Consider the following 57,671-nt stretch of genomic DNA (forward strand, 5'->3'; position numbering starts at 1 on the left):
CTCTCCAAATTGGTGTTTGAAATGCTCATTACTTTTTATCGCTTTTCTCACGATTCGTTAGAATCGTAAGGGCAGTTTCACTCGTTGTTCAGTTTTCAAAGAGCAATCTTTTCTTTCGTGTCAACCGTGTGTCTCGTTGGCGACCTAGATAATATATCACGTACGCCTATATGAATGCAAGCATTTTTTTAAATAATAGTGTATCTTTTTTTCACCCCATTATTTACTCCATATTTCTTCTATATAGTAGCGGAGCTTAAGCAGATATACGAGCTAGATCAAGACATAAAAAAACGAGCTCTGCGTCTTAGCGCAAGCTCGTTATTTGATCAGATACTAGTATTGTTTGGTCGCTTTATATTGGGCTGCATCTTTGATAAGCTCAAACTTCTTATTGCCCTTGCTCCATCCGGCATCGACAGTCGTATCGATTAATACCCATTTGCCATTCAAGTAAACTTCATTCCATGCGTGATATACATCTACATAAGTGGATTGTCCCATAACGAGCTTCGTTGGAATATCCAAGCTGCGAAGCATACCGGCAAATAGGGAGGCGTAACCGTAGCAAATGTCTTTCTTTGCTTTGAATGTGCGATCAATATTAGGAAGGTAGTCAACCGATAAATTAGCCGCTAATTGATTATCGTAATTGATGTTAGTAATGATGTAATCATAGACCGCTTTTACTTTCTCGGCATCTGTCTTTTTATTTTTAGTCAATTCCTTGGCTTTGATAATCGCATTGCTTGAGCTTGTCCATTCAATATTTTGAATCGAATTCAAGTAGACTACCTTGCTGTCTTTCAAGCTAAGCGTTACTGATTCCTTACTGATCAGCTTGTACTTATTGCCTGCTGTGTTCTCAAGCAACGAAATCGTATATGCACCATTGCCAAGCTGCAAGGGGAAGCTCTCTGCTGTTTTCCCGCTAATGAGATTGTATGTATAGGTTGTTTGGCCTTTGGCAATCATCAGCTTCGTTTTCACTTTAGCTTTCACTGCGTATTGTATAGAGACTACACCATAATCTAGATTGCTTATGTTAAGCCAAGCTGCCTCCGCAGCACTTGCTTGTGCCACAGTAACATGAATAGATGCAAAAAGCACAAAAGCTGCGATTGCTAAAATAAGTTTACGCATGAGCGTAACTCCCTTCGGTAGCTGGCTGCCATCTTGTGGAAGGCCCTTTAGCTTTGCGTCCCTACCTTTCGATAGGTTTGCCGTTATCGTATGAAGCTGCATTTTAACAATAAATACGTACACTTATACAAACAAAAAAAGCTTGTCCATTCGGTAGCTGGCTGCCATCTTCAGGAAGGCCCTTTAGCTTTGCGTCCCTACCTTTCGATAGGTTTGCCGTTATCGTGTTTCGCTTTATTAGTTCAATCTTATCATATGATTTTAGCAAATCAATAGATGTTGTCATTTCATTAAGGGAAATTTGATAGTTTTTAAAGATTGCTGACGTAAATGCTCGACTGTTGAAAATAAAAAGAACCGCAGGCAGCCAGTGCCAAGCGGTTCTGTTCGTATATTCTTATTCAGCAGAGCGTTGATCTCTCATATGAGGGAACAACAGCACATCGCGGATCGAAGGCGCATCCGTCAGCAGCATGATCAACCGGTCGATTCCGATTCCAAGCCCGCCGGTTGGCGGCATGCCGTATTCTAGGGCACGGATGAAATCTTCATCCATCTCATGCGCTTCATCGTTGCCATGCTCACGTTCTACAAGCTGCGACTCGAACCGCTCGCGTTGATCGATCGGATCGTTCAGCTCAGTAAAGGCATTGGCATGCTCACGCGCTACGATAAAGAGCTCAAAGCGATCCGTGAAACGCGGATCCACTTCGTTCTTCTTCGCAAGCGGAGAAATCGCAACAGGGTGACCGGTTACAAATGTAGGCTGAATGAGCGTATGCTCGCCGAACTGCTCAAAGAATGCGTTGAGAATATGACCAAACGTCATATGCGGATCTACAGCAACCTTATGCTCCTTCGCCAAACGATGTGCTTCCTCATCACTCATCTGCACGCCAAAATCAACACCCGTCGTTTCTTTGACAAGCTCGACCATGGAAACCCGGCGCCACTGCGGAGTCAGATCAATCTCTTGACCTTGATAAGTAATTTTAGTTGTGCCAAGAACCTCTTGCGCAATATGCGCGATTACATTTTCCGTCAAAGCCATAATATCTTTGTAATCGGCATAAGCCTCGTAAAGCTCAATCATTGTAAACTCCGGATTGTGGCGAGTCGAAATACCCTCATTGCGGTAAACGCGGCCAATCTCGTACACTTTCTCCAATCCGCCTACGATCAACCGCTTCAAATGAAGCTCGATCGCAATACGCATGTAGAGCTGCATGTCGAGCGCATTATGATGCGTTTCGAACGGACGCGCTGCCGCGCCGCCTGCAATAGAATGCAAAGTTGGTGTTTCTACTTCTAAATAGCCGCGGGAATCCAAGTAGCGACGCATAGATTGTATGATTTTGGAACGAGTAATGAAGGTTTGTTGTACGTCTGGATTCACGATAAGGTCAACATAGCGTTGACGGTAACGAAGCTCCACATCCTTCAAGCCATGATACTTATCGGGCAGTGGCAGAAGCGATTTGGTCAATACTTCAATATCTAGCGCTTTGACCGAAACTTCGCCTGTATTCGTTTTGAATACAACGCCATTCACGCCGATGATATCACCGATATCGAGCAAGTCGAAAGCCGCGAATTTATGCTCTTCAACCGTATCCTTGCGAACATAAATTTGAACTCTGCCGCTCAAATCTTGAATCGTAGCGAAGCCTGCTTTGCCCATACCGCGTTTTTGCATGATACGGCCTGCGATGCTCACCTTAACGGCTTGACCTTCAAGCTCTTCTTTGCTCAGCGATTCATACGCTTGTACAATTTCTTTGGCGTTATGAGTGCGCTCGAATTTACGGCCGAATGGGTCTACTCCCAGCCCTCTCAGCTCATCCAACTTGTCTCTGCGAATTTGCAAGAGCTCACTCAGCTCCTGCTCATTGTTTTCATGTTCCACTTCTTCATCTCCTTGATCGTTCGGCAGGTGTACGCGGTTGTCGCCAGAACCCTGCAGTAAAAGATAAGCATCTAATAAACTTAAATAATAGGTTCTTCTATTGTAAACGTTCAAAAAGCTTCCCACAAGGAAGCTTTCTGATCCGCACATGGCAAACCTTATTTTTTGATATCTAGAATTTTGTACTGGATTATGCCGACTGGTACGCTAACTTCAACGACTGTGCCTTTTTTCTTGCCCAAAATCGCTTTGCCAACCGGGCTTTCATTCGAAATCTTGTTTTGCAAAGGATCCGCTTCCGCTGTACCTACAATGGAATATTCCATCGTGTCGCCATATTCCATATCTTCAACCGTAACGATCGAGCCGATGCTCACGGTATCGATATCAATGTCATCATTATTTATAATACGCGCGTTGCGCAGCATTTTCTCAAGGGTAAGGACACGGCCTTCGATGAACGCCTGCTCATTCTTAGCATCCTCGTACTCCGAGTTTTCGCTTATATCGCCATAGCCGATTGCTACTTTAATACGTTCTGCAACTTCACGGCGCTTGACCGACTTTAGGTTCTCTAATTCATCTTCGAGCTTTCGCAGCCCTTCTTGAGTCAGAATGATTTGCTTATCGTTCATCTTTCCGATTCTCCTGTCATGTGACTAATTTTTCATACCTTGTATGAATTCACTGATACCTAATATATTACGCTTCCTGATCCTCATACCTACTGTTGTTTAAGGCCTATTCATGTGTTCGTTAGATTATATTGCACGATTATATTGCAAAGGTACCCTGAATGTCAATCAAAGCCAAACGACCCATTGAAACCGTTTCATTTTTGGCAATTGTAGCAGAAGCCGCTTGATAGCGGCTTTTGTCGAATGATGTCGGTTGTTTGGCAATCAAGGTAAATAGCATAATCGATCGATTCGTCATTTAGTAAACAACTTCCTCGGCAGCTGCTGCATCTCCGCCCGTAGATCCGCTTGTAGGCTGGGATTCAGCCTCCTCTTCAAGCAATCTTACGTAGTTTTCCAAAATGGCAACCATCGGGTCGCGACCGGTCTCTTCCATAATGACATCCTTCACGCGTGCGCCGCCTGGAAGGCCCTTTAGGTACCAAGCCAAGTGCTTGCGCATTTCACGTACCGCAACCGCCTCGTTCTTCAGTGCCACCAGCCGGTCCAGATGCAAAATGGCGACCTCCATTTTCTCGCGCGGCGTCGGATCGCTAAGCAGCTCGCCATTGGTCAAGTATTGAATCGTCCGATAGAGCATCCACGGGTTTCCGAGCGCTCCGCGCCCAATCATAACGCCGTCGCAGCCGGTATGATCAAGAAGCCGCTTAGCATCCTCTGGAGAGAAGACGTCGCCATTCCCAATTACGGGAATAGATACCGCTTCTTTGACATCCTTTATAATGTCCCAATTAGCCTTGCCTGTATACAGCTGCTCGCGCGTACGTCCATGTACGCTAACGGCTTTGCCGCCAGCGCGCTCGACAGCTCGTGCATTCTCGACCGCGTAAATATGCTCATCATCCCAGCCGATGCGCATTTTGACCGTAACCGGCTTCTGTACCGCATCCACTACCGCTGAGACCATCTCATAGATCTTGTTCGGATCAAGCAGCCAGCGGGCACCTGCATCGCACTTCGTTACCTTCGGTACCGGGCAGCCCATATTAATATCGATAATATCCGCGTTCGTTTGCTTATCGACGACCTTTGCCGCTTCAACAAGCGACTCGCGGTCACCGCCAAAAATTTGAAGGCTTAGCGGCTTCTCCCGCTCATCGACGAACAGCATCTCCAGCGTCCGTTTATTTCCGTGCAAAATCGCCTTGTCGCTTACCATCTCCGCGCACACAAGACCTGTTCCGAATTCCTTGGCAATTAATCGAAAAGCCGGGTTGCACACGCCTGCCATCGGCGCTAGCACTACTCTGTTCTTCATCTCGATGTCTCCGATTTTCAGCATGTCGCTCCTTGCTCCTCTTCTAATCGTTTATCGTTCATATCCCTTAAATGCATCTTTATTGACGATCGTCAGACATAAGTTCCTCGTAGCTGATTCCTAATGTTTTGGCTATATGGCTTAGCAGCTTTGGATCTGTCTTTCTCGTCCCTCGCTCCAATGAGCCTAGAACCGCTACTGATACGCCAAGCACCTTGGCCAGCTCCTGCTGAGTATAGCCCTTCAGCTTTCGAAAGGCTCTGACGCGCTGCGCCAATTGATTGTTTTCCATAGCGTGATGCCTTCCTTTCCATCCAAAAGCGCCGCCTCAGACGCTGCGCCAACTTCGGCCTGCAACGGATGCGATTGATCCATAGTATCGTTCAGCGGCACTAATACAAATGACCGCTCCATCATGCGAGGATGCGGCAATGTCAGCTCCTCTTGATCCATTCTGACATTATCATATAGGAGAAGATCAAGGTCAATGGTTCTCGGTCCCCAACGTATTTGTCGAACTCTCCCTAATTGCTGCTCGAAAGCAAGCAGCTGTCTCAGCAGCATGATCGGGGAAAGCGTCGTTTGCACAGCTAGCGTCATATTGAGAAAAGGCGGTTGATCCGTATAACCTACAGGATCCGTCTCATACATGCCAGATACTTTAGTTACCGCGATGTTCGGGTGTGCGTCAATGAGACCAATCGCAGACAGCAGCAATTGCTCGCGATTGCCCATATTGGAGCCTAATGCGATATAAGCGACCGCCGGTGCGCCTTCACGAGGGAATTGTTCGTCCATCAGCATCCCGCTTTCTGCGCAGCTCTACCGTTACTCCATCAAAGTGGATGTCGAACGGCGGATGCGGCTTCGTTACTCGAACCGTAACTTCGTTTACCATAGTATAAGCTTCCAGTACTCGTGATGCAATGTGACCCGTTAAAGCCTCAATCAGCTTAAAAGGCGGGCCTTCCACGATCGTTTTGGCTAGCGCATGAATCTCCGCATAATTAACCGTAAGGCTCAAGTCATCCGTCTTCGCAGCCTGCTCCAAGTCCATCCGCAGCTCGATGTCGACGAAATATTGCTGGCCCAGCTTGTTTTCTTCGGGAAATACGCCATGGTAGCCGTAGAACTTCATCCCTTTAACCATCATATTATCCATTATAGTCATTCTCCTAACGATGTAGCTTAGCTGTCTTTTAAAAAAAGCCTTCCGCAGCAGGGTTAGCTGCGATACAGGATCGCATCCGTCATGAGCGCGGCGCGCTTGATTGCGCGCACATCATGGACGCGCATGATTTGGCAGCCATGCGCGATGCCGAGGACGACGGTCGCAGCCGTCCCCTCAACGAGCTCTTCCACAGGCAGATTCAGCGTCTGCTTGATGAATCGCTTGCGCGAGGTGCCGAGCAGCACCGGGTAGCCGAGCGCCGATAGCTCTGACAGGCGGCCGAGCAGCTCGAGGTTGTCCTCATGGGTTTTGGCGAAGCCGATGCCGGGATCCAGCCATATTTGCTCATCGGCGATGCCGGCTGTATGAGCGATGCTGACGCTGCTTTGCAGGTCAGCGAGCACATCCGGGACGAGGTCATTATAGTCCCGGGCGTGGCGATTATGGCTGATAATAACCGGACAGCCATACTCCGCCGCAGCGGCGGCCATGTTGGGGTCGCCCTTAAGGCCCCAAATGTCATTGATGATATGAGCGCCAGCCTCCAGCGCCGCGCGCGCCGTCTCCGCTTTGTACGTGTCAATCGAGAGTGGAATATGCGGCAACGCTTCGCGTACCGCTCGAATAACGGGAACAATGCGCCGAATCTCCTCTTTAACCTCCACTGGCTCAAAGCCAGGGCGGGTCGATTCACCCCCGATGTCGAGAATGTCGGCGCCGTCCTCTACCATCGCTTTTGCATGGGCAACGGCAGCTTCTACATTCGTGTAACGCCCGCCATCGGAAAATGAATCAGGGGTAGCATTAAGAATACCCATAATTAATGTTCGGCTGCCGAGTGTCAGCTTCGCACCGCCGCCGAAATCATATGTTCTTTTGTAGAATCGTGGTTGTTGTGCCAATGTTAGTCCGCCACCCTTATTCGTATTATTTGATAGCTGCAGCTATATTGATCTGATAAGCTAATCACCTTAAACGGCCCGCGTTGATTGTCGGTATAACGACAGTAGCTCTCTAGTCACAACTCCCGCTTCACCGTCGCCAATCTCCGCGCTCCACCCGCTTGCATCCGATATTTTGGTTACAGGGACTAGCTCCTGAATCGAATTGGTAAGCCAGACTTCGTCAGCCGACTGAAGCTGCTCCCAGCTGTAAAGCCCTTCTTCCCACTTGAAGCCTGCAGTCCCCGCCAGCTCAAGCACACGCGCGCGCGTTATGCCTGGCAAGATGCCAACCGTAAGGTCGGGCGTATATACGACGTTATCCTTTACAAAAAACAAATTGCTCACTATTCCCTCTGCCAGCCATCCCTCATGGCTGAGCATAAGCCCCTCGGCGCCTAGTGAGGCATCACCAGCAAGCAGTTCCCGCTTTGCAATAATATTGTTCATATAATGGAGAGATTTGAAGCGAATATCGCCTTCAGGCGTATTCCGCCTAGTCTGCATAAGACGCAGCTCCCGTCCGCGCATATGAACCGCATCATTAACTGGCGGCAAAGCTTTTACAAGCATAAACATATTAGGCTGCTCATAATCACCAGTCGGTAAGCCGAGCTCAGCTTCACCTGCGCTGACCGTCATTCTTACGTAGCCATCCGTAAGGCCGTTCGCCTCTAGCAGCTCTCTCACCCAGTTGCTGACCTTCCCGGCGTCCGCCTGATACCGAATGCCCAGCTGCTCGCAGCCCGACTGCAATCGATTCATATGCCGATCCAGTAAATAAGGCTTCCCCTCATAGGTGCGAAAGGTCTCGAACAAACCCATCCCGTACAAAAAACCGTGATCATATACTGAGATCACGGCTTCGCTCGCTTCCATAACGGAGCCGTTCAGTCCGATTTTCATCGAACTGCTCCGCTCCGAGTTTGCAAGAAATTACGAAGCATCGTCAAACCATGCTCCGTTATAATCGATTCCGGGTGGAATTGCACCCCTTCTATAGGATATTCCTTGTGCCGCAGGCCCATAATCTCGCCTTCATCCGTCTCTGCCGTAATTTCCAAGCAATCGGGCAGCGTTTCGCGGCGCACGATGAGGGAGTGGTAGCGCGTAGCTGTAAATGGAGATGGCATGCCAGCAAAAATCGACGTTCCATGATGATGAATCGCGGAGGTTTTGCCGTGCATCAGCTTCTCTGCGCGAACCACTTCGCCTCCGAAGGCTTGTCCGATCGATTGGTGGCCTAGACAAACGCCGAAAATCGGAATTTTGCCCTTAAAATGCTCAATAAGCGACAGGCTGATGCCTGCTTCATTCGGCGAGCAAGGACCTGGCGATATCAAAATATGATCAGGAGCCAGCGCTTCAATTCCTGCCAAATCAATCTCGTCATTGCGTTTTACTGTAATCTCTTCCCCAAGCTCACCCAAATATTGAACCAAATTGTACGTGAAAGAATCATAATTATCGATTACCAGTATCATGTTAACGCTCCTCCTCTTTCCGGTTCCGCTGCTTGATCATGCGCGGCAAACCGCTCGCTATACTGAATGGCCTTCCATAATGCTTTCGCCTTGCTCAGCGATTCCTTATATTCTCGCTCAGGTCCAGAATCAATTACGATACCCGCTCCCGTTTGAATATGAGCAATCCCATCCTGCAGGGCAATTGTTCTAATAATTATATTAAATTCCATATCCCCGTTATAGTCAATCCATCCAAGCGAACCCGTATATGGGCCTCGGCGTGTCGGCTCAAGCTCCTCGATAATTTCCATCGTGCGAATTTTCGGAGCGCCGGTAATCGTTCCCCCTGGAAAAGTAGCCGAAATGACATCGTAAGCATCCTTGCCGCTTGCTAATTGTCCCTCTACTTGGGAGACAAGATGCATGACATGCGAATACTGTTCGATAACCATAAGCTCTTCTACTTTAACAGTACCGTAGGCTGAGATGCGTCCAAGATCATTCCTCTCGAGATCAACAAGCATAATATGCTCGGCCCGTTCCTTCTCATTCGATAGAAGCTCATCCGCGAGTCGAAGATCCTCCTCCTCCGTACGTCCCCGTCTCCGTGTTCCGGCAATGGGCCTTGTGGCAAGCTTGCTCTCGCGAAGCTCAACCAATAGCTCCGGTGATGCCGATACAAGCTGAAACTCGGGACAGCGCAGAAAACCCATATAAGGCGACGGATTAACGAGTCTTAGCCATTCATACAGCTCTTCGGCCGAAGTCGCAACCTCCTTGCTTTGCCGTACCGAAAGATTTACTTGAAAGACGTCGCCTTGCTCGATATAGGACTGTATTTTTCGAACGGCTTCCATATAAGCTTCCTTCGAGAACGGAGAGGTGATGCCAGTGACAGACTCAACGTCTATTTCCAGTGAATCATCCTCTAGCAATCGCTGCCGCTTCTCTCGCAGCACCGCCGCCTTCTCCTTGGCGCGTTCTTCGTCGAACCAGGTCAGCCAATAATCGGTCATCCCTTCTGCTCTGGCCAGCGCGCGCTCGTAAACAGAGCCAAGCTCGTCTTCATTCGCGTCCAAATCAACCTTTGTATGGACAACGCAATATACCTTCAATTGCACATGGTCGATAACCCATAGCTCATTCATTTGCATAAATAAATAATCTGGCATATTCCGATCATCCTGCGCTATAGCAGGCAGTCGTTCAATGGAGCGTATAATATCATATCCCCAAAAACCAACGCAGCCGCCAATCCACTTCGGTCCGTCTGCAAGCCGTGGACCATGCTGTCCGCTCATCCATTCCCGCACTACCTCCAGCGGCTTTCCTTCCCACTTGCGCTCGCTATGCTCCTCAAGCGAATGGAACTCGACGGAGTGGGCATTTAAGCCTTTGCCGCGTATCACGCCGTCAGGATGCAGCCCCAAATACGTATAACGCCCGTCCTTGCCGCTCTCCAGTACAAAAGCATATGGCGAGGCATCCTGCCAGACCTCTTCCCATGAAGAAACGCCAGCCCTATTTTCGAGCTCAAAGGGCAATTCCTTGAGCAGCGGCAGTGACGTATATTTCCGTTCGGCGTGCCACCGATACCACTGCTCCATTGCGGTGACCATCACCTTCAACCCCCGATAACTTGACTTATTTTGCTCAGTATACAGAATAGCAAAGTAAAAAGAAAGCCTTCCATTCCAAGGAATGAAAGGCTGTGATTGAGGCTGTGATTGTATAGGCAATAAAAATTAGTTTTCGAAGTTGAAAAGTGGAGTCGAAAGGTAGCGTTCGCCATTGCTTGGAACAATAGCAACAACACGTTTGCCAGCGCCAAGCTCTTTCGCAACTTGCAAAGCAGCATAGATAGCTGCGCCAGAAGAAATACCGCAAAGGATGCCTTCTTCTTTCGCTGCGCGACGAGCGTAATCAAACGCATCTTCGTTCTCAATCGTAATAACAGCGTCATATATTTCGCGGTTCAAAATGTCAGGCACGAAGTTAGCGCCGATACCTTGGATTTTGTGAGCGCCTGGTTTGCCGCCAGATAGAATCGGCGAAGCCGCAGGCTCAACTGCGTAAATTTTGATGCCTTCAAAGTTTTTCTTAAGCACTTCACCCGTACCTGTAATGGTACCGCCAGTACCGATGCCTGCAACGAATGCATCCAATTTGCCGTCAAGGGAATTGATCGCCTCAACGATTTCTGGGCCTGTCGTTTCACGGTGAATCTTCACGTTTGCTTGGTTTTTGAATTGTTGCGGCAAGAAGTAGTTCGGGTTCTCTGCTGCAAGCTCTTCAGCTTTGCGAACCGCACCGTTCATACCTTCGGATCCTGGCGTCAATACGAGCTCAGCACCGTAAGCACGAAGCAGGTTGCGACGCTCAACGCTCATTGTTTCGGGCATTACAAGAATAGCCTTGTAGCCTTTAGCTGCTGCTACGAGTGCTAGTCCGATTCCTGTGTTGCCGCTTGTAGGCTCAATAATCGTATCGCCTGGTTTAATAATTCCTTCTTGCTCCGCTACCTCAATCATGCTGATTGCGATACGGTCTTTTACGCTTGCACCTGGGTTTTGGTATTCAAGCTTTACATAAACTTCTGCGCTGCCTTCAGGCACGAGACGGTTCAAACGCACAAGCGGAGTATCACCGATAAGATCTAGAACACTTTGCACAATTTTGGCCATGGAAATAACTGCCTCCTTATTCCGACTAATTCAGTTGGTATTTTCACTGATTCCATCTTATCAATGTCTTGCATCCGTTGTCAATAGTGACTTTCTCACTCCGTTGAAAAGGCTGCCCCGATCCAAGCTATTCGGTTTTTACAGCATCGTATTTATCCAGAAGCGCGTCTTCAAGATTCGGAAACGAGTCGGCACGCTCAAGCGCCAGCTGTTTGCGAACGGCATCATGCAGCCTGCGTCCTGTCATTTTTGTAGTTGTCTGGCGTTCGATAAGCCGAATAATCGCATAGCCACCGTCAACCTTAATGGGACCTGCCATTTCAGCAACCTGCAATCGGCTGGCCGTATCGAGCATTTCACGGTTGTAATAGGGGTCGTCTTCATCAATCAAGCCGATATCTCCGCCAGAATCAGCCGTAAAGGAATCTATCGAGTAAGTGCGAGCCAGCGTGGCGAAGTCTTCGCCGCCCGTCAGAAGCCCCAAAACGGAGTTTGCTTCCTTCGATGTTTCCGTCAAAATCCATTGCAGATGCAGCTGTGTACGCGCATCAAACTCCTCGGGATGATCGGCTATATAGCGGTCGACCTCTTCATCGGAGACATTAATGCTGCGAACGACGATTTTTTCCATCAGCAATCGGTAACGGAGATCTTCAAGCACCTGCTCCTTCGTCATGCCGACCTGCTCCTGCATAACCTCATAGAAACGAGCCTCGCTATCGTAGCCTTCCACCATCTTCTCGAGCTCACGGCTTTGTTCTTCAGCCGATACGGACAGCTCGGAAGCCGCTGCCTCTAAATCAATCGCTTTGTGCACCATTAGCGTGCGCAGAACCGCATCCCCATACTGCTTATGAAGCTCTTGCTCCAGATCGTCTAAAGTAATCTCTTCCGCGCCGACCTTAGCGATCACTCGCTGCTTGTCCGTTTGCAGCGACGAATCAGCGCCCGGCGATTGACCAGGTTTGACAGGATCATCCTTCTCTTCTTCGCTGCCCACATTCGTGTGCGGACTACTATTCGGCAATCGGTCGTTCCCCGGCCACACCTTTACAACTACGACAACCGTTAACACCACCATACAAACGGCTTGAAGGATGACAACGGCCCTCAGCACCTCGTATTTCTTCATTACCCTAATGCCTCCGATTATTGGATCGGCTTCGGCTTCGCTTGATCTAGCAACAGCTCTAGCTGCGCCCGTTCAAATGTATACGCTTCGTTGCAAAATTGACAAACGACTTCCGCTTTTCCGTCTTCTTCAATAATTTGTTTCAGCTCATTTTCGCCCAAACTGAGAAGCGTTTGCTCTACGCGTTCCGCAGAGCAGAAGCATTGGAATTTCAAGTCCATCGTATCGTGAATATGAAGATCTCCGTTATCGCCAACAATACGGGTAAGCAGCTCCTCAGGCGTCTCGCCTTGATCGAGCAAAGTCGTAACAGGAGGCAACGCACCAACCGCTTGCTCCAGACGAGTAATTTCCTCATCTGCAAGTCCTGGCATCAGTTGAACGATAAATCCGCCTGCATGCAGCACCGAGTTATCCGTATCCACTAATACACCAAGGCCAACCGCAGAAGGTGTCTGCTCCGAAACCGCGAAGTAGTACGTGAAATCCTCGCCAAGCTCGCCAGAAACAATCGGAATGCTTCCGCGATAAGGCTCTTTCATTCCTAAGTCCTTCGTAATATGAAGATGTCCGCTGCGTCCGACCGCACCGGCGACATCCAGCTTGCCATGCGCATTGCTTGGCAAATGAATCTCCGGATGGTCTACGTACCCGCGCACCTCGCCGTCTGCATTAGCATCCACGACGATGTGACCGATTGGGCCGTCGCCCTTCACTTGAATGGTCAGCTTCTCTTGCCCTTTCAGCATGGCGCCCATGATGGCTCCTGCCGTCAAGGTGCGGCCTAATGCTGCTGTTGCGGTCGGATAGGTGCCGTGACGCTGGCGAAGCTCCTCAACTAGCTGAGTCGTGCGAGCTGCGAACACTCGAATTTTGCCGCCCCACGCCGTCCCTCGCACCAGCACGTCCTTCAGCTGATTTTCCATCATAATCCCTCCTGATTGCGTTCATATATGATTCTTAAGCCTTCTAGCGTAAGAAGTGGATCGACTTCTTCTATCGTTTCCGATTCCGCTGCGATTAACTCAGCAAGGCCCCCCGTCGCGATAACGCGCGGATTGACGCCAAACTCTGCACGTATACGATTAACGATACCATCTACTTGTCCTGCATATCCAAAAATAATGCCCGCCTGCATCGACGTTACCGGATTGCGGCCAATGACGCTCTTCGGCCTCACTAGCTCAATGCGCGGCAGCTTCGCGGCACGCTGATATAGCGCCTCTGTAGAAATGCCGATTCCCGGTACAATCGCTCCACCTAAGTAGTTGCCGCCTTCATCGATGTAATCAAATGTTGTCGCCGTTCCGAAATCAACCACAATGAGGGGTGAACCGTATTTAACGATGCCCGCTACGGAATTCACGATGCGGTCCGCTCCAACCTCACGCGGGTTTTCATAACGGATGTTTAGTCCGGTTCTCACGCCAGGCCCTACGACAAGCGGGGTTTTGCGCAAATATTTTAAGCATAGCTGCTCTAGTGTCCGCATAAGCGGCGGTACCACCGAAGAAATAATGACACCGTCCATCTGCTCCAGCTTCACGCCCGCATGATGAAACAGATTGTGAATCGTAATGCCGTACTCATCTACGGTCGCCGAACGATTCGTGCTAAGCCGCCAGTGGTGCAACAGTTCTTTTTCTTTGTAAATACCGAGCACAATGTTCGTATTTCCGACATCAATGACGAGGATCAAAGCGGTTCCCCACCCTTCTTCGCATTCAAATCCAAGCTGATGTCCAGCGCATGGAAAGAATAAGTCAGTCCGCCTACGGATATAACGTCAACCCCGCATGCCGCAATACGATTTATTGTCTCTAAAGAAACGCCGCCTGATGCTTCTATGATGACATGAGGCGATGTTCCTTTGATTCGGGTTACCGCTTCCTTCATCCGCTCAGGAGCCATATTGTCGAGCATAATGATGTCTGCTCCGCATGCCAGCGCTTCATCGACCTGCTCAAGCGACTCCGTCTCCACTTCAATTTTCATCGTATGCGGAATTTTGCGGCGTGCTGCCTCGACCGCCGCGCGAATGCCGCCCGCGCCTTTTATGTGATTGTCTTTAATCATAACCGCATCGTACAGCCCGAACCGGTGATTGGCACCGCCGCCTACCCGTACTGCGTACTTCTCCAGCATCCGGTGGCCTGGTGTCGTTTTGCGGGTGTCCACAAGACGAACCGGAAGCCCCTCAAGCGCATCTACGAATGTGCGAGTCTTAGTCGCAATGCCGGAGAGCCGTTGCATTAAGTTAAGCGCAAGACGCTCGCCTATAAGCAAGCTGTGCGTACTGCCCTCCACCGTAGCGATTACCGTACCTTTATCTACATATTCGCCGTCCTGCACCTTTGGCTCGAATACAAGCGACGGATCTACAACCTCAAATACGAGCTTAGCAATAGGAAGCCCCGCAATAATGCCGCTTTCCTTCACGTGAATAACGGCCATCGACTTCGACTCCCTAGGAATCGTTGTCTCGGTCGTTATGTCTCCGCTGCCTAAATCCTCTGCGAGCCAGCCGCGAATTTGATCGCGCACTGCAGCGTCATACCCGCCTGCCGTCCATTCATACATCCTCTATTCGCTCCTCCGTCAGTCCATATAGACGGTGCAACACCGTATGCTTTCTCCATGACACATCATCGCGCACCGGAAAATCCTCCCGGAAATGCGCACCACGGCTTTCCTCCCGCGAAAGAGCTGCTTCCGTCGTCAGCATCGCGCAGGTTAGCAAATTAGCAAACTCATACTCTTCTCGCTCGGTTAGAACCGATTGATATATCGACAGCTGCCGCTTTAGCTCTTCAAGACCCTTCTCAAGCCCCTTGGCGTCACGGCGAAGGCCAGCATAACGCACCATAATTTTTTGCAGCTTAAGCCGCCTTTCTACAACAGCCTGAATCGATGTGCTGCTTCGCTCGATTTCATTTTCAATAACAGGAGCAATCGTACAGCTTGGCAGCTCATTAATTCGTTTCACGATTCTTCTGCCGAACACGATCGCCTCTGACAGTGAATTGCTTGCCAGCCGATTAGCGCCATGAACACCCGTGGATGATACCTCGCCGCATGCGAACAAACGCTTAATGTTCGTTTCCCCATTTAGATCGGTTTTCACTCCTCCCATCATGTAATGCATGGCAGGCGCCACCGGAATCCAGTCGGACGTTAAGTCGAGACCGTATCTCAAGCAGTATTCATATATAGTAGGAAAACGGTGCTTCACCATTTCCGCCGATTCATGCGTAATATCAATATAGACGAAGGTTGATTTCGTCTCTTCCATCTCACTGACGATCGCTCTTGCCACGACGTCCCTAGGCGCCAGCTCCAGCTGCTCATGGTAACGCTCCATGAAGCGCTCTCCTTTTATGTTACGGAGATATGCCCCTTCTCCGCGCACAGCTTCCGAAATGAGAAATCTCGGCGCGCCCGGGTAGCATAACGAAGTCGGATGGAATTGAATAAACTCCACATCCTGTATGTATGCGCCTGCGCGATAAGCCATCGCAATGCCGTCTCCCGTTGCTACCTCGGGATTGGTTGTATAGCGATAGAGCTGGCCGGCTCCGCCTGAGCTAAGGATGACCGCTTTTCCTTTTACGAACAGCCGTTGGCCGCTAGGCTTCTGTACAATAACGCCGCAGCATTCGCCGTCTTGAGTAACAAGGTCGATTACAAAATGGTCGTCCCACACTTCTATTTTCGGATTCGCGACAGCGTTTTCCGATAGCGCCCTAACGATCTCGAAGCCCGTCGCATCGCCGTTGGCATGCAATATACGCCGCTGGCTATGCGCGCCTTCCTTCGTAAGCGCAAACTCGCCATTTTCCAAATCGAATTGCGTACCCATCTGAATCAAGCTGCGAACGCCCTTTGGCCCTTCATGAACGAGTACATCAACCGCTTCATTCGAGCACAGGCCGGCCCCTGCAACGAGTGTATCCTGCCGATGATAAGCGGGCGAATCCTCGTCCGATATAACGGCAGCAATGCCGCCTTGCGCGTAACGCGTGTTGCTGTCGAGCAGCGACTTTTTAGTAATCATAAGCACGGAATTATGCTCGCTAGCCCGTATAGCGGTAAAAAGACCGGCAATGCCGGCCCCGATAACGATGACATCTTTTTCAATAACTGGCAGCTCACTCAGCTGCACATCAACTAAATATCTAGGAATCATTATGGCTCCTCCAAGCGTAAACGGCAAAAGCCGGCCTTAGGCTTCGTTGCTTTCGTTTCGTGTTGAAATATAAGCATAAATTGAAAATGAATATAATTAAGTTCTTATATTTCAAATATAGGAGTAGCGCATACTACTTCACGAGTAGCATGCGCTCCAAGGACAAACGGGCTTGATCCGCAACATGAGGCGGTACATAAATTTGAGGCTGCATCGTTTCCAAGCATTTCACGAGCTTCTTCAAATTGTTGACCTTCATGTTCGGGCAAACCAAATATTTAGACGCAAAATGGAATGTTTTCCCTGGGCTGTCCAAACGAAGCTGGTAGCCTGTACCATCCTCTGTGCCTACGATAAACTCCTGGCAATCCGATTCTTTACAATATTTTATGATTGCGGTTGTACTGCCTACAAAATCGCCAAGCTCAACAACCTCCGGACGGCATTCCGGGTGAACCACAAACTGTGCGTTCGGATATTTCGCTTTCATTTCTTCTACGTCTTTCACCGTGAGCATGTCATGCGTATTGCAGTAGCCTTCCCAAATAATCATTTTCTTGTCCGTGTTCTGCTGTACGTAGTGGCCAAGGTTTTTGTCCGGTACCCAGATGACCTCGTCGCCCTCTACCGAGTTGACAACCTTAACCGCATTCGCTGATGTACAGCAAATGTCAGTCTCCGCCTTGATTTCTGCAGATGAGTTGATATACGTAACAACCTTTGCATTTGGATGCTGCGCTTTCAGCTTGCGCAAGCCGTCCACGCTTACCATGTCTGCCATCGGGCAGCCGGCACGCTCATCGGGAATGATTACCGTCTTGTTTGGCGCCAAAATTTTCGCGCTCTCGCCCATGAAGTGAACGCCGCAGAATACGATAACATCGGCATCCGTTTGGGCTGCCTTCTGCGCAAGCAGGAAGGAATCTCCGCGGAAATCTGCTACCTCTTGAATTTCATCACGTTGATAATAATGAGCTAAAATGATAGCATTCCGTTCTTTCTTCAACTGTAACAACCGTTCACGCAGCTCACGGTTTTGCTCCGCCTTGCGTTCCAGTGCCAGTGCTTCCACAGTAGATCCTCTCCTCTTATGAGGGATGGGGGATAAAGCCCATTCCGTTATACGGTAAGCTGAACTTTGTGAATTGATGCACAAACTTAGAAAGTCGCTCACCTATAGTTTAAACCAAAAGGGATAAATTCATTTGATTAAGATTTAATTTACACGTGGTAGATGCTACTGTCAATGTATTAAAGGCCATTTTCGGGCTGCTTCTTAAAATTAATTAGCAAGCAGGCTATCCAAGGGCAAAGATCAACTTATTTAGGCATTCAAAAAATGAAAAGAGTCTCCATCCATAATGAGATAGAGACCCTTGCATCTTATAAAAGTTACCGCTTAGCGGGATCGTAAGGCTGCCCAAGTGCTGAAGGTGCATTCGAGCGGCCGACAGCGCCTGCCAGTACGACTAGCGTCAATACGTAAGGCAGCATGTAGAAAAACTCGACCGGAATTTGCTTCGAGAATTCAAACAGCTGTGCAAAGCTTCTTAGTGCTTGCGCAAGGCCAAAGAACATGGCTGCGCCAACAACGCCTAGCGGGTTCCATTTGCCGAAAATCAGCGCTGCCAGCGCGATAAAGCCTTGGCCCGAAATCGTATTATGCGCAAAGCTGCTTGTCGTGGTCAGCGTAATCGTTGCGCCGCCAAGACCTGCGAGCGCTCCGCTGAGCAATACGCCGATATAACGATATTTCGTAACGCTGATTCCAACCGTGTCTGCCGAGCTAGGATGCTCGCCCACCGCACGAAGCCGTAAGCCAAATGGCGTGCGGAAAAGAACAAAATAACTGACAGCTGCAAGAATAATGACAATATAGGTTGTCGGATACGCAGTAAATATCGCTTTCCCAAGCAGCGGTATATCCGATAAGAAAGGTATTTTCATTTTATGAAATACGTTTGCAAGCTGCGGTGTTTGTCCTGAACCATCATATAAGCTTTTTGTTAAGTATAGGGACAAGCCGAGCGAGAAAATGTTAATAACGACGCCCACGACCGTTTGATCGGCCCGGAACGTGATCGTGGATACGGCATGCAGCAGTGAAACCAAAACACCATATATGGCTGCCGCTACAAGTCCGATCCAAGGCGACGCATTTCCGAGGCCTGCTTGTATCGCATATTCGGTTGCAACCGCAGCAGCGAACGCACCGGATACCATCAAGCCCTCAAGCCCAATATTGACGACACCTGAACGCTCGGAGTACATTCCCCCGAGTGCTGTAAAGATAAGAGCGGTGGAAAACACGAGAGTTGTATTAATAAGCTGTCCAATGACATCGACTACGTTCATTTTACACCGCCTCCTTCCGCTTGCTTGCACGTTTATTTAGAAAAGGCTTTAGGAACCACTTCACCAAACCATGCGAAGCAACGAAGAAAATAACGGCGCCGATAACGATGCGCACAACTTCGGGCGGAACGCCTGCGCCAAAGCTCATGCCGGCCGAGCCGTAGCTGAGTCCGCCGAACAAGATCGCGCCAAGCAGTACGCCTATCGGCGTATTGCCGCCAAGCAATGCTACCGCAATGCCATCGAACCCGTATCCCGGTGAAGCAGCCATAACCGTCTGGTTGCCGAATACGCCCAAAATTTCAAACACGCCGCCTAGGCCGGCAAATACACCGCTTATGAACATCGATTTAACCATCGTTAATTTAACGTTCATCCCCGCATATAGTGCTGCATCGGGATTATGTCCTACCGCGCGAAGCTCATAGCCTTGCTTCGTACGCCAAAGCACGATATAGAACACGACGATGCAGATGAGCGCAATGATCGTTCCCCAGTGCATCCGAGCATTGTCCGTCAATTTGATAAGCCAGTCAATCTTCACCATTGCCGATTCATGAACAGGCATCGATTTCTGCTGACCCTTCTCAACTAGAAACTTTGCAATAATAAAGTTAGAGAAGAACAAGGCGATCCAATTCAGCATAATGGAAGAAATAACTTCATTAACGCCTCGTTTGGCTTTCAAATAACCAGCAATTGCAGCCCATAATCCTCCGAATAGAGCACCCGTAATAATAGCAAGCGGAGCATGGATATACCAAGGCAAGTCCAGCAGCACGCCTATAATCGTCGCGCCTGTCATGCCCATTACAAATTGTCCCTCTACCCCGATATTGAAAAGTCCAGTACGGAAAGCGAACGAAACCGCGAGTCCCGTGAAGATCAATGGAGTAATCGCCCGAACGGCTTCGCCCATGTTGTAAGGGGTGCTAAAGAGCTTATCCAGCAATGAGCTGTAAGCGAGAATTGGATTGTAGCCTCCTGCTAACATTGCAATCGCGCCAATCAATAACCCGAGTATGATCGCTACACCGGGAATAAGGATAGATGATTTATTAAATATTTTCTTTAATGTTTCCATATACGCTATCCTCTCCCCTCTGATGCAGCAACGGCCGACTTATTGCCTGCCATCATCAAACCAAGCTGTTGATCATCCCTGCGCTCAGCGTCAACCTCGCCCATTAGCTTGCCTTCGTACATGACCGCAATACGATCGGAAAGAGCATAAAGCTCATCAAGCTCGAAGGATACAAGCAAGATCGCCTTACCTTCATTGCGGGCTTGCACCAGCCGCTTATGCACATATTCAATTGCACCGATATCGAGTCCGCGTGTCGGCTGCACAGCAATAAGCAGATCAGGGTCCTTATGCAGCTCACGTGCGATAATTGCTTTTTGCTGATTGCCTCCAGAGAGAGCGCGTGCATGAGTATGGATACCTGACGAGCGTACATCAAATTCCGTTACGAGATTGTCGGCCAGCTTGTCCATTGCATCGTAGTCAATAAACATCGAACGGCCAAATTCCGGCTCAAAGTAAGTATTTAAAATCATATTTTCACTAACCGAGAAATCAAGCACCAAACCGTGCTTATGCCGATCCTCTGGAATGTGGCCTACGCCTGCAACAGTAATTTGGCGAGGGGAGAGATTCGTCATATCCCGTCCATTCAGCTTCACGCTGCCGCCATCTAGTTTGCGCATTCCCGTAATCGCGTAAATAAGCTCGCTTTGACCGTTGCCGTCAACGCCGGCAATACCGACAATTTCTCCGGCACGAATGTTAAAGGTAGTGCCATTCAAGGCATTTTTGCCATGCTCGCCCTTCATTTGCAGATCATCAACCGAAAGAACAACCTTGCCAGGCTCGTTTTTCGTCTTCTTGACCTCGAAGGATACATCCCTGCCTACCATAAGCTCAGCAAGCTGTTGTTCATTCGTATCCTCTGTACTAACGGTTTTGACAACCTTGCCTCGTCTAATAACCGTTACAGAGTCGGCAAGCGCCATAACCTCTTTTAATTTATGCGTTATAATAATAATCGACTTGCCTTCCGCAGCCAAATTGCGAATGATCTCGATCAACTCTTCAATTTCCTGTACGGTTAGAACGGCTGTCGGCTCATCGAAAATAACGATTTCAGCACCACGGTACAACGTTTTCAAAATTTCAACCCGCTGCTGCGTGCCTACCGTAATATCTTTAATCCGCGCCTGAGGGTCTACTTTCAGACCATAGCGTTCGGAGATTGCCCGAACCTTCTCATTTGCAAGCTTATAATCGATTTTCATACCTTTGACAGGTTCATTGCCAAGGACAATATTTTCAGCAACCGTAAAAGGCTGTACCAGCTTGAAATGCTGATGCACCATGCCGATGCCTAAATCAATAGCTTTTGACGCGCCCTCTATGACGGTCTGCTCGCCATTAATCCAAATTTCACCTTCATCGGGTTGATATAATCCAAATAAAATGTTCATAAGCGTCGACTTTCCCGCGCCATTCTCACCTAAAAGCGCATGGATTTCGCCTTTTTTTAATTCAAAATTGATGGAATCATTTGCAACCAATCCTGGGAAGCGTTTCGTAATACCCTTTAATTGCACTGCTGTCAAACTCCGGTCCATTCTCATCATCTCCCCGGTTTTCTAACACTGACTAACCAGCCTAAAAAAAGAACAAAGACCGGCCGAAGCCGGTCTTGTCTGATACATCGACAAACGATCCTCAAACAAAGGATACCTTTGAATAAAGGAAACTATTCAGTCGGTACCTTAATTTCGCCGCTAACGATTTTTGCTTTATATTCATCTACTTTTGCAAGTACATCAGCAGGAACGTTCTTGCTTGTCGCTGGCAAGCCTACTGCATCGTCCTTCAAACCAAGCTCTTGCGTCGTTCCGCCAGCAAAGTTGCCTGCAATCAGATCTTTAGAAACTTTATGAACCGCTGCATCTACGCCCTTCATCATCGATGTAAGCGTAATTTCATCGCCAAACTCAAGCGATTGGTCTTTGTCTACGCCGATAACCCAAACGTCATCTCCGTTATCTTTACGAGCTTTTGCTTCATTGAATACGCCATTGCCTGTAGCGCCAGCAGCGTGGAAAATAATATCAATGCCAGAATCATACATAGTTGCTGCTGACAATTTACCAAGGTCAGGCTTACCGAAGTCGCCAGTATACTCAGCTTTTATTGTCGCATCTGGCTTAACTGCTTTTACGCCCGCTGCGAAGCCTGCTTCAAAACGTTTGATAACCGGAATTTCCATACCGCCTACAAAACCGATTTTGTTTGTTTTGGTCATAAGACCTGCAACAACACCTACAAGGAAAGAGCCTTCATGCTCAGCGAAAGTGATCGAAGCAACGTTTGGCGCTTCAATTACGCTGTCAATAACCGCCAGCTTTGCATCAGGATTCTCTTTTGCCACTTTGCTAAGCGCGTCATTGAACAAGAAGCCAATACCCCAAGTCAGGTTGTAGCCTTCTTTAACGAAGCTGTTTAGGTTCGGCTCCATGTCTGCTTCGCCTTTGCTTTCCAAGAACTTTGTTGCTGCGCCTGTTTCAGCTGTTACTTTCTGTAGAGCTTCCCATGCGCTCTGGTTAAAGGATTTGTCATGTACGCCGCCGACGTCAGTAACCATACCGATTTTAAAATCTTTACCCGTACCGTCGGATTCTACTTTGGCACCTTCATTTGTGTTTGTGCCTGCGCCGCCCTCATTGTTATTCTTCGCTCCGCAAGCTGACAACACTAGTGTCAAAGCGATCATCATAACGAGCATAAAGCTAAATGTTTTTTTCATGCGTGTTCTCTCCCTTGCTCAAATTTAGGTAAAGCCGTGCAACCCCTGATTACTTTCTTATTCTTGCTGTTTCTGGCCGCTATTATTTCATTATAGTTACAAAAAAATTTACGTCAATGATTCTGTGTTAGGTTATATAACATTAAATCACTGATAAGGATTTTGCGTAACATATATGTAACATTTTGGCCGAAAAAGGTAAACCTTCATGTAAGATTCTCTATTTTATGTTTAAGGTTTATACCCGTATTATAGGCTAAATCCGAACATTAATAAAGAAAAAAATAGTCGTCCTGCTACTTGTAAAGAGTAGCAGGACGACTATAGGCAACCTTTAATAGTAAAATCTACTCGGTCTTATCCGGATCTTCCGGGTTGTCTCGCTTCTCGAGGGAAGGAGCTTTAATCTCATCCTGCTCACGAGTTTGAATGCGTACCTTCACATCGCCAACTGTCTCAACGATTGGTTCTACAGTTGACTCAGTTGCGGGTGCCGCTCCGTCAGACGACGGGCCGCCCTCCAAAGCCAAAGAACCGGTCTCAACCAAACGTTTAATTTGCTCGAGTTCAAGCGTTTCTTCGCTAAGCAGCGTTTGAGCAATCAAATGCATTTCCTTGCTCTTCTCTGACAATAGCTTCTTCGCACGATCGTAACAGCCAGTTATAATGGATTGCATCTCTTGGTCAATCTCGTAGGCAATCGCATCGGAGTAGTTCTGTTCATGGCCGATATCGCGGCCTAGGAATACTTGGCCTTGCGAGCTGCCGAATTGCATCGGTCCAAGCTTATCGCTCATACCGTATTCCATAATCATCGCACGCACGATACTGGTCGCTTGTTTAAAGTCGCTGTATGCGCCCGTTCCGATTTCACCAATAAATAGTTCTTCCGCTACGCGCCCTGCGAGAAGGCCCGTAATTTTATCAAGAAGCTCCTGCTTCGTTACAAGCATACGATCTTCCTTCGGCAGCATAATGACGTATCCGCCAGCGCGGCCGCGAGGAATAATCGTAACCTTGTGGACCATATCCGCATGCTCCAAGAAGTAGCCTGCAATGGTATGTCCCGCCTCATGGTAAGCAACAATCCGTTTCTCGCGATCACTGACAACACGGCTCTTCTTCTCCGTACCGACGATAATCCGATCAATCGCATCATCAACCTCAACCATTGCGATATCCTTTTTATTGCGACGAGCAGCTAGAAGCGCTGCTTCATTGAGCAAGTTCTCGAGATCAGCACCGCTGAAGCCAGTCGTGCGCTTCGCGATAACTTCAAGCTTAACGTCCTTCGCAAGCGGTTTGTTGCGTGCATGTACTTTAAGAACCGCTTCACGGCCTTTCACGTCTGGACGATCAACCGTAATTTGACGGTCAAAACGGCCCGGGCGAAGAAGTGCCGGATCAAGAATATCCGGACGGTTCGTTGCAGCAATAATAATAATGCCTTCGTTAGCGCCAAAGCCGTCCATTTCAACGAGCAATTGGTTGAGTGTTTGCTCACGCTCATCATGACCGCCGCCAAGACCGGCGCCGCGTTGACGACCTACAGCATCAATCTCATCGATAAAAATGATACATGGAGCGTTTTTCTTCGCATTCTCGAACAAGTCACGCACACGGGATGCGCCGACACCGACAAACATCTCCACGAAGTCGGAACCGGAAATGCTGAAGAACGGTACGCCTGCTTCCCCTGCTACTGCACGAGCAAGCAACGTTTTACCTGTACCCGGAGGACCAACGAGCAATACGCCCTTCGGTATGCGAGCGCCTACCAGGTTGAATTTGCGCGGATCCTTCAAGAAGTCTACAACCTCAACGAGCTCTTGCTTCTCCTCGTCTGCGCCAGCGACATCTTCAAATGTAATCCGCTTCTTCTCATTATCATAAAGCCGCGCTTTGCTCTTGCCAAAGTTCATCACTTTGCCGCCGCCGCCCTGAGCTTGATTCATCAAGAAGAAGAACAGGACAAAGATAATGACAAACGGGATGATGGAAGTGAGGAATGTAAGCCAAATGCTTGGCTGGTCCATTTCCTTGCTTTCAAGCTGAAACCCGAACTGCTCCTGCCATGCGAGGATCTTCTCCTCCGCTTTGACGCTGACCCTAGATACAAATTGGTCGCTTTCCGCGCCTGCAGGCTTTGTATTATATTTACCAGAAACAAAATAAGTTTGATTCTCATACTTAACACTCAGTTCTTTCACATTGCCTGATTCAACTGCAGCACGTAGCTCGTCATATCGCAATCCAACTGTCGTGTCATTTTGGCTGCTGATAAATTGAAAAATCCCAACGGTCACCAAAAAGATAATTAAATAAAAACCAGTATTACGGATGATCCGATTCATCCCCAACCTCCTCTCAGACGCTTAAAATATTTTACCATAGCATGACTTTCCATAACAATAGAGGTGTACGGAGAAGGGCATGTACGGGTGAATCGCTATTATTTCTCATAGACCTGCGGCTTCAAAATGCCAATGTAAGGGAGATTGCGATATTTCTCTGCAAAATCCAGTCCATAACCGACAACAAACTCGTCCGGCAGCGTAAATCCCTTGTAATCCGCTTCCAAGTCCACTGTGCGGCGAGCCGGCTTATCGAACAATGTAACGACGGTGACCGACTTCGCATTGCGGCGCTCAAGAACATCGATTAAATAGCTGAGCGTCAGCCCGCTGTCGATAATGTCCTCAACGATCAGAACATCGCGGCCTTCGACTGAGACATCAAGGTCTTTAATGATTTTGACAACGCCTGACGATTTAGTCGACTGCCCATAGCTTGATACGGCCATGAAATCAATTTCAAGCGGTACTGTTATTTCCTTCACCAAATCCGCCATAAAAATAAATGCGCCCTTAAGAACGCAAATAACGAGCGGATTGCGTCCGCTAAAATCTTTGCTTAGTGTTTCACCAAGCTCTTTTACCTTGTCGCCAATTTGCTGCGCGTCATACAATACTTCTTGAATATCGTTCTGCAAAGTAGAAATCCCCCTACGCCTTAACTATGTTTATGAGTGTACCAGTGCTTCTTATTCGTTGCCTGCCCTTATGAAAAGCACACCTTCAGTGTGCGCCTCCGTAAGCGCGTGACTTGATCTGCGAATGCCCGGAATCCAGAGCAATTTCCCTGCTGCATCGAACAGCAATGGATACGTCTCCCGTTTCAGCGGAGCAATTTTCTCATCAACGAACATATCTTGCACTTTTTTCGAACCATTTAATCCTAAAACCTGAATTCTGTCGCCCGGCCGCCGATTACGAATGACGAGCGGAAACATTAACTCCGAAGCATCAAAGCAAGCTTCATAACGTGAAGCAGGCTTGCGGCTATCTTCTGCAGATGTATGGAAAAACGCAAATGTCCATCCGCATTGCTCGACTTTCAAGCTAGCTGTATCTCTTCCTACCTCACACGAATAGGCGCTCGCATCGGATGACGGATGCTGCGAGGCATACAGCCATCGCATCATATCGTACTCACGGGCGCAGCGAATACCGGCACCGGCATCAATTCGCCATGTTGTTGGCGCGTTAGCGGAAGCAGCAAGCCGCATCGTCTCAATCTGCTCGAAGGATATCTTTTCCGTTTCTTTAGAAAGATAACTTAATATTAGTTTAATCAATCTCCTTTGTAAAGCGACGTGGAGACCGTGCAAATCGATGCAGCTAATCGTGCATTCATTGGGGGATAACGTAACGAGCTGCGCGAATAACGCTTCGGTTTGTTTCTCCATCCACTCGTCTTCCGCCCCTGCTACCTCAGCAAGCCGCTGAAGCGATTGGGATAACTGCGGATTATGCCGAGATAAATACGGTAAAATATCTAACCGAATAATATTTCGGAAATAATGGCGTTCCTTGTTGCTGCTATCCGTGCAGTACGGGATATGATGCTCTTCGCAGTAACATAGAAGGTCTGACTTCTTCATACGCAGCAGCGGCCGGATAAGTTCCACGTTTTTTTCTCGTCTTTTGCTAAGAATTCCGGCAAGCCCGGTTAAGCCCGTCCCCCGTATAACTCTCATTAGCACGGTCTCTGCTTGATCGTCAGCATGATGGGCCAGCGCAATCCGCGAAGCCCCATATCGCGCTGCGATCTCATGCAGAAATGAATATCGTCTCTCGCGAGAAGCTGCCTGTCCATTCATACGTGTTTCTTCTATATAAGTAGGCATGTCGAATGTGACAGTTTCGCAAACAACGCCAAGCTCCTCCGCGAATGCTTGAACGACCTTCAGCTCATGTGCCGACTCTTCTACGCGAAAGCCGTGATTCACATGAGCCGCAATGATCGTTAGTTCGCTTTTCTTCGCTGAGGCGGACAGCATATGGAGCAGCGCCATGGAATCCGGACCGCCGGATACCGCCACTACGATGCAATCGCCCGTTGACCACAGTCCGCGCTCTGCTGCCGCTTTCTCAAGTTCGTTTCGCAGATTCATATGTAAGTATCCTCACCTTCACTTCCCTGCTCCAGGCTGATCTTACAGCACATTTCGCAGCAACCAATAAACCGATGTTCCGAGCAGGACGGCAGATGCCGCAACAAGCCCTTTCAACCATACCGGTGTAGCGGAGGGCCTGTGCGTATCCCGTCTATGCATCAAGGATCGCCACGCTTCAGATGCCTCGCCGGCATCAGCGAACTGGCCTGCAAAGGCTTTGCGCAGCCATCCGGCTATCGGCTTTAGTGCCGGGCTCGACTCCGCAATTTGAATCAGATCGCCCTCGGAACGATTTTGCGGCAAAAGCTCTGCCGTCAGCTGATGGAGCCGCTTCGATTCATGCAGCTGAATGCACAGCACGCCGAACGAAAACAGATCGTATCTCGGATCAGCCGAACGCGAGCCTCCATTCCAGTAGCCGCGATCATAGATTTCCGTGAATTGGCGAATGGCTTTGCCTGCCGCCGTCACGCCGCCATAATCAACCAGCTCCACATGCCCGTAATCAGCGACCATCACATTCTCCACCTTTAAATCGCCGAACACCCAGCCGTCCTGATGCAGCTTCGCCAGCTTGCCAAGGAGGTTGAGGCCAACAAGCGGAAACCATTCCGAGCCGTTTTGCTTCAAGTAGTCGCCCAGCGTTGCGCCCAGCACATACCTCATAATATAAAAAGGATATTCCCGTCCATCCGGTCCGTACAAATCGTCCACGTCAAAAAGAAAGGTTTCATGCCCGTGCCGCTTCTGTTTGGCGATCGACTGCAATACGTTAATCTCGGATTGCAGATCAATCGCATCGAGACCAAGCTTCAATGCATACCAGCTGCGATCGCGCTGTACGAGATATACTTTACCGTTTGCGCCCTCCCCAAGCAACCGCTCAACCCGGTACCGCCCCTGCTTCCACTTGCCGGTCACCACCATGCCGCGGCGAAGATCAACCTTAAACGACGTAGTCACTCATCATCCCATCCGTTTCGTCTCTGCTCTTCTTACCATAATCTCCCTGACGGTAAAAATCAATCACTTGCATAATCGCAGGACCCGTAGGAGTCGTCCCGCCCATTTGGAGTCGTGGGAAAATTCCATGCACGCCGTTAAGATGGCTCGTCCAGCCGAGATCCATCACGCAATCATCCCCATGTCTCGAGCCTGGAAAATGAAAGACCGAAATCTCGCTTTTTCCTTGCCTAGCCTGCAGGCTCAGCATCAAATCGCGTATAGCCTCCTCCACCGCAGCCAGCTTCGGCTTCATACTGGCGCTAGCATCTATAAGCAGCGCCACCTGCAAGCTTGAGGTCTCCCCCAACTCATCGATTACGCGAACGACATCACTCCGCTTCTCCGGCGGAAGCGCCTCAATCGAACCATTGCCCAGCACCTGCTTGAGTTCCTTTTGCACCGCCAGCTGAATGGTCTGCACGACTGTCTTGCGCGTCATCATCTGCACCGTCTGCGATAGCTGGCGCATATTCACCATTCTGCTTAGACCGCCGCCCGCACGCGCAATCTCATCAATTTCAGCAGCACCAAGCTCTCCCACATCGCCATGATCCAGCACGCCTACTACATTAACCGAAATGCCGTCTGAATGCGCATGGGCAGCTGCTACGACCGGACTCAGTCCCACATTGGAGCAGCCATCCGTTATTAATAATATTTGCTTCATAATTGTTTACCCTCCTTCAGTGTTTGTGCAACAAACACAGCTTCGTAAGCAAAGGCTTAGTGTTTGAGAATCAAACACAGCTTCGTAAGCATAGGCTTCGCCTCAGCCTTTCTATTAGCTTTGCCTTTTTTGAGAGGGATAAACAGCTAGAATAGTAAAAATAGCAATAATTGCAAGCAAACGGCTGACTTTGTTACTCCATTATCTTATGCTGCCAGGTATCCTTTCCACTATATCATTCATCAGCTAATTCTATAAGGGCAATAAATAGATGAAACGCTTCTGTTTCAGAGTTGGAAAATATGGATATATAATCCTTATAGCTAGATAACTGCTGCCTGCTAAGGTTGATTGTTCCTATCCCAACCCCAAATAGTCCAAACAAGCAGCAAAAAGAAGCCGTTTGCCGCCAGCTGCAAATGAGCTGACAGACAAAAGGCTTCAGCTTTCTCAATGATTAGTTCTGATATCCGCTCACCTCTCTGCTTTGGATTACTTGATATTACGAAGTATTACTAACTAACTCACCGTCCTTGGACGCTCCATGCGCGTTATGCCAGGAAAGCGGAAGGACGCCCACTCCGGCAAATGCTTATCGATCCGTGCAACGAGCACCGTCATATCATCAACGATCTCGCCATTATGATGGCGAACAACCTTCTCAAGCAGCGCGTCCGCCATTTCCTGCGGATCATCCGTTTCCAGCTCGCTTATAATGCGCTTCATCCATAGCTCCTTGTTAACCGCAAGGCCCGGCGCATCATAAATGCCGTCGCTCATCATAACTAGCGTATCGCCGGACTGCATTTGCATGGATACAAAATCGACGTCAATATCTTGAAGAATGCCAATAGGCAAATTATTCGCCGTGACCGGAATGACCTCATTTCCTCGTTTGATAAAGCTTGGAGTTGACCCTATCTTCATAAACGTCGTTTGCGCCGTATACAAATCAACGATCGCCAAATCGACGGTAGCGAATACCTCATCGGAAGAGCGCAATAAGAGCACGGAATTGACGGACTTCACTGCCAGCTTCTCATCCATGCCTGACTGCAGCAGCTGCTGCAGGATAGACAATGCCGCGCTGCTTTCCTGCCGCGCCCGCTCGCCATTGCCCATGCCATCGCTAATCGCGACTGCAAATTTGCCATTTCCAAGCTCAACCATGCTAAAGCTGTCTCCAGACAGCAGATCGCCTCCTTTAGCCGCTCCCGCAATGCCCGTCTCCACTTCATACTGCTTTGCCGAGCCAAAGGCAACGAGCGTTGGCTCTCCGCTTCTCGTTGGCGGCCGCTCTGATTTAACCGCTATATGCTCGCCTAAAATATCGCTTAGCAGCGGTGCGATAATTTTGCGGCACTCATCATACCCTTGTCCAAACGAGTGATAGACCTCTATATCTACATTTCCCTCCTCCAGACTTACAATATCGATCCCTTGTACCGATAAGCCCAGTCCTTCCACCGCCTCTCGAATTTGCTCCTCCTGCAAATGCAGCGTCTGCCCCTCTCGTTTAATTTCTTTAGCCAAATCCTCCATAACCTGCGATACGCCCTGCAATTGATCTGCTACAAGTCTGCGCGAGTCGAATATTTGCTTCTTCCAGTGCATATTATTTTGGTAAAGCTCGTACTGCTGAGTCATATCCGTTAGCACCTGTGAGGATTTAACACAGTGCGCAGACCAAGCCCGCGGTATCTCCTTGGCGGATGGAACACGATCCTCCTCTACTGTCGTCATCATATCGGTCATCATTTTGTACGTATGGAAAAACTTGTCCTCCCAGCATGCGTTTTGCCTATGACAGCTGGAGCAGCTGCGCTCAGCAACCGCATTCATAAAATGGCTGATCTCATCCTCTCTGTTCAAAGTCGTTGCGCTGCCGTTTAGCTGGCCAAAGCTCCGTGACAGCTGGCTGAACACGTCCGAGTATTGCGATACGCGGTCCGCTGTCACCTCACGCACCCGTTTTGCGTATTCATGCTGTGACTTTGCATGCTCATTCGTTCCCGGAACATAGCGCGAGATCGTGCGAATCATGCTTCGCGGCGTCAGCATAAGCATCATAGCAGCCGCTACAGACTCCCAGGTGGAGCTCATCACATCAGCCTGGCTCCCTACATATATGGATAAAATCGATGTTCCAAGCAACATTCCGAATGCAGCTGCCATTTTGCCGCCTTCACGCAGCAAGCCAGCCAGCAATCCCGCAAAGGCGAGTAAGCTCATTTGAACGACTGCACCAAAGTCAGCCAAGCTTAGAATGAGTCCTGCAACAACACCGACCGAAGCGCCAAGCGGGGCGCCGCCTGCCAAAGCAAACAGCAGCAGCATATATCTGGACATGACATGTTCTGCCGACAGGCCGTAGAATACCCATCCGACCGCTCCCGTCATGACAGAAGCGAGCAAAATCATCAAACATATAATTTCTTCGTTTTTGAGCGAGGCTGATTTTTTAGTCATCGTTAGAACGGGGATTGCTTGTATAAATACGAGCGTAAGCACGAATCCGAGTGCTGCCTCCACGACGACGAGCATAAAATTGTACCAGCTAAGCTCGTCCCCTATAAATACACTGAACATCTGTACCAATAGCGTTGATGCAAACACCAGAATCGGCGCCGACGACAGCTCTGCCTTCTCATACGCCTCCAAGCCCTTCAAAAATAGAAACAGCACCGCGATTTCCATCGCAATCCACATCGGCGCCGGATCTGCCGCCAGCCAGCTTCCTGCAACCAAGGATATCGCAACCCACGGATAAATATCCCTTCTCATAAAGTAGATAACAGCGAAGTAAGCGATAGCAAAAGGCATTAGCGATTCGAGTATAACCGCCCTTCCGAGCAAGAAGGCTACACCTACGAGTAAAAATGTCCACTTTTTGGCTAAAATGACTTGAATGAATCGCCGTGCGGCGGCCCATTCCCGACCTTTCTGCAACATCGTTTGAGCCAGACCTGTCCGTTTCACACCTGGAAGCACAACCGCGTTTTCCTTTTCCATGAGCAGACACCACCATTCCGAATGTAATGTGTTTTTCATTATAGGAGGTTGTCCGCATGAAGTTTGTCAGTTAACGTAATACGCTTATAAATTTTTTCCGACAAAAATAATTGGCGCTGCCGCCCTTGTCAACAAGCGATCAAACATATGCCCCGTATAGGTTTGCATCGTCTTCCATGCCGCTTCAAAGCAAAGAGCCGACAACAAAATATGTGCTGTTTATCATCCAGATGATGGCGAATTCACGTTGTAACCTGTCGGGAATGAAGGAGGATCAGAGAAAAGTATTTTTTTCCAGCATCTAGGCGACTTACAAACGACATTGACCGTGCCAATCAGATGCTTCACCATTCATTCACCAGCATTTACCAGGATTAACGTCCCGCTTCGACAGCAAATAGTAAGCGCTTACTAAGTTGATGTCAAATTCCTTTCATTTGTACGCAAAAAAAGCAGAACCGCTAAGGTTCTGCTCCTAAATAAAGTTATGACGATTCAGCTTATACTCGCTTGGCACCGCGTCCGCCGCGTTTGCCCTCCGTATTCTTCTTCAAAGAGGAGATGCGCTCTTCGCTGTCTTTCAGGAAACGTGACACTTTATCCTCGAATGACGGTTTACCGAATGCCGGTCTGCCAGACGATTGCTTGTTGAAGGGACGTCCGCCACCACCGCCTCCGCCGCCGCGGTTGAAACGTTCGCCACCACCACCACTACCGCCAGTGCTTCCACCGCCGCCTCCGCTGTGACGCTCGCGTTGTTGTGGCGCTGGTTGGCCTTCTGGCCGGTCAATGGCTTGCTTAATGGAAAGTCCGATCTTTCCGTCTTTGTCCACGTTGATCACTTTTACTTTCACGACATCGTCGATTTTCAGGTGATCCTTCACGTCTTTGACGTAATTATCAGCAATTTCCGAAATGTGAACAAGACCCGTGACACCTCCCGACAAGTCGACAAATGCCCCAAAATGCGTAATGCCTGTCACTTTTCCTTCTAACTTAGCGCCCACTTCAATTGCCATAAAATAAAATGTTCCTCCCTAAAAGTTATGCGAAGCAAAACTGAATTCATAAGCATATGCTAAAAGTTTTGCGAAAACGCTATTAACGTGATTATAACCGAACCGTTCAAGTAAGGTCAACAGACGTTCACCCGATTTGAAGCCCTATTTAATCACTGAAAATTTGCTGCTCGCCTTCCTTAACCATGCCCTGCTCTTTCGTTGCTAGCTGTTCGATATATTCTGGGTCGTTTAATCGTTCAATTTGACGTTTGAGCGCCTCTGTTTCCTTGATAGACGCTTCAATCTGCCCTTGAATTGTATTTAGCTTAACGCCAGTAGCGTTTTTCTGCTGCATTTGTCCAAAAATGGTATACGCCGCCCAGCCCATAAATAACACGATAAACATCATCCATAGCTTGAATCGACGTTTCGTGCCAGCATTCCCTTGCGTCTTATTTACAGCAGCTGTTGCCATTAGCGGTATTACCTCCTAAACCATTTGCTCCACAATCGAGCAATTAGTAGTCCGATTTTGCTTAGCCTCCCGGCCAATTGCCATTTGGTTATAAAAGGTGTTAGCCAGCGTCCAAGCGGACGAATGACTGGCCTTGCCATCCAAATAAACAATTTCCAAAATGGACGAACCAATTGTACCACAGTTTTTAATACGAAAATAGTGAGCGCAGACCCAAATGCAAAAATAACCATAATGAGTTTGTAGATCAGCAAAATCGGCTTCACGATAAGGATATCGAGACATTTAAGCACAATAGCAATGAGTTTTCGCACCGCACCAATGATCCACTTAACGGAAACAATAACGATTTTGCTTAATAATAGATAATAGAGAACGACTCCGATGGCCAGTCCAATAAAAACGTACGCCCGCACCTCGCCATTGTTGCTAGCGTACAGCACCCGAAAGACGACTAAAGCCGCCGCCATCCAATAGATGACATCAAGCACCGGCAGCCACCAGCGCGGGAACTTCAGCTCATTCGATATGACTCGATAGCCATCGAACACCGTTCCCATACCAAGGCCCGATAACAGCATGACTGCCATCGTCAACCATTGCATACTAAGCGTCACTTAAATAGCTTCCCGAACAGCCCTTTTGATTTTGAAGCGGTATTATTTCCATCCAAATAGGCGAGCGAATGGACGAGCCCTTCAATTGCCACCAGACCTTGTTCGAGGCTAAGATGCTTCATATGCAAATTTTGGCCCTTTACCGCTAAGAAGCCAAGCTCTGTCTCAAGTAAAAATTCCTCGCTGTCGAAGCTCTCCACGTTCACGACGCCGGTAAGCTCTAGCAGCTTGCGATTTAGCATTTTCACTTCCTGATACTTCTGCCCCTTGCCTTGGTCAACCATAGACTCGTCCTCCGCTTCGTTAACATGTCTAGGCGTAAACGGCTACCGCCGTCCAATGGCGGCGCGGCATACGTTTCGCATTTAATATAAGCAGTCTATAAGCGCGAGGCTTATCCTGTCTTATATGTTTAGACTAGCTTATGGGGCAAGGACAAGAATTAGAACCTATTCTGCTAGATCAGCAGCTTCCAGAGACAAGTCACGGGCTTCTGTCTTCACTTGCAAGAAGACCAGCAGGAAAACGACGGTAATCAGCTCACTGAACCAATCGATCCATACATCCATTATAGTAGCGGTAATCCAAGAATCGCTCGGTATTAAGTAAGTCGCAAAACCAGTCAACATGCCGACCAAAACGATCGCAGCATAACCGCCAAGCGCATACCCTGCGAATGTAAAAAAGCGCCCTCGCGCCATCTCCCGGCATTCCTGGAGCGGATTGCTCCGTGAAGTGTCCTGGGCCGATACAAAGATAGGCATCAGCATCAGCCATACGGCGAATATCAGACCAGGCACAACGAGCATAATGACTCCTGCGAATATAATGACATTTTGCAAAAAGCTGTACATAATCATTCTCAGCCATTTGCGCATGCCCCACAGAAGTGATGGCTTGATCCCTGCTTTTGTATCTGTCATTTGACCAAGTATGTAGTGAACGATCATGGGCGTAATGGCGCTCAAAAAGAAAAGCCCGACAACATTATCCCATCTCGATATCGAATCAAAAATACCGTTGCCGCTTGCGGGATCATAATAATAATAGTTTTTGATCGCTTCTACCGGGACGGCCACAATCGCAACAAAGAAAAGAATGGGCAGTCCATGCTTGAAAAAAAGCGCAAAAGCGTCACCAAGCAAAGAAAAACCTTTCCGTCGATACTCCGGAATAGGTAGCTGAAGATGATTCATGGATTAGTCCTCCGAGTAAATAAACAATAATAACGAGGTTGAAACAGGTATGTATAAAAAAAGACTGCCTGCAAGTTTTGTGCTTGCAGGCAGTCTGGCTGTTATTGCTGCTGTTCCCACTCGAGCGTGTTCTCGCGCGGGCGTTGTTCTTCTTTCACCAAGGTATACAGCTCTCCGGCTTCATCCTTACGGGTCGTCTCCGCAATGCGCTCAACGCGCACGGTTACGATTTTTTGACCGTATTGGATTTGGAGCTCATCACCGACTTTGACGGCACTGCTCGCTTTCGCTTCGCGGCCGTTGATCCATACGCGCCCTTGCTCGGAAACATCCTTCGCAACGGTACGACGCTTGATCAGCCGGGATACCTTAAGAAATTTATCTAATCGCATTGATTATTGGATAGCTTCTTTCAATTTGTTGCCTGCTTTGAATGCAGGAACTTTTGCTTCGGAGATTTCGATTGGAGCGCCTGTTTGCGGGTTGCGGCCAGTGCGTCCAGCACGTTTACGAGTTTCAAAAGTACCGAAGCCGATCAATTGTACTTTATCGCCACCAGCAAGTGCATCAGTTACTTCGCCCAAGAAGCCGTTAAGTACTGCTTCTACGTCACGTTTAGTCAAACCGCTTTTTTCTGCAATGTTGTTGATCAAGTCTGTTTTGTTCATTATAAAATCCTCCTAATTCGTTACCGTTATTTGTGGTCGACGCTTGTGGCGCCGCCTTTACTTTCAATTCTTACTCTCACGAAGAATACTTATTCTGCCTTCTAGCAAATAAATCCTGCCGCTATTTGAAATTTTTTTGCGATTCGTGAAGAAAAAAGGCGATTCATGACGAAATGACAGCTACGAAAGACGTTTAGCCTCTTCCCACCAACGATCCATTTCTGTTAAATCAGTCTGGTCAAATTGTTTCCCGCTTATACGAAGCTGTTCCTCAATATACGCAAATCTACTGCGGAATTTTTTGTTCGTGCGAGAAAGCGCCTCTTCCGGATCGGCATGGATGAAGCGTGAGGCATTAACGACCGCAAACAGTAAATCGCCAAGCTCCGAGGCCTGCTCCTCCTCGGACTTCGTAGCAATCGCTTCACGCAGCTCTGCGAGTTCCTCTTCTATCTTGCTGAGCACGGGATCTAGCTCGTCCCAATCAAAGCCTACCTTAGCCGCTTTTTTCTGAAGCTTATAAGCTTTCATAAGGGCTGGCAGAGCGGGCGGAATGCCATCGAGCACCGAAGGACGTAACACATCGGTTCCTTTCAGGCGTTTCTCCTCAGCCTTCATTTGCTCCCAGTTGACTAATGCCTCTTGCGAATTGCTGGCATCCAAGTCCCCAAATACATGCGGGTGGCGGAAAATAAGTTTCTCGTTAAGTGATTGTATCACATCATAGACAGAAAAAGCGCCCGTCTCTTCTTCCATTTGGCTATGAAGCATCACTTGCAGAATAACATCTCCAAATTCCTCCTGCATGCCGTCGGGATCATCGTTATCGATAGCTTCCAGCGCTTCATAGAGCTCTTCGATAAAATTTTTGCGAAGGGACTGATGCGTTTGCTCCTGATCCCACGGGCAGCCTTCTGGGCTTCGAAGGATCGCGACAATCTCATGCAGCCGCTCGAAGGAGCGGTTGCGCAGCGCCGCATCGTCAGAGCGCGGCACCCAGATAAGCGATAGATTGCCATAGCCCGGCGTGCGATCAAGCTCGTATAGCGGAACGCGAATGATCTGCTGCTCGGAAGCAACGCCAAGGGCATGTCCAACAACAACCTCGTAGTCATCCGGATAGCGCTCCATTAGGGCGAGCTTAACATCCGATGCCGTGAAAGCATCATACACTTGGCCAATCAAAGTATGCAACTGCGGCTGCAGCAGAGATGGCTGGAGATCTGCCGCATCAAGCAGCGCAAAGCCCTCGATCGGATCGATGCCGAGGCTGACGAATGCTTGATCAAGAAAGCTCTCGCCGCCGATAATTTGCAGGTCAATGCCCGCTTCCTGACATTGCTCACGCAGCAGCTGTACCGTGCGCTCGGCTACCATCGGGTGGCCGGGAACCGCGTAGATAAGCGACTCGTCAGCGCTGGTGTTTTTCGCCTCGGCAATAAGCGCCTCTGCGATCGCTTTGTATACATCCGGAAAAGATTCGTGCTGCTCATATAAAGTGTCGAATGAAGTATAGGCGATGCCATTTTCCTGAAGCATCGACATCGCGGGATGCTGCGCCGTACGCACGAATATGCGGTTCGCAGCCTGCAGCCTGCGCCATACGCCAAGCGTTAATTGATCCGGATCGCCCGAGCCCAGTCCGACGATAGTAAGTTGTGGAGCTGCCATATTAGATAAGCCTCCTTTGAGTGTATGTACATGTAGGGACGTGATCGTGTTGCATTGAGAGTAAATACTAGTAAAGACGTGCATGGAGTGTAAATGCAAGTAATGGCGTGTACGCTTGAAACTAGCTTCGAGCATCGTTATGTAAAAAGCATCGTTGAATGCGAGTGAAATAGCAAATACCAAAAGTAATAATGGACCAAATCGTACGAAACATCAATATCCTCGCGCGAAAATGTTTCTTTCGGAGTAAGCTTGGATGTGGGTACGAAGCTCAGTTCTCGAAAGCTTTCGGGATTGATTTTGATGGTGATTTTGATGGCGATTTTTATTGCATTGATTGGGCAATATACGGTGCTGTAAGCACGTATTTGTGCTTATAGGCTGTGAATTCTAGCCATTCCTTGGCTGTAAGAGCGTATGTACTCTTACGGCGATTTTGCAGCCAAGTTTGGATGAATATACGGTGCTGTAAGCACTTATTAGTGCTTATAGGCAGTGGATTCTAGCCATTCCTTGGCTGTAAGAGTGTATATGCTCTTACGGCCATTTTGCAGCCATGTTTGGATGGATATACAGTGCTATTGGTACGTACGTATTTGTGCTTATAGGCTGTGGATTCTAGCCAATCCTTGGCTGTAAGAGCGTATATGCTCTTACGGCGATTTTGCAGCCATGTTTGGATTGATATACGGTGCTATTAGTACGTACGTATTTGTGCTTATAGGCTGTGGATTCTAGCCAATCCTTGGCTGTAAGAGCTTATGTGATCTTACCGCGATTTTTGTGGACTTGTTTGGGCAATACACGGTGCTGTTAGCACCTATTTGTGCTTATAGGCAGCGGATACCAGCCAATCCTTGGCTGTAAGAGCGTATGTGCTCTTACGGATATGTAAGCATGCACAAGCGCTAGTAGTCTCCTATACTAGCGCTCATCCTTCGCAGGCGGAATAAGCCGCCAGCGCCGCAGTCGGGCGGCCAATATGCCGCCGCCCGGAAGCGCGCGCAATTCGCGCGCGCTAACAGCGCCGCCGCGCAATGCTGCAGCGCCAAAGGCGCAAGCGCCGACGGCAACGCACGTCAGCGCAAGCGCAGCTGCTGCCGCCCGAGGCGGCAGCCCGCCTAGCGCAGCGCCCAGCGCTCGCTCGGCGACAATAAGCACCGCGGCCATCACCGCGAGTGCAAAGCCCGTGCCTGTGGCCGCGCGACCAATCGCCGGCCCTCGCCCTTGCTTCCTCGCATGAGCTCGCTCTTTGACTTCCCCGGAAGCTCGCTCAACACTCCGCTCCGCTCCCCAGCTCCCTGCCAGCGAAGCTCCTGCGTTCGCTGCCATATACCGCACCGCGATCGAACCCAGCAAAGCAGCGGTGCTTAATGCCGCTACCCCTGCAATAGCTGCTCCTTCAACGCCGTATGCAGGGACGAGCACCGCGTTTAGAACCCCCTTCAGCAGTGCCGCTATGAGCAGCAGCACAGCCGGAATTCGCACAGCCCCAAGCCCCTGCAATACCGGTGCCGTTACTGCATTAACGCTGCCCGCAAGCGCGGTGCAGCCAACTAGCGCAAACGCGACGGTACCCTTGGCATCAGCGTACAGCATCACATTAAGCGGCTCCGCAAGCAGCGCCAAGCCGATAGCTGCCGCCGCGCCGATTGACCATGCCGCTCGCTCGGCAAGTGAAAGCTGTACGCGCAGCTGCCCATAAGCACCGCGCATTCGCGCAAGCGCTATTCCTGGCACAAGCGCTGCCGCTGCCGCACCAGCCACCATAACGACCAGCTGCACAAGCGGCTGTGCCCGGCTATATACACCAAATAGAGCCATTGCGTTAGATTCGGACGCACCCGCTGCCTGGAGAAATCTCGGCACCGTAAAAGCATCCACGACTCCCAGAACAGGAACGACAACCGCCCCAAGCGCAACCGGCAGCGCGATAGCCGCCAGCTTTTTCATTTCGGACCGCAGCGCCCCGGCGGCGTGAGCATCCCGACTTCGCCGACGATTCCGCCATACATATGCAGCAAGGACGAGCAAAGCAGCGAATGCCCCAAACGCCGAGCCGCTCATGACGCCAGAAGCAACGGAAGCGTCTGCCCAGCCCGCCGACCAGCTCATCGCAAGCACGAGCAGCATTACGCCCACTCGCAGCATTTGCTCCACGATTTGCGAGGCAGCGGATAGCCCCATTCGTCCTAGCCCCTGCACATAACCACGCAGTGCTGCAACAAACGGTGCCAGCAGCAGCGCAAACGAGACTGAGCGAATGGCGCCAGCCGTATGCGCATCGCCGATCCAGATGGCCACATGTCCCGCTCCTGCCCACATGAAGCCAAATGTAACGATTCCCGTTATCCCAAGCAGCAGCAACGCCGCAAATAACGTTCTCCTAACGCCTTCAGAATCATTCCCCTTGCGCAGCCTCTCTGCGATCAGGAGAGACACTGCCGTCGGCAAGCCAGCCGTCGCTAGAACAGCCGCCAGCTGATAGAACGGATAGACGGCATTGTAGATGCCAAATACGCGATCTCCCGCCATATTTTGCAGCGGAATTTTCTGGAAAACACCAATTAGCTTAGACAACAGAGCCGCACCTGCCATAAGAACGACGCCGTTCATCAGAAGCCGTTTTGAGCCACGCGTAGCCGGCACTCGCCCTTCGAAGGGCAGCCCATCCTCTGACCCAATCAATCGCTCACTCTTAATCGGCAGCCCTTCCGCTGCTCCACTTATTCGCTCTGCCCCAGGCGGCAATTCTCTATCCCCAGCCGCGCTCGCACTACGCCCAGCTATATTCGCTTTACGCCCGTCCACAAGCTTGAGCATCTCCGCTGCATGCTCTTTTCTCCTCGGCTTGCGGCTCATCCATCCACGCTCCTGCCTATCCCATGATTGATATTGGTATTATTATACCTCACAATCGTAAACCTTGAAAAAGCTTCCTCAACCGAGATTTCTCTCGATTAAAGAAGCTGTCATTTTCCTCGCTATTGCTGTTTTCATTACCTTGCACGCGTGCTACTGCTCCATCTGCTTGGCCAAAAAGCCTGCTGCCGTCTCGGCCATCTTCGTTTCCATATTGGCCATTTTCACTGACTCATCCTTGCTGAGCAGCACAACGGTGCCAATAGGGTCGCCTCCAGCAATGATCGGTGCGATGACAAATGAGCTGTACGTTTCCTGCGTATCCTTCACAATCTCGAATGCGCCGCCGTTTGCTTCTGCCAGCGTCCTGCGGTTTTCCATACAGCTCTCCAGAACAGACCCCACCTGCTTATCGAGCAGCTCTTTCTTGGAGGCCCCGGCAACTGCGATTATAGTATCCCGGTCCGTTATCAATGTAACATGGTTCGTACCCTCAAATAACGACTCTGCATATTCTTTGGCAAAGTCGCCAAGCTCGCCGATAGGAGAATATTTCTTCAAAATTACTTCGCCATCACGATCTACAAATATTTCTAGAGGGTCACCCTCGCGAATACGCAGTGTACGGCGGATCTCCTTCGGAATCACCACACGCCCGAGATCATCGATGCGACGTACAATTCCAGTTGCTTTCATTTCTTGTTGCCCCGCTTTCCTAGAGGATTTTGAATCGACTGGATACTCAGCTTGTTTATAACGAAGAAGAAACATCCTTCAAAAGATTTTGAATCTGACCATAGTATTCATCCGCTCCCAAATTCTTATGCACGGACTACAGTTTCAGCCAAACGTTCCATCTCTTTGTGATAAAGCACCCTGCATCATCACGCCTCCATGTCCCCGCTTCCTTATTATCCTTTTTCAGCATGCCCCATTTCCTCCATTTGCTTGCATGTTGCCAAGAAGCTTTTGAACCGCTAAAAAATCACTCCTTCTTCGGCCCTTTAAACAGAAAACATCCTGCCGCTCCGGAGAGAGCTGCAGGATGTCGAAAAAACATGGCAGTTGCGATGATGCCAAGCACCTTCAAAAGCTTTGATCTCGATTTAGGGATGGAGGACGCTGCATTTTCAACGCTTTTTTGCTCGAAAGATTTTTTATTGCTGTCAGCTGTGGTCATCTTTCTTCCCCCTACGTCTAATTAATGCTTGAGCAGCTGTGCAAGCTCTCGCTTCAAGGACAGAAAATCGGGATGCTCGCGCACCTCTGGCGTACGTCCCTCCGGCAGCCCCACGCGGAACTCCTTCAAAATACGGCCAGGGCCTGCTCCCATAACGACAATGCGCTGCGATAAAAAAATCGCTTCATCGATATCATGTGTAATGAAGAGAACCGTTGTCTTCTCCTTCTCCCATACCTCCAGCAGCATCTCCTGCATCTCAAGCTTCGTCTGCGCATCAAGCGCGCCGAATGGCTCATCCATCAAGAGCACCTTTGGCCGATTGGCTAACGCGCGAGCAATTGCAACCCTTTGCTTCATTCCGCCCGAAAGCTGCTTTGGATAAGCCTTGTCGAACGACTCCAGCCGGATTACCTTAAGAAAGTAATTCGATATTTTTCGGCGGTCCAGAATCGATACGCCCTTCAGCTTCAATCCATACTCAATGTTTTCACGAACGGTCAACCACGGGAAGAGGGTGTAGCCTTGAAACACCATTCCACGGTCGGCACCTGGACCGATAATGTCTTCTCCATCTACCATGAGTGATCCGCCGCTTGGCTCGTCAAGACCTGCCACCATCCGAAGCAGCGTCGATTTTCCGCAGCCGGATGGTCCTACAATCGTAAGAAATTCATTTTCTCCGATGGTCAGATCGATGTCGCGAAGCGCCTCAAACCGACTTTTTTTCGACTCATACACTTTTTGCAATCCCTGAATCTCAATGGTTCCGTTTGTCGATTTCGCAGCCAGCATAAGATCACTCCCAAAATTTGTTATGCAAAAAAATGAATAACCTGGGAGACAATCTCCCAGGCTTTTATCCTTCCGTGTTATACAGCCAAGGCACCGATTAAGGCAACCGCTTGCTATACGCTATCTCTCGGACCAGAACTCAAACTTGTTTGCCCACCCGATACGTGCCGAGTGCTGCAAATCGTTCGAACGGAACCCTAGACAGCTTGTTGCTCCCGCGATCATTCGCTTGCGAAAGTCGATATGCAGTTGTGATAAAACCTAACGTTAATTCGTAGTATAGTGCCGATTGCATGGGTCTGTCAATTGGTATGTTAGGTTTAGTGACATTGAAATTATTTTCATTTGATTTGCTTTCTATTTTATCGTGGTAAACATCAAAAAAAGCGACTATCGCCTATAGCTCGATAATCGCTTTCTTTTTGACAGGGTCATAATTAAGGATTACCCTCTTGGTTGCCGCCCGCTTTGTTAGGCTTATTTAGCCTACCTGCTTTGCCTAGCGCTTCTCTTAGCAAAAATTCAATGTGCCCATTGACGCTGCGAAATTCATCTGTCGCCCACTGCTCCAGCGCACGATGAAGATCCGGATCTAAGCGAAGCGGAAATGCTTTTTTCTCTTTTGCCATTATAATCGACCTCTAGCCGTACAAGGTTCCCGTGTTAATTACAGGAGTAGCGGCACGATCGGACACGATCGCCACCATTAAGTTGTTCACCATCGCGGCACGGCGCTCGTCGTCTAGCGTGATCCCATTTTCCTCAAGCTGCCGAAGCGCCATATCGACCATCCCAACCGCACCCTCAACAATTTTGGAACGCGCCGCCACGATCGCAATTGCCTGTTGACGCTGTAGCATTGCGCTTGCGATTTCTTGGGCATATGCCAAGTGGGTCAAACGCGTCTCAAGCACTTTAACCCCTGCAACCGCAAGGCGATTTTGGAGCTCGTGATTAAGCTCGGATGCCACCTCATCCGCATTTCCCCTTAACGACAAGGCATCACCATCGGAGAATACATCATAAGGATATTGAGCCGCGATATGACGAATAGCCGTCTCGCTTTGAATTTCTACAAATCTTTCGTAGTTGTCAACATCGAAGCTCGCTCTTGCCGTATCCATGACTTTGAATACTACAACCGCTCCAATTTCGACAGGGTTCCCTTCCGCATCATTTACCTTAAGCGTCTGGCTATTGAAATTGCGTACTTTCAGTGAAATATTGGCTTTGCTCGTTAACGGCAGCACCATCCACAAACCGCTCTCCAGCACGGAGCCCATATACGTACCAAAAAACGTAACAACCTTCGCCTCATTCGGCTGCACAATCATAAGAGAGGATAGACAAATCGCAGACAGCAGCACCAGAAAGACACCGACGCCGATCATAAGTCCCGACCCGCTTTCCTTCGATGCTTCAGATATAATTAGAAAAATACCACCGCCAGCAGCAATTACAGATATCAGCAACGCCATATACCCACTTACGTACCAGGCTTTCTTCTCGTTCATCCGACCCCACTCCTTCATCTTCGGTTATATATTATTATGATATAAAAATGATATCACTTTTTACAAATATAAGCAATCCTTGTTTATTTTTTTCATTCAGCTGTTCGCAACAATACAAGGTTAGGTTTCGTCACAAGGAAGAAGACAAGAAGACAGGGGTGAACGCGTTGAAATATCTTTTGATCATGCTAATGCTTACCTTTTCAATAGGCTGTACCGATAAAATGGATGCGTCGATCGAGCGTTCCGAATCGCAGAGCTATCTGGAGCAAAAAGGATACCACGTCGTTTCAGACGAAGGCATTGCCGAGAGCTACGTGCTGACTAAGCAAAAAATAATCGAGCTGCCTTATATGATGTATTGGGGCTTGCAGTCCGCCAATCCCTCCGACTTTTTCAACAAAACCATCCAAGTCCATAAGTTTATCGTAACTAATCACCCGCTCAGCAAAAAGAAAGTCGACGTTTATGTCTATTTAGCAGATGGAAAGCCTTTAGGCGGGACTTCACATCTGCGCGGGGACACATCGGACGGCGGGTACTGGTCGGTAGACGGCAAAACCTTAGAGGAGCTTCAAGATAAGCCGTTTCAAGAGTGGCGTCAATATTGGGTTGAAAAATATTCGGACGCAACGCAAGGTTAATCATCAGCCATTCGATTCGTGGCTCTATATATGACCATTTTTTCAAAAAGGGATTGACCCTGACATTAATGTCACGGTTTATACTGAACCTATACCATTCTCATAAACCCGGGGGCTTGCTATGAAAATTGGTGAATTATCGCAAATAACGGGCGTCAGCATTCGTTCACTGCGTTATTACGAGAAGCAAGGATTGATCACATCCATCCGCCAGCCTAATGGCTACCGCGAATATACACCTCTAACAATTGAGACGGTGGAGACGGTTAAGCTCTATTTGAACCTAGGCTTAACCACGGAGCAAATTGCCGGCTTTCTTACGTGCGTGCTTCAGAACAAGGAAGCGTTTTGCGCCGAGGTGATGCCGATTTACCGTAAGAAGCTGACTGAAATTGAGCGGCAAATCATTGAACTGAATCAAATCAAAGCGAATCTGATAGATCGGATCGCTTCCATTCAGCAGCAAGAGTAAACAAATATTCAATAGGAGGCTAACAAAATGGCCATTATGAACGCAGAATCGGATAGCATGCTGAAATCGATCGTTAGCGAGGGCGTTGTTCTTGTCGACTATGGCGCGCCTTGGTGCCCACCCTGCAAGACGCTGCTCGGCATTTTGGATGAACTGGATCAGGAGATGAACGGCAGAGTAGGTATTATTAAAGTGAATTGCGAGGATTTGCCGGCATCAGCCTCAGAAGCAGGCGTGTTAGGCATGCCGACCGTTATCGTCTACAAGGATGGGCAGCCTATGGATAAGCTCGTTGGACTGCGCCCTAAATCCCTTTATCAAGCGGTAGTCGAAAAATATTTATAAAATAATGCAGCAAAAAGCGCCCTTCTTGCGAGAGGGCATGGAAAAGCGGCATCTTCAGTCCTCTTGCAATGTAAGGTGCATGATTTGCAGCAGTTCCGGCTTAGGGATCTGTCACCCCTACGGACAGCGAATATCCCCTTTTATATAGCCGCAACTTAAATCTTTCGCCGCAGAGCGCTCATACAAGCGCAATGCTAGTTACCGAGGCTTCAAGCGAAGCCAGCCATTGACTGCATAGGACTAACTAACAGGAAAAAATCCTGCTAAATCAAGCGATATACGGCGGAAATCAGCTTTAGATGGATTTTCTCCCGTTGATTCTCTGTCCATTACTCGCTGAGTACAAAAATACTCCTTTTAACAGGAGTTTTTCCAGCTAATTGCTCTATCTACCCTTTTTCCGAAAAATTAGATGGAGAATTTCCTGTTCATTCGGATCAACAGTAGTCGTTCGAGGTACCATCGTGGCTCAAGTTGCCGAAGAAACGCCAAACGCTTCAGTAACGGCTTAAAATTTCCCGCAGTTTCGATTCGACTGCCATAAATTACACAAGACACGTCAAATGAGCTTTAGAAGCTATTTTAAATTTACCCGTAACCCCCGCTCAACAGCCATAATTCGAGGTACCATCGAGGTTTGAGTTACCCAAGACACGCCAAACGAGCCTTAGAAGCGATTCTAAAGGCTCGTTTTTATTGTAAATCTCTTCAACAGCAAAGCGGAGTTTTTCAACGACCTCTCTTTCTCAAAGAGCTCCACCACCCAACCCCGCCTCACCGCAATAACATTATACCGTCAAATATTTACGAATGACCTCGTCATCCAGCGATTCCAAGCCGCCTTCCCAAACGACTGCGCCCTTCTCCAGGACGTAGAAATAATCGCCGACGCTCTTCACAAACTCCAAGCTTTGCTCAACGAGCAGTATCGCCGTCTTTCCATCGGCTTTAATCGAACGGATGACGTCCCTTATATCATCTACGATGGAGGGCTGAATCCCTTCACAAGGCTCATCGAGCAGCAGCACCTCAGGCTTCGAGGCAAGCGCTCTTGCAAAGGCAAGCTGCTGCTGCTGTCCTCCGCTAAGATCGCCGCCGCGACGAGTATACATAGTTGGCAGTACCGGGAACTTAGAAATCGCCTCCTCCGGAATAGCGGCAACCTTCACGCGCGAGGCTTCAAGGCCGAGCAGCAAGTTTTCATAAACCGATAGCTGGGCAAATATTTCGCGGCCCTGCGGCACGTATCCGATTCCGCTTTTTGCCCGCAGTCCCGGCGCCTTCCTCGTCAGATCCGAACCGTTATACGACACGGAGCCCCCTCGCGCCTTCAGCAATCCCATAATGCTCTTCATAAGGGTCGTCTTGCCGACGCCATTACGCCCAAGCAGGCATACGACCTGCCCTTGCTTCACCTTCAGCGATACATCCCGCAAAATAATACTTTCACCATATCCGGCCTCAAGCTGTTGAACGGCTAACATCGGCATCCCGCCTTTTCCCCAGATACACTTCCGCTACACGGTCGTCCCGCTGAATCTCATCCATTGTGCCTTCCTTGAGCAGCTTGCCCTCATGCATGACCGTAACCTTGCTTGCAAAATTACGGACAAATTCCATATCATGCTCCACGACAACAATCGAACGCTTGCGCGCAATTTGATGCAGCAGCTCGCCTGTCTTATCCGTTTCCTTGTCCGTCATTCCCGCTACAGGCTCATCGAGCAGCAAAATTTCCGGCTCCTGGAGCAGCATCATGCCAATCTCAAGCCACTGCTTCTCGCCATGCGACAAGCCGCCGGCACGCCACTCCGCTTTCTTCTGAAGGCCTATCATCACAAGCTGCCCGTCAATTCGCGAGCGCTCATCCTCCTCCATTTTGGCAAACAAGGTAGCGAATACGCTGCGCTTCTGACGCATCGCGATCTCCAAATTTTCAGCAACCGTCATAGACGGAAAGATGGATGGGGCTTGAAACTTGCGGCCAATGCCTAGCTCTGCGATCTGATGCTCCTTCTTCTTCGTAATATCTACCTTGCCGCCGAAAGTGACCCGTCCGGACGTTGGCCTTACTTTACCGCATATGACATCAAGCATCGTCGTTTTGCCTGCACCATTGGGGCCGATGAGGAAGCGAAGCTCGCCTTTTTCCAATTTCAAATGCATGCCCTGAATCGCTTTAAACCCGTCGAAATCAACAGTCACATCATCACACAGCAGGATTGCGGACTCCTTCATGCTTCGGTTCCCTCCTCTTTTTGCGGAATTTCAATTGGCTAACCAAGCCTGCGACGCCTTTAGGCATAAATACAACGACCACCACGAACAGCAAGCCCATGAAGAAAAGCCAGCCCTCCGGATACGCCGTACTGAACTCACTTTTCGCCCAGTTCATTAGAATGGCGCCAAGCGCCGCCCCAATAAGCGTTCCACGCCCGCCGATTGCTACCCAGAGCACCATTTCAATCGAAGGCACAATGCCCAGCATGGACGGAGAAATAATCCCGACATGGAGCACGAACAGCATGCCTGCAATACCTGCAATGCCCGCAGATATCGTAAACACAACCATTTGATAAATCGCCGGGTTATAGCCAATGAATCGAACGCGGTTCTCCCCGTCGCGAATCGCGCGAAGCACCTTGCCAAAGCGGCTGCCGATCACAAAGCGGCAAAACACGAATATGCCAATGAGCGCCACAACCGTAATGTAATACAGCACGCGTTTCGTTTCAGGAGAGCCTATCGAGAATCCAAGCACGGTTGAATAGCCCGTAATACCGTTCGTCCCGCCAGTGAAGGCTTGCTGGCCGATGAGGAGCGTTGTCGTAATAATCACGAGCGCTTGCGTCAATATCGTAAAGTAAACGCCGCGAATCCGGTTGCGGAACGTGAAATAGCCTAGAATCAGCGCGAGCAGCGCCGGTATCGCAATGCCCATCGCCACCGCAAACCAGAAGCTTTGGAACGGCTGCCAAAATAACGGAAGCTCCTTAAGCCCGCTCCAGCCCATGAAATCCGGAGGCCGTCCTCCGCTTGCTTCCAGCTTCAAATACATCGCCATCGAATAGGCGCCGAGCCCGAAGAAAATACCATGGCCTAGGCTCAATATTCCTGTGAAGCCCCATATTAGATCAAGCCCGAGCGCCACTATAGCAAAGGCTAGAAATTTCGCCAGCAAATTAAGCCGAAAATCACTTACGAAGAGCGGTGCCGAGAATAAAGCAGCAGCCGCAGCGGCATATCCAATCAGTATCCAAATTCGCTGAGGAGTAAACTTTTGCAATCGCATGCGCGTCCCACCTTTCTTATCCTAATCAAGCGACCTTGAACGCATCGCAACAAGCCCCATAGGCTTCCATTGCAGGAAAGCAACTATACAAACAAACACGAGCACTTTGCCTAGCGATGCATTCGTCCAATACTCAAATAGCGTATTGAACATGCCAATCCCAGTTGCACCCAGCACCGTACCGACAAGCTTGCCTACGCCTCCAAGCACAACGACCATGAACGCATCAACGATATAGTAGGTGCCGAGCGAAGGACCTATCGGACCGAGCAGCGTCAGCGCGCAGCCCGCAATGCCTGCAATGCCGGAGCCAATGGCAAAGGTCATCGAGTCAACCCGCCGCGTCGATACGCCAAGACATGCAGCCATATCGCGATTTTGCATAACCGCGCGCATTCTTCTTCCCTCATGGCTCCGATAAATGTAGAAATACATCGCTACCAGGCAGGCAATAACGAGCGCGATTATAAATAGCCTTTTATAAGGGAGCAGCGTGCCATCCATAATCCTTAAGCCGCCATTTAGCCAAGCCGGACTCGTAACCGCCACGTTCGGCGCCCCGAAGATTGACCTCGCAAGCTGCTGAAGCACAAGGCCAACGCCCCAAGTTGCAAGCAAGCTGTCAAGCGGACGTCCGTATAGAAAACGAATGAGCGACATTTCAAGAATAAGGCCAAACAAAAACGCAATCGCAAAGCTAACCGGAACGGCAAGCACGAAATACCAATCAAACATCGATTTTGGCAAATAGTCATGAAATAGATTTTGCGTCAAATACGTGGAATAGGCCCCAATCATAATCAGCTCGCCATGTGCCATATTAATGACCTTCATCAGACCAAACGTAATGGCAAGCCCGAGCGCTACGAGAAGTAAAATGGAGCTAATACTTAAACCGTTGAATAGCTGCAGCAGAAACACTTCCATATAACCGCTCCTTTCAAGCGCAAACGGCTGTTGCCGTCGCTTTTTCGATAAAACAGAAGGGAAGCATTCGAAGCGATCGAATACTCCCCCATGTATTGCTGCGTATTAGACCATAGCTCGCTTATCAATTATTCCGTTGGCTGGATGCTTGCCGCCCAATCATAGCCCTTCAAGTACGGATCAGGCTTAACCGCTTCGCCCGAATTCCACAATTCCTTGAATTGGCCATCGGCCTGCACTTCACCGATACGAACGGTTTTGTAAATGTGCTGTGTAGCGCCATCGATCTTCACTTTGCCTTCCGGAGCATCCCACTCCAGCTCTTTAGCCGCTTCCTTCACTTTATCCACTTCCGTTGAACCTGCCTTCTCAACCGCCGCTGCCCATAAGTACACCGCCGTATAGCCCGCTTCAATCGGATCTGCCGTAACGCGCTCTTCGCCGAATTTCTTTTTGTAGTTTTCGACGAACGTTTTGTTTGCTGGCGTATCCGTCGTTTGGTAGTAGTTCCATGCCGCTAAATGACCTTCCAGTACGTCTACACCGATACCGCGAATCTCTTCCTCTGCAACCGATACAGACAAGGTTGTCAAATCTTTAGCAGTAATTCCCGCATCCTTCAATTGCTTAAAGAAAGCTACGTTGCTGTCGCCGTTAAGCGTGTTGTATACGACATCCGGCTTAGCTTCTTTAATTTTGCTGATAAGCGTGCTGTAATCGGTATGGCCAAGCGGCGTATACTCTTCGCCCACCAATTCGCCGCCCTCTGCCTTCAACTGCTCCTTGATGACGAGGTTTGCCGTACGAGGGAATACATAATCCGATCCGAGCAAGTAAAACTTCTTGCCGCGGTTTTCAAGGAGCCATGTAACCGAAGGAACGATTTGTTGGTTGGTTGTAGCTCCTGTGTAGAAAATATTCGGGGAAGATTCAAGACCTTCATATTGCACCGGGTACCAGAGCAGGCCATTTAGCTCTTCAAATACCGGCTTCATCGCTTTCCGGCTTGCGGATGTCCATCCGCCAAATACCGTTGCGACTTTATCCTCGGAAATCAGCTTGCGAGCCTTCTCCGCAAAGGTAGGCCAATCCGATGCGCCGTCCTCAAGCACGGGTACGATTTTTTTGCCCAATACACCGCCAGCAGCATTGATCTCATCAATCGCCATCATTTCCGCATCGATAACCGACACCTCACTGATCGCCATCGTGCCGCTCTGCGAGTGCAAAATGCCTACTTTAATTTCCCCCTCTGCGTCTGCTCCCGTATTTGCTGTATTTGTTGCCTTATCGGTTTCGCCATTCGTAGATGCCGTTTTGTTGTTATTGGCTCCGCAGCCCGCTAATACTAACGTTAGAGCCACAAGCAACAAGCCGAACTGATAAAACATTTTCTTATTCATCTTCCCACTCCCCAATTCCTTATATTTGTCTCTATATCCGAACATTACCTTGGAATAACCATCCATTGTTCGTGCTTTCATTATAGATTGGCTCTTAACTTTGTGTCAATATACTTTACATATAAAATCTTTAAGGATATATTTTTATTCAAAAATGGTCTTTTTGGAGGATTTTCGTGTTAATGATGTTAAGTATAATGACATTAAAGAAGGTAACATTTTCATATATGATTAAAAATCCTATTTGATGAAATATATATTCACATATCATTGCCTGTATGCAAAAAAAAGCCCACTTCAACGCTTACGCCTTGAAATGGACTTTATACTCATGCTATTTAGCCATTATTTTTTGTTTTCTTCCGACCGTTCGATTAGCATATCAACAATGATATCAATTTGTCCCAAGATGGCAATTGGGTCATAGCGATAGAAAGTATCGTAATCATTGTAGAACAACGTATTGTTCTTCGAAGCTTTCAGACCGCTCCACACAGCTGAAGACTTCAATTTTGTCAACTCCTCGCCCTTTTTCTCAGGGTCATATGTCGTAAGGAACATATAGTCAGCTGCGTATTCCGGCAGTACCTCCAAGGATAATTGAATAGTCTGTTCCTCCGTACTCTTCCCGCTGTGCGGCATTTTCATCTTCAAAGCATTATAGACTGCCTGGCCTCCGCGGCCAGCATTATCTCCGAAGATCCAAAGCTCGCCTTTATCTGTCAGCTCGTAGAGTCCGAAAGTCGCATTCTCGTCTATGATTCCTTTAAGCTTCTCACGGCCTTCAGCAGCCTTCTTGTCGAAATCGACAATAAATTGCTCTGCTTTAACCTTCGCTCCAGTAATGTCACCGAACAATCTTAACGTTTCATAAACGTTCGTCGCTGTGCCGTATGGAATATGAAGCGTTGGCGCTATTTTGGACAGTGCTTCATAGCTCTCGTCATACATGACGACAATGAGGTCAGGCTGAAGCTCCAGCACCTTCTCTACGTTAATCGGCGCGCCTACATCCTCCGCATCTTTGAGCAGATCTTTAATAAACGGATTGTCGAAAGCGCTAGGCTCAACACCAATTACGTTAGCACCGACCGACAGCAATTCACCGCCGTAATAATCGGTAACTATTTTTAAAGGCTTCACTGGAATTTCAACGGCTCCCTTTGCCGTTTCGTAGCTGCGGAATTGTGCTGCAGGCGCATCTGTCGCCGCGGGCGCTTCAGTTACTTTTGGCCCATTAGTTGCAGCGTTTCCGTTTGTATGGTTCGTCCCCCCGCAGGCGGATACGAGAACAGACAACATAAGAATAAGTACACTCAAGCTCAAATATGATTTCTTCTTCAACATGGTGAGCCTCCCTATTTACGATGGACGATAGATCCCCTTACTTGATAATGGGAATCATTATCGTTAGAAGCATATCAAATGCCGCTGCCTATCGTCCATAGATAAAAGTCACCTTGTCGTATGGATTATTATCATGTTGAGCTTAGTAAGAAAGAAGCAAATGAACAAGCATACTCGTTAGCCTTTGCAAGGATACGCCATCATTCGAGAAGCATTTGCCGACGGGGATCAAATAAACCCTGCCCTCTCGGACAGCCGGGAGCTGCTGCCAAACATCGCTTGCCAGTAATCGATTCGTTTTCTCCATTCCGCCCTCCTCGTAAATGCTGACGATCATATGATCGGCTGCATAGTCGGAAAGCTCGCCTGGGCAAACAAGAGGCAGCCAAAGCTGAGCTGGGTGACGGATTCATTAATCGTCATCGTTCCGCAGCCCTCGCTAAGAATAAATAACGTAGGAGCATCAATCCTGATCTCCGTAGATGCATCAGGAGATTTCAACACGATACTCTTCGCCTCACGCAGCAAATATTGATTTGTGTCCACCGGGCAACCAATCCTTACTTTACTTATTTTTAGCAAAAGACCCCTTAACCAACAGCTGGTTAAAGGGTCTGAATCGCAAGTCCTTACAATTATTTCGTTGCTGGTGCATCTGTTGCCGGTGCATCCGTAGCTGGTGTTTCGTCACCAGCAGGAGCTTCGCCCGCAGGCGCATCGCTTGCCGGAGTCTCTTCTTCCGTCTTAGGAAGCTTGATTACGACCTCTTGCTTAGGAAGCTCGTCCGTCATGAACTTGTTCATAAGCTCATAAGAAATGGTGCTCTTCACTTTCTCCTTGACTGCATCAGTGATTTTATCGAAGGCTGCTGAATCGCGCTTCTCTACTTTAATGACATGATAGCCGTACTCTGTTTCTACTGGATCGCCAATAACGCCGATCTCCTGCTTGTATGCAGCTTGCTTGAAGGCTTCAACCCAATCGCCGTTCATCTTGTCTGCATAGAGTCCGCCTGTTTCCTTGGAGCCAGTGTCATCCGAATATTCCTTGGCAAGGGCTGCCCAGTCTCCGCCAGCTTCCAGCTTAGCTTTTACTTCTTTGGCACGCGCCAAAGCTTCCTCAGCTGTACGAAGCTCTTTCCCCTCTTGGGATGACGGGTCCTTAGTCGCCACCAAAATATGACGCACCGTAACTAGCGCATAGTTAATGGTGTTCTTCTCATACTCGGTTTTCATATCTTCGTCTGTGACTTGGGAGTTCATATGTGCGACAACCTTCGATGTCAGCAGCAAATAGTTCTCCATATCTTTGTCTTTCAATTTCTTCGCGTCAACGGCCGTTTTCAATTCTGCATTTTGACCCAATGCATCTTTATACTGCTTCATTTGCTCTTTTACATCAGCTTCAGCTTTCTTAATCGCTTCCTCAGAAGCGCGGCTGCCTAAAATTTTGTAAGAAATATACTGCTGGAGCAACTGCTCCTTAAATTGCGGTATTTCGATAATTTGCGCATAAGTCGGCTGCATAACCGTAAATACATCCAAATACTTATTGAATTCCGTATCTGTCACATTGCCGCCCTTATAAGTGGCAACTTCCGTTTTCTTCGCGCCGCATGCCGCCATAGTCATGACCAGCACAACTGCCACGATAAGCAGCGCGCCTTTGCGCCATGCCGATTTGCGTGAACTGTGTAACATGTTGAATCCCCTTTCATCTTTTGAACTTGTTAGTATTGTATCAGAAAAGGGACGCATAAAGCGAATCTTGTCTATGGCGACACGTTTTGCAATTCGTCCTTGAATAGAAGAACATCCTTATAGGCCTGCAAAAATTGCTCGATCATATGAATCTTCTGCTCCATATTCAATCCCTTGCCTCGCAGCAAAATCGTTGGATTCGGCTCCTGATCGCTGCCCTGCTTAAAGCGGTTCTCATGCTTCAAGCACAGCTGATCCACCTTTTTCCGGTCAATCCGGCGTTTCTCTGAGGCTGCAAAACGAAGCAATAGGTCATCACCCTTGCCGCTAAGCTGTTCAATGCCGTACATCGAGCCATACACCTTCAGCCTAGCTACAGCAAGCAAGTTGCTGACCGCCTGCGGCAAATCGCCAAAACGATCCACTAGCTCATCGATCACATCATCCGCCTCATCAAAATTGCGAATGGCAGCAACCTTCTTATAAATCTCGATTTTTTGGATGCTGTCATAAATATAATCCGAAGGCAAATAAGCATCGATACTGACATCAATAAGCGTACTGACAGGCTTCTCTTCCTTAATTTCCTCGCCGCTCATCTCTGCTTTGCGCTTCGCGATCTCATCAGCCAGCATTTGCGAATACATATCGAAGCCAACCGAGGCAATAAAGCCATGCTGCTCCGCGCCTAGCAAATTGCCCGCTCCACGGATCGATAGATCTCGCATCGCGATTTTGAAGCCTGAGCCAAGCTCGGTAAACTCTTTGATGGATTGCAGACGCTTCTCCGCTACCTCGGTCAGCACCTTATCCCGTTGGTACGTAAAATATGCATAGGCGATGCGATTCGAACGCCCTACGCGGCCGCGCAGCTGATACAGCTGGGAGAGCCCCATTTTATCCGCATCATGCACGATAAGCGTGTTAACGTTCGGAATATCGACGCCTGTCTCAATGATGCTCGTGCTGACAAGAACGTCTGACTCGCCGTCAAGAAAGTCGAGAATCGTTTTTTCCAGCTCCTGCTCTGACATTTGGCCATGGCCGACCGCAACTCTAGCACCTGGTACGAGCGCATTGATTTGCTCCGCCATTTGGTAGATCCCTTGAACCCGATTATATAAATAATAGACTTGACCGCCGCGCGCAAGCTCCCGCTCGATTGCCTCGCGAACAAGGGACGGGCTGTACTCGACCACATAGGTTTGCACGGGGAAGCGGTTCTCTGGCGGTGTCTCGATAACGGACAAATCGCGCACGCCAAGCATGGACATGTGCAGCGTTCTCGGAATCGGTGTTGCTGTCAGCGTAAGCACGTCAACATTGGTTTTCAGCTTCTTCAGCTTTTCCTTATGGGACACGCCAAAGCGCTGCTCTTCATCGACAATAAGAAGCCCTAGCGATTTGAAAATAATATCCTGCGAAAGCAAGCGGTGCGTGCCAATTACAACATCGACCGTCCCCGCCTTTAGCCCCTTCATCGTCTCATTCTGCTCCTTGCGGGAGCGGAAGCGGCTAAGCACCTGAACGTTAATCGGGTAACCGGAAAAGCGCTCGCGGAACGTCTCGTAATGCTGCTGCGCTAGAATCGTTGTAGGCACAAGCACGGCTACTTGCTTGCTGTCCATCGCCGATTTGAAAGCGGCACGAATGGCGACCTCGGTTTTGCCATAACCAACGTCTCCGCATAGAAGCCGGTCCATCGGCTGGGATTTCTCCATATCCTTCTTAATCTCTTCAATAGCTCTAAGCTGGTCACGCGTCTCGTCATATGGGAACATCGCCTCGAATTCGTTCTGATACGAGGTGTCTTGTCCGAAAGCATAGCCGGGCGCGGTTTGCCGCTCTGCATACAGCTTGATCAAGTCATCAGCGATATCCTGTACGGACGCTTTCACCTTGCTCTTCGCCCTTGTCCATTCGCTTCCGCCAAGCTTATTGACCTTCGGTTCCTTCTCTTCGTTGCCGACATACTTCTGAATCATGTCGACTTGTTCAATTGGAACAGATAGCTTATCTCCGCCAGCGTATAGAATATGCAAATAATCTTTATGAATGCCTGCGATCTCAAGCGTGCCGATACCTACGTATTTACCGATACCATGGTTATGGTGGACGACGTAATCGCCGACCTTCAGCTCCGTATAGCTCTTGATGCGCTCTGCATTATCGACCTTCTTATCTATCCTTCTTGCTTTGCGCTGCTTCTGCGTGAACATCTCGCCTTCCGTAATAATAACGAGATGAGAGGAAGGCAGCTCAAAGCCGGACTGCAAATTGCCCTCAAGCAGGGTAGGCATCTCAATGCTATAGTCGTCGAGCACGCGGCGCATTCTCTCCATGCGCTCCGCATTGCCGGCCAGCATCATAACGGTAGCGCCTGTCTTTCGCCAGCGTTCCATTTCGGCCTTGAGCACATTCATTTGTCCATGGAAATTTTGCATCGAGCGGCTGGTCATGTTCAAAATATTTTGCGGCTGCGAATGCGGAATTTGTCTCAAGAACAAAGATAGAAACAGCGTCGGAAACGGACGATGGTGCAAAATCTCCTCCGTATCGCGCGCAAGCGAAAGACCAGGAAGCGATTTGCCGTTTTGCAGCAAATGCATCGACCATTCCGCCTCATCCCGCTCCAGCTGCTTAGCCGTCTCTATCAATCGCGTTGGCTCGTCTAGTATGAGAAGTGTATCGCTTGGCATATAGTCAAGAATCGTCTGACGCTCAGGATATAGAAGTGAAATATATTTATACATTTCCGGAAAATAAACATGCTCGCGCAGCCGTTCAAGCTCCCCGCCTAGTTCCGTACGGAGACGATCCTTAGCTGTGCGGTCGGTCATTTTGTCGAGCTGCTTATCGAGCAGCTTCTGCGCATGGTTAGCCGCGATTTCCATACGGCTTCTATCTGCCATCAGCTCCTGGCATGGCGGAACCACATAGGACTCTAAGCGATCGGAAGAGCGCTGATCCGCAGGATCGAAGGCGCGTATGGAATCAATGTCATCACCAAACCATTCAATCCGATACGCATGAGACGCAGTTAACGGATAAAAGTCGACAATACCGCCGCGAACGCTCATTTCGCCGCGCAGCTCAACCCGGTCGGCTCTCGTGTAGCCTAGCGCTGTCATTTGTCGCAGAAAAGCGTCAATCGGCAGCGAATCGCCAACGCCGACCGCGATTTGCGCCTCTGCCATTACACTGCTTATAGGCAAATAACGCCGAACCCCTGAGAAAGGCACGACAACAATCCCGCGATAGCCCTTGGACAGCTTGATCAGCACATCCATTCGCTGCGCAAGCGTCTCAGGACTCGAGATCGCCGCCTCTGCAGCAACCAGCTCATTCGCGGGATATAACAATACATTTTCTGGTGAAAGACATTCCTGCAAATCCTCTGCAATCTTCTGCGCAGCGAACATATTATGCGTCACGACAAGCATTGGACGCGCTATATCCTCCTGCAGCGCTGCAATAAGTACTTGCCTGGAAGAGCCTGCGAGTCCAGATATCATCTGTTCACGCATGCCTTTACGAATACCGGATATAACGGACTGAACGTCCGTATCCGCGGCAAAAGCGTTAATTAAAGCTTTCAACGTTTGCGACACCCCGTTTCTATACACAATCGAAAGAGTGATACGATCGCTCCCTGTACATT

56 protein-coding genes and 3 riboswitches are annotated in these 57,671 nt (G+C 49.0%); of the genes, 3 read left to right on the forward strand and 53 right to left on the reverse strand.

The window, feature by feature from the left end:
* Window positions 1-336: 336 nt before the first annotated feature.
* The 43 genes from HI950_RS30255 to HI950_RS30465 form a co-directional block, all read right to left on the reverse strand.
* Window positions 337-1,143: a transglutaminase-like domain-containing protein gene (locus tag HI950_RS30255; protein ID WP_169089995.1), complete on the reverse strand. Its 807-nt coding sequence runs from the start codon at window positions 1,141-1,143 to the stop codon at window positions 337-339.
* A 13-nt stretch (window positions 1,144-1,156) separates the two neighbouring features.
* Window positions 1,157-1,235, reverse strand: a riboswitch (cyclic di-GMP riboswitch).
* Between the two features lie 57 nt (window positions 1,236-1,292).
* A riboswitch (cyclic di-GMP riboswitch) is annotated at window positions 1,293-1,371 on the reverse strand.
* A 169-nt stretch (window positions 1,372-1,540) separates the two neighbouring features.
* Window positions 1,541-3,049: a lysine--tRNA ligase gene (gene lysS / locus HI950_RS30260; RefSeq protein ID WP_317618477.1), complete on the reverse strand. Its 1,509-nt coding sequence runs from the start codon at window positions 3,047-3,049 to the stop codon at window positions 1,541-1,543.
* A gap of 158 nt (window positions 3,050-3,207) precedes the next feature.
* Complete coding sequence (gene greA / locus HI950_RS30265) at window positions 3,208-3,684, reverse strand: transcription elongation factor GreA (protein WP_138755998.1); 477 nt, start codon at window positions 3,682-3,684, stop codon at window positions 3,208-3,210.
* 139 nt (window positions 3,685-3,823) lie between these two features.
* Window positions 3,824-3,985 (reverse strand): hypothetical protein, encoded by a 162-nt coding sequence (locus HI950_RS30270; protein ID WP_169089999.1) that lies wholly within the window; start codon window positions 3,983-3,985, stop codon window positions 3,824-3,826.
* Window positions 3,986-5,029 (reverse strand): tRNA dihydrouridine synthase DusB, encoded by a 1,044-nt coding sequence (gene dusB, locus HI950_RS30275; RefSeq protein WP_169090001.1) that lies wholly within the window; start codon window positions 5,027-5,029, stop codon window positions 3,986-3,988.
* 55 nt (window positions 5,030-5,084) lie between these two features.
* On the reverse strand, window positions 5,085-5,297 hold the full coding sequence (locus HI950_RS30280) for a helix-turn-helix domain-containing protein (protein ID WP_053373332.1): 213 nt from the start codon (window positions 5,295-5,297) through the stop codon (window positions 5,085-5,087).
* A complete protein-coding gene (gene folK / locus HI950_RS30285; RefSeq protein WP_169090003.1) occupies window positions 5,249-5,803 on the reverse strand; it encodes a 2-amino-4-hydroxy-6-hydroxymethyldihydropteridine diphosphokinase in 555 nt (184 codons plus the stop codon). The genes HI950_RS30280 and folK overlap by 49 nt, the downstream gene beginning before the upstream one ends.
* Window positions 5,781-6,167 carry a dihydroneopterin aldolase gene (gene folB, locus HI950_RS30290; protein WP_169090005.1) on the reverse strand — a complete coding sequence of 129 codons (387 nt, stop codon included), beginning with the start codon at window positions 6,165-6,167 and terminating at the stop codon, window positions 5,781-5,783. The genes folK and folB overlap by 23 nt, the downstream gene beginning before the upstream one ends.
* A gap of 62 nt (window positions 6,168-6,229) precedes the next feature.
* On the reverse strand, window positions 6,230-7,078 hold the full coding sequence (gene folP, locus HI950_RS30295) for a dihydropteroate synthase (RefSeq protein ID WP_223285614.1): 849 nt from the start codon (window positions 7,076-7,078) through the stop codon (window positions 6,230-6,232).
* Between the two features lie 69 nt (window positions 7,079-7,147).
* On the reverse strand, window positions 7,148-8,023 hold the full coding sequence (gene pabC / locus HI950_RS30300; protein WP_169090007.1) for an aminodeoxychorismate lyase: 876 nt from the start codon (window positions 8,021-8,023) through the stop codon (window positions 7,148-7,150).
* Window positions 8,020-8,601: an aminodeoxychorismate/anthranilate synthase component II gene (gene pabA / locus HI950_RS30305; RefSeq protein ID WP_169090009.1), complete on the reverse strand. Its 582-nt coding sequence runs from the start codon at window positions 8,599-8,601 to the stop codon at window positions 8,020-8,022. The genes pabC and pabA overlap by 4 nt, the downstream gene beginning before the upstream one ends.
* Complete coding sequence (locus HI950_RS30310) at window positions 8,598-10,202, reverse strand: anthranilate synthase component I family protein (protein ID WP_187768196.1); 1,605 nt, start codon at window positions 10,200-10,202, stop codon at window positions 8,598-8,600. Before HI950_RS30310 ends, pabA begins: the two co-directional genes overlap by 4 nt.
* A 126-nt stretch (window positions 10,203-10,328) precedes the next feature.
* Window positions 10,329-11,267 (reverse strand): cysteine synthase A, encoded by a 939-nt coding sequence (cysK, locus tag HI950_RS30315; RefSeq protein ID WP_169090013.1) that lies wholly within the window; start codon window positions 11,265-11,267, stop codon window positions 10,329-10,331.
* Window positions 11,268-11,394: 127 nt separating this feature from the next.
* Window positions 11,395-12,399 (reverse strand): peptidylprolyl isomerase, encoded by a 1,005-nt coding sequence (locus tag HI950_RS30320; protein ID WP_169090015.1) that lies wholly within the window; start codon window positions 12,397-12,399, stop codon window positions 11,395-11,397.
* 17 nt (window positions 12,400-12,416) lie between these two features.
* Window positions 12,417-13,325, reverse strand: a complete 909-nt coding sequence (hslO, locus tag HI950_RS30325) for an Hsp33 family molecular chaperone HslO (RefSeq protein WP_169090126.1) — start codon at window positions 13,323-13,325, stop codon at window positions 12,417-12,419.
* Window positions 13,325-14,098: a type III pantothenate kinase gene (locus HI950_RS30330; RefSeq protein ID WP_169090017.1), complete on the reverse strand. Its 774-nt coding sequence runs from the start codon at window positions 14,096-14,098 to the stop codon at window positions 13,325-13,327. The genes hslO and HI950_RS30330 overlap by 1 nt, the downstream gene beginning before the upstream one ends.
* The gene (nadC, locus tag HI950_RS30335) at window positions 14,095-14,979 is read right to left on the reverse strand and encodes a carboxylating nicotinate-nucleotide diphosphorylase (protein WP_169090019.1); all 885 of its coding nucleotides are present in this window, start codon (window positions 14,977-14,979) and stop codon (window positions 14,095-14,097) included. The genes HI950_RS30330 and nadC overlap by 4 nt, the downstream gene beginning before the upstream one ends.
* A complete protein-coding gene (gene nadB, locus HI950_RS30340; protein ID WP_169090021.1) occupies window positions 14,972-16,585 on the reverse strand; it encodes an L-aspartate oxidase in 1,614 nt (537 codons plus the stop codon). The genes nadC and nadB overlap by 8 nt, the downstream gene beginning before the upstream one ends.
* Before the next feature lie 133 nt (window positions 16,586-16,718).
* Window positions 16,719-17,657, reverse strand: a complete 939-nt coding sequence (gene nadA, locus HI950_RS30345) for a quinolinate synthase NadA (protein WP_114383868.1) — start codon at window positions 17,655-17,657, stop codon at window positions 16,719-16,721.
* 320 nt (window positions 17,658-17,977) lie between these two features.
* Window positions 17,978-18,940 (reverse strand): ABC transporter permease, encoded by a 963-nt coding sequence (locus tag HI950_RS30350; protein ID WP_169090023.1) that lies wholly within the window; start codon window positions 18,938-18,940, stop codon window positions 17,978-17,980.
* Between the two features lies 1 nt (window position 18,941).
* A complete protein-coding gene (locus HI950_RS30355; protein ID WP_169090025.1) occupies window positions 18,942-20,024 on the reverse strand; it encodes an ABC transporter permease in 1,083 nt (360 codons plus the stop codon).
* A 5-nt stretch (window positions 20,025-20,029) separates the two neighbouring features.
* Window positions 20,030-21,574, reverse strand: coding sequence for an ABC transporter ATP-binding protein (locus tag HI950_RS30360; RefSeq protein ID WP_169090027.1), 1,545 nt, complete (start codon window positions 21,572-21,574; stop codon window positions 20,030-20,032).
* Window positions 21,575-21,705: 131 nt separating this feature from the next.
* Window positions 21,706-22,758: a BMP family lipoprotein gene (locus HI950_RS30365; RefSeq protein ID WP_169090029.1), complete on the reverse strand. Its 1,053-nt coding sequence runs from the start codon at window positions 22,756-22,758 to the stop codon at window positions 21,706-21,708.
* A gap of 347 nt (window positions 22,759-23,105) precedes the next feature.
* Entirely contained in the window at window positions 23,106-25,112 is a 2,007-nt protein-coding gene (gene ftsH, locus HI950_RS30370; RefSeq protein WP_169090031.1) for an ATP-dependent zinc metalloprotease FtsH, read from the reverse strand.
* Window positions 25,113-25,210: 98 nt separating this feature from the next.
* Window positions 25,211-25,750 carry a hypoxanthine phosphoribosyltransferase gene (gene hpt, locus HI950_RS30375; protein ID WP_169090033.1) on the reverse strand — a complete coding sequence of 180 codons (540 nt, stop codon included), beginning with the start codon at window positions 25,748-25,750 and terminating at the stop codon, window positions 25,211-25,213.
* A 51-nt stretch (window positions 25,751-25,801) separates the two neighbouring features.
* On the reverse strand, window positions 25,802-27,214 hold the full coding sequence (gene tilS / locus HI950_RS30380) for a tRNA lysidine(34) synthetase TilS (protein WP_169090035.1): 1,413 nt from the start codon (window positions 27,212-27,214) through the stop codon (window positions 25,802-25,804).
* 42 nt (window positions 27,215-27,256) lie between these two features.
* Window positions 27,257-28,180 carry a serine/threonine protein kinase gene (locus tag HI950_RS30385; RefSeq protein ID WP_169090037.1) on the reverse strand — a complete coding sequence of 308 codons (924 nt, stop codon included), beginning with the start codon at window positions 28,178-28,180 and terminating at the stop codon, window positions 27,257-27,259.
* Window positions 28,164-28,889 carry a vWA domain-containing protein gene (locus tag HI950_RS30390; protein WP_169090039.1) on the reverse strand — a complete coding sequence of 242 codons (726 nt, stop codon included), beginning with the start codon at window positions 28,887-28,889 and terminating at the stop codon, window positions 28,164-28,166. The genes HI950_RS30385 and HI950_RS30390 overlap by 17 nt, the downstream gene beginning before the upstream one ends.
* A 519-nt stretch (window positions 28,890-29,408) precedes the next feature.
* Window positions 29,409-31,901 (reverse strand): stage II sporulation protein E, encoded by a 2,493-nt coding sequence (gene spoIIE / locus HI950_RS30395; RefSeq protein WP_169090041.1) that lies wholly within the window; start codon window positions 31,899-31,901, stop codon window positions 29,409-29,411.
* Window positions 31,902-32,401: 500 nt separating this feature from the next.
* A complete protein-coding gene (locus tag HI950_RS30400) occupies window positions 32,402-32,920 on the reverse strand; it encodes a S1 domain-containing RNA-binding protein (protein ID WP_169090043.1) in 519 nt (172 codons plus the stop codon).
* Window positions 32,921-33,068: 148 nt separating this feature from the next.
* Window positions 33,069-33,377, reverse strand: coding sequence for an FtsB family cell division protein (locus HI950_RS30405; RefSeq protein WP_169090045.1), 309 nt, complete (start codon window positions 33,375-33,377; stop codon window positions 33,069-33,071).
* An 8-nt stretch (window positions 33,378-33,385) separates the two neighbouring features.
* Window positions 33,386-33,994, reverse strand: a complete 609-nt coding sequence (gene yabQ / locus HI950_RS30410) for a spore cortex biosynthesis protein YabQ (protein ID WP_317618478.1) — start codon at window positions 33,992-33,994, stop codon at window positions 33,386-33,388.
* Window positions 33,991-34,278 (reverse strand): sporulation protein YabP, encoded by a 288-nt coding sequence (yabP, locus tag HI950_RS30415; RefSeq protein WP_169090047.1) that lies wholly within the window; start codon window positions 34,276-34,278, stop codon window positions 33,991-33,993. Before yabP ends, yabQ begins: the two co-directional genes overlap by 4 nt.
* Window positions 34,279-34,443: 165 nt before the next feature.
* On the reverse strand, window positions 34,444-35,190 hold the full coding sequence (locus tag HI950_RS30420; protein ID WP_169090049.1) for a hypothetical protein: 747 nt from the start codon (window positions 35,188-35,190) through the stop codon (window positions 34,444-34,446).
* Window positions 35,191-35,291: 101 nt separating this feature from the next.
* On the reverse strand, window positions 35,292-35,582 hold the full coding sequence (locus HI950_RS30425) for an RNA-binding S4 domain-containing protein (protein ID WP_169090051.1): 291 nt from the start codon (window positions 35,580-35,582) through the stop codon (window positions 35,292-35,294).
* 3 nt (window positions 35,583-35,585) lie between these two features.
* Window positions 35,586-35,858 carry an HU family DNA-binding protein gene (locus tag HI950_RS30430; protein ID WP_053373361.1) on the reverse strand — a complete coding sequence of 91 codons (273 nt, stop codon included), beginning with the start codon at window positions 35,856-35,858 and terminating at the stop codon, window positions 35,586-35,588.
* 180 nt (window positions 35,859-36,038) lie between these two features.
* Window positions 36,039-37,529 carry a bifunctional methyltransferase/pyrophosphohydrolase YabN gene (gene yabN, locus HI950_RS30435; RefSeq protein ID WP_169090053.1) on the reverse strand — a complete coding sequence of 497 codons (1,491 nt, stop codon included), beginning with the start codon at window positions 37,527-37,529 and terminating at the stop codon, window positions 36,039-36,041.
* Between the two features lie 924 nt (window positions 37,530-38,453).
* Window positions 38,454-40,391 carry a polysaccharide biosynthesis protein gene (locus tag HI950_RS30440; protein ID WP_223285615.1) on the reverse strand — a complete coding sequence of 646 codons (1,938 nt, stop codon included), beginning with the start codon at window positions 40,389-40,391 and terminating at the stop codon, window positions 38,454-38,456.
* 153 nt (window positions 40,392-40,544) lie between these two features.
* Window positions 40,545-41,087, reverse strand: a complete 543-nt coding sequence (gene spoVT / locus HI950_RS30445) for a stage V sporulation protein T (RefSeq protein WP_169090055.1) — start codon at window positions 41,085-41,087, stop codon at window positions 40,545-40,547.
* A gap of 289 nt (window positions 41,088-41,376) precedes the next feature.
* Entirely contained in the window at window positions 41,377-41,571 is a 195-nt protein-coding gene (locus tag HI950_RS30450; protein ID WP_169090057.1) for a hypothetical protein, read from the reverse strand.
* Between the two features lie 21 nt (window positions 41,572-41,592).
* Window positions 41,593-42,366: an ABC transporter ATP-binding protein gene (locus tag HI950_RS30455; RefSeq protein WP_169090059.1), complete on the reverse strand. Its 774-nt coding sequence runs from the start codon at window positions 42,364-42,366 to the stop codon at window positions 41,593-41,595.
* 51 nt (window positions 42,367-42,417) lie between these two features.
* A riboswitch (guanidine-I (ykkC/yxkD leader) is annotated at window positions 42,418-42,578 on the reverse strand.
* A gap of 225 nt (window positions 42,579-42,803) precedes the next feature.
* Complete coding sequence (locus HI950_RS30460) at window positions 42,804-42,995, reverse strand: type II toxin-antitoxin system antitoxin (RefSeq protein ID WP_169090061.1); 192 nt, start codon at window positions 42,993-42,995, stop codon at window positions 42,804-42,806.
* Window positions 42,996-43,007: 12 nt separating this feature from the next.
* Complete coding sequence (locus HI950_RS30465) at window positions 43,008-43,880, reverse strand: SPFH domain-containing protein (RefSeq protein WP_169090063.1); 873 nt, start codon at window positions 43,878-43,880, stop codon at window positions 43,008-43,010.
* Between the two features lie 167 nt (window positions 43,881-44,047).
* Between HI950_RS30465 and HI950_RS30470 the strand changes: the two genes are divergently transcribed.
* The 3 genes from HI950_RS30470 (at window position 44,048) to HI950_RS30480 (ending at window position 45,341) form a co-directional block, all read left to right on the forward strand.
* Window positions 44,048-44,524, forward strand: a complete 477-nt coding sequence (locus tag HI950_RS30470; RefSeq protein ID WP_223285616.1) for a hypothetical protein — start codon at window positions 44,048-44,050, stop codon at window positions 44,522-44,524.
* A 121-nt stretch (window positions 44,525-44,645) separates the two neighbouring features.
* Window positions 44,646-44,996 (forward strand): MerR family transcriptional regulator, encoded by a 351-nt coding sequence (locus tag HI950_RS30475; protein WP_169090065.1) that lies wholly within the window; start codon window positions 44,646-44,648, stop codon window positions 44,994-44,996.
* A gap of 27 nt (window positions 44,997-45,023) precedes the next feature.
* Window positions 45,024-45,341, forward strand: coding sequence for a thioredoxin family protein (locus HI950_RS30480; protein ID WP_169090067.1), 318 nt, complete (start codon window positions 45,024-45,026; stop codon window positions 45,339-45,341).
* Window positions 45,342-46,129: 788 nt separating this feature from the next.
* On the opposite strand, the gene urtE is transcribed toward HI950_RS30480, so the two are convergent.
* The 10 genes from urtE to mfd form a co-directional block, all read right to left on the reverse strand.
* Window positions 46,130-46,825 carry an urea ABC transporter ATP-binding subunit UrtE gene (gene urtE, locus HI950_RS30485; protein ID WP_169090069.1) on the reverse strand — a complete coding sequence of 232 codons (696 nt, stop codon included), beginning with the start codon at window positions 46,823-46,825 and terminating at the stop codon, window positions 46,130-46,132.
* Window positions 46,803-47,579 (reverse strand): urea ABC transporter ATP-binding protein UrtD, encoded by a 777-nt coding sequence (gene urtD, locus HI950_RS30490; protein ID WP_169090072.1) that lies wholly within the window; start codon window positions 47,577-47,579, stop codon window positions 46,803-46,805. Before urtD ends, urtE begins: the two co-directional genes overlap by 23 nt.
* Window positions 47,551-48,633 carry an urea ABC transporter permease subunit UrtC gene (gene urtC / locus HI950_RS30495; protein WP_169090074.1) on the reverse strand — a complete coding sequence of 361 codons (1,083 nt, stop codon included), beginning with the start codon at window positions 48,631-48,633 and terminating at the stop codon, window positions 47,551-47,553. Before urtC ends, urtD begins: the two co-directional genes overlap by 29 nt.
* A 21-nt stretch (window positions 48,634-48,654) precedes the next feature.
* A complete protein-coding gene (gene urtB, locus HI950_RS30500) occupies window positions 48,655-49,560 on the reverse strand; it encodes an urea ABC transporter permease subunit UrtB (RefSeq protein ID WP_169090076.1) in 906 nt (301 codons plus the stop codon).
* Between the two features lie 128 nt (window positions 49,561-49,688).
* On the reverse strand, window positions 49,689-50,963 hold the full coding sequence (urtA, locus tag HI950_RS30505) for an urea ABC transporter substrate-binding protein (RefSeq protein WP_187768197.1): 1,275 nt from the start codon (window positions 50,961-50,963) through the stop codon (window positions 49,689-49,691).
* A 345-nt stretch (window positions 50,964-51,308) separates the two neighbouring features.
* Window positions 51,309-52,310, reverse strand: coding sequence for an ABC transporter substrate-binding protein (locus HI950_RS30510; RefSeq protein WP_169090078.1), 1,002 nt, complete (start codon window positions 52,308-52,310; stop codon window positions 51,309-51,311).
* A 142-nt stretch (window positions 52,311-52,452) separates the two neighbouring features.
* Window positions 52,453-52,617, reverse strand: coding sequence for a hypothetical protein (locus HI950_RS30515; protein ID WP_169090079.1), 165 nt, complete (start codon window positions 52,615-52,617; stop codon window positions 52,453-52,455).
* A 26-nt stretch (window positions 52,618-52,643) separates the two neighbouring features.
* Window positions 52,644-52,856: a hypothetical protein gene (locus tag HI950_RS30520; RefSeq protein WP_169090081.1), complete on the reverse strand. Its 213-nt coding sequence runs from the start codon at window positions 52,854-52,856 to the stop codon at window positions 52,644-52,646.
* An 89-nt stretch (window positions 52,857-52,945) separates the two neighbouring features.
* On the reverse strand, window positions 52,946-54,010 hold the full coding sequence (locus tag HI950_RS30525; protein WP_169090083.1) for a peptidylprolyl isomerase: 1,065 nt from the start codon (window positions 54,008-54,010) through the stop codon (window positions 52,946-52,948).
* 71 nt (window positions 54,011-54,081) lie between these two features.
* A complete protein-coding gene (mfd, locus tag HI950_RS30530) occupies window positions 54,082-57,609 on the reverse strand; it encodes a transcription-repair coupling factor (RefSeq protein WP_223285617.1) in 3,528 nt (1,175 codons plus the stop codon).
* Window positions 57,610-57,671 lie beyond the last annotated feature (62 nt).

It is taken from the genome of Paenibacillus sp. PL91 (assembly GCF_012935325.2).
In the GTDB taxonomy this organism is placed as follows: Bacteria; Bacillota; Bacilli; order Paenibacillales; family Paenibacillaceae; genus Pristimantibacillus.

Coding starts and splice junctions, on each gene's coding strand:
- tilS (WP_169090035.1), bottom strand. CDS start 27,214: ATGAATCTGCGAAACGAACTTGAGAAAGCGGCAGCAGAGCGCGGACTG.
- HI950_RS30450 (WP_169090057.1), bottom strand. CDS start 41,571: ATGACCACAGCTGACAGCAATAAAAAATCTTTCGAGCAAAAAAGCGTT.
- nadC (WP_169090019.1), bottom strand. CDS start 14,979: ATGTATGAATGGACGGCAGGCGGGTATGACGCTGCAGTGCGCGATCAA.
- folK (WP_169090003.1), bottom strand. CDS start 5,803: ATGGACGAACAATTCCCTCGTGAAGGCGCACCGGCGGTCGCTTATATC.
- HI950_RS30440 (WP_223285615.1), bottom strand. CDS start 40,391: ATGAGCCGCAAGCCGAGGAGAAAAGAGCATGCAGCGGAGATGCTCAAG.
- HI950_RS30475 (WP_169090065.1), top strand. CDS start 44,646: ATGAAAATTGGTGAATTATCGCAAATAACGGGCGTCAGCATTCGTTCA.
- HI950_RS30510 (WP_169090078.1), bottom strand. CDS start 52,310: ATGTTGAAGAAGAAATCATATTTGAGCTTGAGTGTACTTATTCTTATG.
- HI950_RS30525 (WP_169090083.1), bottom strand. CDS start 54,010: ATGTTACACAGTTCACGCAAATCGGCATGGCGCAAAGGCGCGCTGCTT.
- cysK (WP_169090013.1), bottom strand. CDS start 11,267: ATGGCCAAAATTGTGCAAAGTGTTCTAGATCTTATCGGTGATACTCCG.
- dusB (WP_169090001.1), bottom strand. CDS start 5,029: ATGCTGAAAATCGGAGACATCGAGATGAAGAACAGAGTAGTGCTAGCG.
- HI950_RS30455 (WP_169090059.1), bottom strand. CDS start 42,366: ATGCTGGCTGCGAAATCGACAAACGGAACCATTGAGATTCAGGGATTG.
- greA (WP_138755998.1), bottom strand. CDS start 3,684: ATGAACGATAAGCAAATCATTCTGACTCAAGAAGGGCTGCGAAAGCTC.
- urtE (WP_169090069.1), bottom strand. CDS start 46,825: ATGTTAGCCGTTCAACAGCTTGAGGCCGGATATGGTGAAAGTATTATT.
- HI950_RS30365 (WP_169090029.1), bottom strand. CDS start 22,758: ATGAAAAAAACATTTAGCTTTATGCTCGTTATGATGATCGCTTTGACA.
- HI950_RS30360 (WP_169090027.1), bottom strand. CDS start 21,574: ATGGACCGGAGTTTGACAGCAGTGCAATTAAAGGGTATTACGAAACGC.
- folB (WP_169090005.1), bottom strand. CDS start 6,167: ATGGATAATATGATGGTTAAAGGGATGAAGTTCTACGGCTACCATGGC.
- HI950_RS30400 (WP_169090043.1), bottom strand. CDS start 32,920: ATGGCAATTGAAGTGGGCGCTAAGTTAGAAGGAAAAGTGACAGGCATT.
- HI950_RS30480 (WP_169090067.1), top strand. CDS start 45,024: ATGGCCATTATGAACGCAGAATCGGATAGCATGCTGAAATCGATCGTT.
- urtB (WP_169090076.1), bottom strand. CDS start 49,560: ATGGAAGTGTTTCTGCTGCAGCTATTCAACGGTTTAAGTATTAGCTCC.
- urtD (WP_169090072.1), bottom strand. CDS start 47,579: ATGAAGGAGTCCGCAATCCTGCTGTGTGATGATGTGACTGTTGATTTC.
- HI950_RS30430 (WP_053373361.1), bottom strand. CDS start 35,858: ATGAACAAAACAGACTTGATCAACAACATTGCAGAAAAAAGCGGTTTG.
- HI950_RS30270 (WP_169089999.1), bottom strand. CDS start 3,985: ATGACGAATCGATCGATTATGCTATTTACCTTGATTGCCAAACAACCG.
- HI950_RS30280 (WP_053373332.1), bottom strand. CDS start 5,297: ATGGAAAACAATCAATTGGCGCAGCGCGTCAGAGCCTTTCGAAAGCTG.
- hslO (WP_169090126.1), bottom strand. CDS start 13,325: ATGGAAAATCAGCTGAAGGACGTGCTGGTGCGAGGGACGGCGTGGGGC.
- HI950_RS30350 (WP_169090023.1), bottom strand. CDS start 18,940: ATGAACGTAGTCGATGTCATTGGACAGCTTATTAATACAACTCTCGTG.
- HI950_RS30355 (WP_169090025.1), bottom strand. CDS start 20,024: ATGGAAACATTAAAGAAAATATTTAATAAATCATCTATCCTTATTCCC.
- HI950_RS30310 (WP_187768196.1), bottom strand. CDS start 10,202: ATGGTCACCGCAATGGAGCAGTGGTATCGGTGGCACGCCGAACGGAAA.
- urtC (WP_169090074.1), bottom strand. CDS start 48,633: ATGCGATTGCAAAAGTTTACTCCTCAGCGAATTTGGATACTGATTGGA.
- nadB (WP_169090021.1), bottom strand. CDS start 16,585: ATGATTCCTAGATATTTAGTTGATGTGCAGCTGAGTGAGCTGCCAGTT.
- yabP (WP_169090047.1), bottom strand. CDS start 34,278: ATGGTTGACCAAGGCAAGGGGCAGAAGTATCAGGAAGTGAAAATGCTA.
- ftsH (WP_169090031.1), bottom strand. CDS start 25,112: ATGAATCGGATCATCCGTAATACTGGTTTTTATTTAATTATCTTTTTG.
- HI950_RS30405 (WP_169090045.1), bottom strand. CDS start 33,377: ATGGCAACAGCTGCTGTAAATAAGACGCAAGGGAATGCTGGCACGAAA.
- pabA (WP_169090009.1), bottom strand. CDS start 8,601: ATGATACTGGTAATCGATAATTATGATTCTTTCACGTACAATTTGGTT.
- HI950_RS30425 (WP_169090051.1), bottom strand. CDS start 35,582: ATGCGATTAGATAAATTTCTTAAGGTATCCCGGCTGATCAAGCGTCGT.
- HI950_RS30420 (WP_169090049.1), bottom strand. CDS start 35,190: ATGAATCATCTTCAGCTACCTATTCCGGAGTATCGACGGAAAGGTTTT.
- spoVT (WP_169090055.1), bottom strand. CDS start 41,087: ATGAAAGCAACTGGAATTGTACGTCGCATCGATGATCTCGGGCGTGTG.
- spoIIE (WP_169090041.1), bottom strand. CDS start 31,901: ATGGAAAAGGAAAACGCGGTTGTGCTTCCAGGTGTGAAACGGACAGGT.
- HI950_RS30320 (WP_169090015.1), bottom strand. CDS start 12,399: ATGAAGAAATACGAGGTGCTGAGGGCCGTTGTCATCCTTCAAGCCGTT.
- urtA (WP_187768197.1), bottom strand. CDS start 50,963: ATGAATAAGAAAATGTTTTATCAGTTCGGCTTGTTGCTTGTGGCTCTA.
- HI950_RS30255 (WP_169089995.1), bottom strand. CDS start 1,143: ATGCGTAAACTTATTTTAGCAATCGCAGCTTTTGTGCTTTTTGCATCT.
- pabC (WP_169090007.1), bottom strand. CDS start 8,023: ATGAAAATCGGACTGAACGGCTCCGTTATGGAAGCGAGCGAAGCCGTG.
- HI950_RS30515 (WP_169090079.1), bottom strand. CDS start 52,617: ATGGAGAAAACGAATCGATTACTGGCAAGCGATGTTTGGCAGCAGCTC.
- HI950_RS30465 (WP_169090063.1), bottom strand. CDS start 43,880: ATGAACGAGAAGAAAGCCTGGTACGTAAGTGGGTATATGGCGTTGCTG.
- HI950_RS30390 (WP_169090039.1), bottom strand. CDS start 28,889: ATGAAGCAAATATTATTAATAACGGATGGCTGCTCCAATGTGGGACTG.
- yabN (WP_169090053.1), bottom strand. CDS start 37,529: ATGGCAGCTCCACAACTTACTATCGTCGGACTGGGCTCGGGCGATCCG.
- HI950_RS30460 (WP_169090061.1), bottom strand. CDS start 42,995: ATGGCAAAAGAGAAAAAAGCATTTCCGCTTCGCTTAGATCCGGATCTT.